The organism is Wenzhouxiangella psychrophila (genome assembly GCF_042310375.1).
GTDB lineage: Bacteria > Pseudomonadota > Gammaproteobacteria > Xanthomonadales > Wenzhouxiangellaceae > Wenzhouxiangella.
Map to the genome: position 1 here is coordinate 1 of NZ_JBHJMQ010000013.1, position 56,832 is coordinate 56,832.

Genomic DNA, 56,832 nt, shown 5'->3' on the forward strand with positions numbered 1-56,832 from the left:
ACAAGCCAACAAGCCAACAAGCCAACAAGCCAACAAGCCAACAAGCCAACAAGCCAACAAGCCAACAAGCCAACAAGCCAACAAGCCAACAAGCCAACAAGCCAACAGTGTCTTACCTTCTCCGCCACCATCCCCGCGCCCGCCGTCTGAAGCTGCGTGTGGAGCGCGACGGCGCTCTGGTGGTCACGGCGCCGAAGGGCGTGCGGCGCAGTGAAGTCGATCGTTTCGTTCGGGGACAGGATGCCTGGATCACACAGGTTCGACACCGCCTGGCGCGCCAGCGCAGTGCCCGCGACCCGGACGTGTGTGGACTACGCCCCCGGCGTATCGAACTGCCGGCTGTCGGGGAGTTGTGGGATGTGGTTTATGGTCGTCCGGAGGAAAAGCGGCGGAAAGAAGCGCGTGTCGGCTCCGAGGCGCTGCTGCGCCTGCCGGAAGATGCACCGGCGGAAGCGATCGTCAGCCGGCTTCAGGATTGGCTCAAGCGGCGGGCCCGACAGAAGCTGGCGCCATGGGTCGAAGAGCTGGCACAGGCGCACGGTATGAGCTTTAGCCGGCTGAGCTTCCGCAACCAGAAATCACGTTGGGGCAGCTGCTCGTCCAATGGCAACCTCTCGCTCAACGCCCGGCTGCTCTTCTGCTCCCCCGAAGCCTGCCGCTACGTCCTCATCCACGAACTGGTGCACCTCGAGCACCCCAATCATTCCCCCAGGTTCTGGAATCGTGTCGCCGAGATCTGTCCCGACTATCGCCAGCACATGCGGGAACTAAAGACCGTGTGGCATCGTCTTCCCGACTGGGTCACGGCCACCTGAAGAAGCCGTCGAAGCCCGCGCCCGGGCGAATGCCGTTGGTTCTGGTCGGGCGGGCCCCACGGTTTGGAACGCTTGAAGGATTTGGGCAATGCTATCCGGAAACCGGAAACCGGAAACCGGAAACCGTAAGCCAGAAAGCGGAAACGCGGCCAGCGGCCGCGTTTCTCAAGCACTGAATTAAACGCGCCGATCAGTGCGACAACAGCGGTGCAATCACCAGGCTGACGATGGCCATAACGTTGATCAGGATGTTCATCGACGGGCCCGAGGTGTCCTTGAGCGGATCGCCCACGGTGTCGCCGACGACATTGGCCTTGTGGGTTTCGGAGCCCTTGCCGCCGAAGTTGCCTTTCTCGACGTACTTCTTGGCGTTGTCCCAGGCGCCGCCGGCGTTGGCCATGGTCAGCGCCAGCAGAACACAGCCCAGCAAGGCGCCGCCGAGCATGCCGCCGAGTGCCTCGGCGCCCAGGCCGAAGCCGATCACGACCGGGCCCAGAACGGCCAGGGCGGCCGGAAGAAGCATGCGCTTGATCGCCGAGGTGGTAGCGATGTCGACGCAGCGCGGCGCATCCGGCTCGGCCTTGCCTTCGAGCAGGCCCGGAATCTCGCGGAACTGGCGGCGGATCTCGGTGATCATCTCGAAGGCGGCGTCGCCGACGGCGGTCATGGTGATGGCCGCGACCAGGAACGGGAAGATGCCGCCGATGAACATGCCGATGAGCACGTTAGGGTCGGAAATCTCCAGCGAGAAGCCGGGCAAGCGATGGGTGACCTCGGCGATATACGCGCTGATGATGGTCAACGCGGCCAGTGCCGCGGCGCCGATCGCGAAGCCCTTGCCGATGGCGGCGGTGGTGTTGCCCAACTCGTCGAGCGAGTCGGTGATCTTGCGCGTTTCCTCACCGAGGCCCGCCATCTCGGCGATGCCGCCGGCGTTGTCGGCGACGGGGCCGTAGGCGTCGATGGCCATGGTCATGCCGACGGTGGCCAGCATGGCGACCGCGGCAATACCCACGCCGTAGAGCTCGGCTGAGGCGTTGGCGACATAGATCATCACGCAGATCGACAGGATCGGAATGACGACCGAGCGCATGCCGGTCGAAAGGCCCGCGATGATCACCGTGGCCGAGCCGGTTTCGCCAGCCCGGGCGATGTCGCGTACGGGCTTGCCTGCGGTGAAATACTCGGTGGAAAGGCCGATCACGATGCCGCCGAGGGCACCGACCAGCGCGGCGAACCATACGCTCGTTTCGACACCGAGATAGCGAATCAGGAAGAAGGCCAGCACGATGAAGCCCACCGCTGCAGACATGGTGCCGATTCGCAGCGCGGTTTCGGGGCTTCTGCCCGAACTGGCGCGGACCAGCAGGATCGCGCCGATCGAGCAGACCAGGCCCAGGGAAGACAACAGCAGCGGCAGGCTCATGATGGCCGAGCCTTCACCAAGACCTTCGACGTAACCGCCGCCGGCTTGCTGCACCATGACGGTGGCCAGTGCCACGGTGGCGATCATCGCACCGCAATAGGATTCGAAGATGTCCGAGCCCATGCCGGCCACGTCGCCGACGTTGTCACCGACGTTGTCGGCGATCACGCCGGGGTTGCGGGGGTCGTCTTCCGGAATGCCGGCCTCGACTTTCCCCACCAGGTCGGCACCGACGTCCGCGGATTTGGTGAAGATGCCACCGCCGACGCGATAGAACAGCGCCACGACGCCCGCGCCCATGCCGAAGCCATGGATGCGATGAGCGGTTTCAGGGTCTGCACCGAACACGAGGTAAAGCGTGCCCAGGCCGACCAGGCCGAGCGACGCGACCAGCATGCCCATGACCGAGCCGCCGTAGAAGGCCACGCTCAGTGCCTTGGCGGCGCCGAATTCGTGGGCTGCGGTCGTGGTGCGTACGTTGGCGCGGGTGGCGGCGATCATGCCGAAAAAGCCGGCCGCGGCCGAACAGATGGCGCCGACGAGGAAGGATACGGCGGTCTGGATGCCGAGGCCGGATACCGACAGCGCGACGAAGATGACGGCGACCGACAGGCCGATCAGCATCAGTTCGCGGCGCATGAAGGCCGAGGCGCCCTGCTGGATCATCACGGCGATCTCGCTGGGCTTGCCCTCCATGGCTGGATAGCGCATCACCACGCGATAGAGAATGAAGGCCACGATCAGGCCCACGACCCCGAGAACCGGGGGGATCATCAACTGGTTCATGTTTTCTCCCGAAAATACAGGCGTTTTTGTGCGGAAAAAGCGCGAGCATGCAGTCCCGGCGAGAATGCCCGGACCCGCAAAACCGGGTAATTGTAAGGAAAAACCGCTATCCTTGCTATACTCTGCCGCTCCGCCGCGTTCCTACCAGCTCCATCGGCGCTCGCGGCCCGGGACTAAAACGACAAAATCCAGATTAGAAACAGAGGGATCGACCCGACATGGCTGATGTTGTCATCACACTGTCGCTCGCCCGCAAGTCGGGCATTCTCGCTGCCGCCATTTCGGCCATCAACCGCGCCGGGCTGCAGTTCGAGACGCACCGTTTCGTCGAGGACGAATCGGGGCATGCAATCCAGTTGAGAGCCCAGAGCGAAGAAGAATTCGGCGATCCGAGGGATTTGATCGACGAACTTTCGGCTATTCGCGGCGTTCGCTCGGTGAGCGACGTGGAGGTCGATGGCCACTCGCTGCTCAACCCCGAACCCGAGCCCGAACCGGAACCGGAACCGGAACCGGAACCCGAGCCGGAACCCGAGCCGGAACCGGAACCGGAACCGGAACCGGAACCTGAACCTGAACCTGAACCTGAACCGAAAAGCGTGCGAGAGCAGCAACAGGAACCGGAATCCGAGCCGAACACCAGCGGCGAGATGCGGCCGTCGATGGTCCGTCGCCGTCGTCGTCGGCGCTGAGGCCGGAGTCCTCGCCAACGCCGGTATAATTGCGCACGCAGTTTCCGCGAGCAGGCGCTAGCCATGAACGTCAACGACATTCCGCCGGGCGTCAATCCGCCCGACGACTTCAATACCATCATCGAGATTCCGCTCGATGGCCCGCCGGTCAAATACGAGGTCGACAAGGCCACCGGCAGCATCCACGTCAATCGGCTGCTGGCCACGGCCATGCGCTATCCGTGCAACTACGGTTTCGTGCCCAACACGCTGGCCGAGGACGGTGATCCCCTCGACGTGATGGTGCTCATTCGCGTGCCGCTGCAGCCCGGCTCGATCATCCGTTGCCGGCCGATCGGCTATCTGGAGATGTCCGACGAGGCCGGTCGCGACGTCAAGATCGCGGCATTGCCCATCCAGGAAGTCTCGCCCCTGCACGAGGACATCCAGTCGATCGAGGACCTGGCCAAGTTCAGCCGGCGCAATATCCGCCACTTCTTCAGTCACTACAAGGACCTGGAAGTCGGCAAGTGGGTCGAGGTGCTGGGCTGGCATGGGCCGGATGAGGCGCGTGCGGAGATCGTCAAGGCAATCGAAGCGTTCGGGAAGCCTGGCTGAGCTTCGGCGACGACGTCACCCCGCGTTCTGTCGTCCCGGCCAATGAGCCGGGACCTCGCACGCATCGTTGTGGCACGGCCTGGCTGAATGCATAGGCAGGCCGGGAGATCCCGGACAGCCACGTGCGTGTTGTCAGGGAAGCGTACCCTGCTCTCGAAGAATTCCGGCTAGAGCCCGGGTGAAGCGAGCACGGTCACTCTGGTCGATGTGGGAGGTGTCCGGCAGTTCAAGCTCGGCCAGTGTCGGGTAGTCCGAAAAATGAATGGTGGTCGCGCTGGTGGCCTCGGCCAGCTGATCCCAGTACAGTTCGCGCGGATAATTTTTGCGGTCGAGTTGCCAGTGCTCGTCGGCCGTGGGCATGCGCAGGAAGACCACCCGGCCGCCGCGCTCCTGAATCCTCGCAACGGCTTGCTCGATGCGCTTCAGGTCGCTCAACCAGCGCCGCGGAGAGGGTGCGGGATGTTCCCGGTAGTCGGCAGCCAGCGCCTCTGTGAAATGCTTTCGCAGCCCCGGCACATCGGCCTGTTCGTAGTCAGCGGCGATGGTCCGGTCGGACTCCATCGTCGTGTAATTCTGCGGTGGCGGCTGATTTTCGATCCAGCCTTCCAGTCGGCGAACCAGGTTGAAAGGGGCACCGACGACGACCAGATTTTCCTGCAGAAAGGTCAGCAGGTGGCGCTCGATCCGCCGCTGCGGGCCGAAGTCGCGGTGGTAGTGGCGCACCCAGGGGGCGCTCATGTCGTGGTACCAGTGGGCAAGGCCGCGCGCGTCGACGGCAACCATGAGTACACCGGCGAAATCCTCGTCCGCCGCCAGATCCTCAAGCACCGCCACCGGGTAATGGCCATTGATCGCCAGCGAAGTGGCTTCCCAATCCGGCAGGGTGTTCTCGAAGGCCCGGGTCGAGAAGGCCAGCTGGATGCGCGAGGCGCCGAGGACCGTAAAATTGTTTTCCTGAGCCACCGTCACTGCCCGTTGACGGTGGGCTGCCCACAAGTCGCGGTCGTCGTAGAGCGCCGGCGTAAAGCCGCGCTCGCGCCAGAGCCATTCCCAGCCGCCCACCGTGGCGGTGGCAACCACCCCGGCGATAACGAAGACAGCGATGGCTTGTGCTTTCCGGGTCATTGGGTCAAGGAGTCTCAAAACTGGAAATAAATGAAGGCCCGGTTCTCACCGGGGCTGAGCAGTACAGCGGCCAGCAGCAGACCGATCATCGCCCCGCGTGCCGGCCATGCCATTCGTGCATAAACGTCTTCGATCTCGATTCGGCGCATGGCGACTTGCCAGGCCAGCAGTCCGGCCATGGCGGACAGGGCCAGACAGCCCGCGGCGTCCATCACGGATTCGGAGGCAGTGAGCAGGGCGAGGTAGAAATCCCCGGCCTGACCCAGGTCCTGGGCGCGGAACAGCACCCAGGTCAGCGTGACAACGATAAAGGTGACGGCCATCCACACCGGTTTCATCAGCCGGCTGCCCAGCCAGGCCGTGCGGTCGGCCAGGGGCCGCAGAACGTGCTCGACGACCAGCCACAGGCCGTGGGCCAGGCCCCAGAGCACGAAGGTCCAGGCCGCGCCGTGCCACAGGCCGCCCAGGCCCATGGCCACGACCAGGTTGCCGAGCGTGCGGGCGTGCCCGTGGCGGCTGCCGCCGAGGGTGATGTAGAGATAGTCGCGAATCCAGGTCGATAGCGAGATATGCCAGCGCCGCCAGAAGTCCGAGAACCCGACCGCGGCGTAGGGCGCATGAAAGTTCTTGGGCAGCACGAAACCGAAGACGCGCGCCGCGCCGATGGCGCAGAGCGAATAACCGGCGAAGTCGCAGTAGATCTGGCCGCTGAATGCGGTGATGCTCGACCAGGCGGCCAATGTGCCGATGCTGTCGGCCGCGGCAAAGCCCGAGTCGACCACCGGCGCGAACAGGCTGTCGGCCAGTACGGTCTTGAGAAACAGCCCGGCGACCATCAGCGCCGTGCCGGTTTCGACGTTGGCGGCGTTCATCACGCGCGGTTGCTCGAGCTGGCCGGCGAACTGTTCGTAGCGCACGATCGGTCCGGCCACCAGTTGTGGAAAGAAACTCACGTACAGCGCGTAGTCGGCAAAGTCCTTGCCGGGCGTGATGCGTCGACGGTAAACGTCGAAGGTGTAGGACAGGGTCTGGAAGGTGTAGAAGGAGATGCCGATGGGCAGCACGACGTCGAGCAGCGGCGCCTGGAACGCGCCGAGACCGAGCCAGGTTGCAAACTGGTTGTAATTGGCGATGAAGAAGTCGGCGTACTTGAACCAGCTCAGCAGGCCGAGATTGACGATTACCGACAGCAGCAGCCAGGCCTTGCGTCGGCGCGGGTCTTCACTGGCGTGCAGTCGCCTGGCTGCCGTCCAGTCGACCACGGTCGAGACCACCAGCAGCCAGATGAACACCGGGTTCCAGGCGGCATAGAAGAGGTAGCTGGCCGCGAGCAGTTCCAACTTGCGGACCCGCCAGCCGCGCGAGAGCCCGAGCAGGCCCCACAGCGCGACGATGAACAGCGCAAAGGTCAGCGAATCGAAGGTCATTGACGAATGAGTCGACCAGCGTAGACCAGGGCACGTTCACCATCTTGTGCCACGGCACTGAGCGACAGCCAGGGCGAGGGTGAGTCGGGCAGCTCGAGCGTGCAGGAAAAGCCGCTATGGGCAAGGCCGGGCCGGCCGAGGACTTCGGCCACCTTTGGCTGCGGCTCACCGACGGACTGGCGATGCACCTGCTCGTCGAGATGGATCTCGACGCAGTCGAAGGGGACGGCGTCCAGCGAGCCGGCCCAGCCGGCCAGCCACAGCGTGCCGGCCTCGTTGTCGATGTGCAGCTCATCCAGCCAGCCGCGGGTGCCGTAGCGAAAGCCGTCCAGTACGGAGAGATCGCGTTGGTTCTTCGCGACGACGTAAACATCCTGCTCGTGGGCGAGCAGACGCGGCAGGCGCTTTATGGCGGTATCGGCGCCAAGCCTCTCGCGGATCCTGCGCTCGACGTAAGCCTGGCTGACGAAGGTCGTGCCGTAAATGGCCGGATCGAGGTCGGCGTTCTCGCTGCCGGCAATGTAGAGCAAGCCATCGTCGGATACCGACATGTCGGCTGGCAGCGTCGCCTCGTCGTGCACGCTGAAGCACAGCACCCCGTTGGCATCGAGCAGGCTCGCCAGCCGATCGAGCCAGCCACCGAACAGCTCGTCGGGCAAGTGCGAAAAAAGCGAGGCGGCCCAGACCATGTCGAAGTGCCGGCCGGGATCGAAATCTTCCGGGACGGCACTCGAGGCCAGTGCGTGGATGCCGTAACGCTGGTGCACCCATTCGACGGCATCTGCCTGGATTTCCGCGGCATGGATGTTGTCGTGGGGCAGGCGATGCACCAAAAAGCGCAGCAGCCGGCCGTAACCACAGGCGAAGTCCAGGAACTCGATGTGATCCGGTCGGGCGAAAAGCCGTTCGATCAGTTGACGTACGACCCGGTACTGCTGCAGGGCCACGGCGAAGTACTGGCTGACAGCCAGGTTGGCGTCAGCGTGCGTCCGCAGGGAATGGGCCAGCATCTGGCATTCGGGATGAACGAGCGTATCGAGCCCGCCTGCCTGTAGCTCCGGACACTGCGCGGCCAGGGTCCCGGCCAGGCGCTCGTCGCGCTGGGCCCGGCGGGCGGCCTCGATCAGTTCGGGCGAAAGCGTATTGGACATGGCCGGTGGGGTGCCTGCGGCGCGTCGGACTGACGCGGAATGCTACCAAGTTTGTTCGGATGCCGCCGGGTCTTCCGGCGCGGGCTGAAAGAGCCCTTCGACCCCGCGCCATAGAAGCCATTGACCAGCGTCGTTCTTCATGGCCTGTTCCATATGCTCCATGACCTGTTCCTGAACGGGGCGATCGGGCTCCAGTCGGGTGACGGTCAGTTCGCTCTCGCCCGTGTCCGGATCGATGGTGACGACGAAAAAGGCCACTGTGATCCCGGCCCGGCCGAAGCGCCTGGCCCCGCCTGACCGCAGCGGTATTTCAGCCTGACCGACGCGCATGCACCAGTCGCCCGGTTCCTGCGTGGGCGTGTCGAACAGCAGTACCGGTGTCGAGCGGCACTCGTGGAGCGCCTGATCGATTCGCTGGCTGGCGCCGCCGGTGGTGATCGGTCCATCGGGACACAGCCGTTTGATCAGGCGGGTGCGCAATCGATACCAGGCCAGCTTCACCGGGCGGCCGGGCAGATCGTCCCGCGCCACCGGCCGGAAGACGAATCGTGGCCGCAATCCGCAATGGCGCAGATGCCAGAGCGCAATAATCCCGGTGCCGTAATGCATCCCCGCTGCAATGAAACCGGGCGCTTCCGGCCAGTGTCCATCGACTGTGAGGCGGGGGCGCAATCCGAAGATGAGCCGCCAGGTTTGCGCCGCTTCCACGAGGGTGGTCCAGGCCCAGCGTCGGCGCAGGTCGGAAACCGCCCCGAAGCAGGCGCTTTCGCTCGGCTCGATCGCCCGGGCGCTGGCGGGAAACAGCCAGGCCAGGCCGGCTGCTCGCCAGAGCAAGCGGTTCATCCATCGACGCGGCAGGAGTGCTGCCAGCCCGGGCAGAACGAAATCGCTCAGCAGGTCTGCGAGCTGGTGATGCAGCCAGGTGAATAACCGCACGCTATCGTTCCTCGCTCGCGCGGCGTGAAAAGACCAGTCGGACCCATTCGTCCTGCTCGCTGTGGTCGAGCGGCAGGCCGAGATCGGCATAGGCTTCGATGACCGATTCGGCCTGTTCGGGCAGGATGCCGGAAAGCACCAGCGTGGCGCCGGGGCGCAGGCAGGCGGCCAGCTTCGGCGCCAGTTCGACCAGGGGCGCGGCGAGGATATTGGCCAGCACCAGGTCGAAGAGTCTTCGGTCGTCCGGTTGGCGCTCGAAGGCCTCCGGCAGCAGGCATTCGATCTCGCCGTCGAGCCCGTTCCGGCGCGCATTCTCCTCCGTGGCCAGCAAGGCCTGGGCGTCGTGGTCAACCGCGACCAGCCGGCCGGCCCCTTTGAGGCCCGCGGCGATGGCGAGCACGCCCGAGCCGCAGCCGAAATCGAGCACTTCCCTTCCGTCCAGATCCATGCCGTCGATCCACTCCAGGCACAGGGCCGTGGTCGGGTGGGTGCCGGAACCGAAGGCCAGGCCGGGATCGAGCCTGATCACCAGCGGCCAGTCGGGGTCGGGTTCGAGGTGGGATGGGCAAATCCACAGATCACGCCCGAAGCGCATCGGCTCGTAGCGGTCCATCCAGGCCCGCTCCCAGTCCTGTTCGACGAGTTCGCTGAAGCGCAGGCTGCCCGTCGCCTCGGCAAGCCCGGCGTCGGCCAGGGCGTCGCCGATGAGCGCGCGGTCCACATCGGCGTCGAACAGGCCCTCGACGATGGTCTGCGGCCACATCGGCATGCTGCCGGGGTCGGGTTCGTGCACCGGCACGTCGGCGGCGTCGAGCAGGGTCACCGCGTGGGCCCCGGCCTCCGACAGCGCGGCCTCGGCCTCGTCGACGCTCGGCTCATCGACGGTTACACGTACCTGCAGCCAGCGCACGGAGTCGGTCGGCTCGTTCATTGCCAGTCTCCAAAGACGGTCTGCAGGGCGGCGATTGCCGCCGGCCCCGCGGTTTCGGTTCGCAGCACCCGCTGGCCCAGGCGCGTGCCGGTGCTGCCCTGTCGTTCGAGCCAGCTCATTTCCTGTTCGGTCAGGCCGCCCTCCGGCCCGATGACCAGCACGAAGCCGTTTTCATCGGGCGGCTCGATTCGGCTCAGGGCGGTTTCGGCCAGCGGATCGAGATGCAGCCGCCGGCCGATCGGCCAGTTCATGGCGGTAAGCGCGGCGGGCGCTTCGATCAGGGGCACGCGGACTCGTCCGCTCTGTTCGCAGGCTGCAACGGCCACCTGTTGCCAGTGACGCTGTCGCTTGTCGGCACGCTTGCCTTCCAGCCGCACCTCCGTGCGTTCGGTATACACCGGCCGGATTCCCGTCACGCCCAGTTCGCAGGCTTTCTGGATGCACCAGTCCATACGGTCACCGCGCGCTATGGCCTGTACCAGGTTGATCGCCAAGGGCGATTCGACGTCCACTTCGATGCGGCGTTCGACCGCCACGCTGCAGCGATCGCCCGGCCCGGTGGCCGTGATCGTGCCGAGGTACTCGTAGCCGTCGCCGTTGAATACGACCAGTCGATGGCCTTTCTTCTGACGGAGTACGCGTACGAGATGGCGGGACGGTCCCGCCTCGAGATCGACGTCGCGGCCGGTCTCGATATTCTGCTCGGTATAGATCCGGATCGTACGCATTAGTCCTTCTTATTCATGAGTTCTTGCCGGCAAATCGTTTGCGCGTATGATGGGGCCCAACTGGCAGCAACAGCCCCGAAACCACCATGAACAGCATCAGCAAACGCGCTCACGGTTTTTCCCTGATCGAAATTCTCGTCGTGGTCGTCATTATCGGCATTCTGGCGGCGGTCGTGGTGCCGCGTGTCATGGACGAGCCCGACCGGGCCCGGGTGACCAAGGCCCGGCAGGACGTTCAGGCCCTGGTCACGGCGCTCAATATGTACAAGCTCGACAACTTCAATTATCCGTCGACCGAGCAGGGTCTCGAGGCCCTGGTGCGACCGCCTTCGGGCCAGCCCCCGGCGCCCAACTACAAGGAGGGCGGTTACATCGACAACCTGCCGACCGATCCCTGGGGCAACGAGTACCAGTACCTCAATCCGGGCGTACACGGTGAGATCGACGTGTGGTCGTTCGGGGCCAACGGCACGTCCGGCGGCGAGGGTATCAATGGAGAGATCGGCAACTGGCAAGATTAGCCCGCCGCCTCGCGCCGACGGGTTCACCCTGATCGAGGTGCTGGTGGTGGTGACCATCGCCGCCGTGGTGGCGTCGCTCGTGATCCTGCGGCTTGGAACCTGGCGTTCGGGCACCGAGCCGGCCGAGCAAATCGAGCGCCTGGCCGCACTCATCGACTACCAGTGCGAACAGGCCCTGTTCCAGTCCAAGCCGCGCGGCATTCGCCTGACTTCCGAAGGCTATGATTTCTGGCAGTCCACCGGCTCCGGATGGGCGCCCTTGCCGGACGACGAGGTCGCACGGCCGCGCGCCTGGCAGGGCGTTGTCGATCTCGACCTGGTCGTCGAGGATCGCGCCGTGGCCCTGGAAGCTGAGCCGGCCGCCCCGCAACTGGTTTGCCAGCCCCTGGGCGACATGACCGACTTCACGCTTGAGCTCCGCCTGGACCGTCGGGCTGCGGCCCTGACGGGGGAACCCGGCGGCGGCCTGGCGATCGAGGAATCTCCATGAAGCGATCGGTCGGTTTTACCCTGCTGGAGGTGCTGGTCGCGCTGGTCGTGGTCGCGGTGGCCGTGGCCGCGCTGGGCCGGGCCGGCAGCCTGGTGCTCGACAGCCAGGGCGAGCTGGAGCGACGAACCTGGGCACTCTGGGTGGCCGACAATGCCCTGGCCGAAGTGCAACTGGAGACCGGTGTCTCGACCGGACAGCGGCAGGGCAGCACGGACATGGGCGAGCGCACCTGGTACTGGGAAATGCTGATCGAGCCCGCACCCGGTGGTGAACTGCTGCGTGTCGATGTCGCGGTCTTCGAAGCGCCGCAGCGCGACTCGCCGGTGGTCATGCATACCGGTTTCCTGGCGCAATGAATTCCCGGCAGCCTCTGAACAACCCGGTGCGGGCGCGACGGCAAGCGAGCGGCTACACCCTGGTCGAGGTGCTGGTCGCCGTGGTGGTCTTCGGCATCCTTTCGGCCAGCGCCTATGTCGCGCTTGACGCCCTCAGCCGTGCTGCCAGCGGTCATCGCGACCGCAGCGAGGAATTCGGTGCCCTGCAGGTCGCGGTCGCCCGGATGGACGCAGACCTGCGCCAGCTGGCGGCAAGGCCGGTGGCCGCAGCCGCGGGCCGGACCGAGCCCGCCCTGGCCGGAGAGCCGAGAAGCCTGTCGGGAACCCGATCCGGCTGGGCCAATCCGGCCGACACCAAACGCTCCACCCTGCAGCGTTTCGGCTGGCAACTGGCCGGCACTGAACTGCAGCGTATCCGATGGCCGGTGACCGACCGCGCTGCAGATGGCCAGGCGCTGACCGAGACCGTGCTTCCGGGCGTCGAGTCGCTGGCCTTTTCCTACCGCGACAACGCGGGGAGCTGGCAGGAGCGCTGGCCGCCTGACGAAGCACTGGCAAAACTGCCCTCGGCCATCGAGGTGGTGATCGACACCCGTCGTTTCGGCCGGGTGCGCCGCGTGCTGGTGTTGCAATGAAATCGATGGCTGATCCGAGGGAACGACAGCGCGGCAGCGCGCTGCTGATTGCGCTGATCACCGCCGCACTCGCCGCGGTGATCGCCACGGTCATGCTCGAACGCGGCCAGCGTTCGATGGCCCGCAGCGAAGCGCTGCTGGCGAGCGAGCGTTCCTGGCAGTACGCCCGGGGCATGTCGGTGCTGGCCGAGCGCATGCTCGAGCAGGCCATGGATGAAGGCGCGAACTCGTCAGTGCTCGACGGCAGCTGGACGGCGCCCTTCAATGTGCCGGGGGGCATGGTGCAGGGCCGCCTGAGTGATCTGGGCGCACGGTTCAATCTCAATGCCCTGGCGCATCCGGATGAGGCAGCCGCTAACGGCGCACGTGAGGCATTCCGCCGTCTGCTCGAGCAGCTCGACCTCAACCCGATCATCGCCGACGAGCTCGCCGACTGGCTCGACGGGGCGGTGATGCCCCGCCCGGGCAGCGCGGCCAACGACTGGTATGCCCGCCAGGATCCGCCCTACCGTACAGCCGGCGTGCTGATGGCCAACGCGAGTGAACTGCGCTGGTTGCGCAGCGTCGACGAGGCCGCCTGGCAGAAACTTTCCCCGCTGGTCGCTGCACTGCCCGAGCCGGAGTTGCGGGTCAACGTCAATTCCGCGCGGCCCGAAGTGCTTGCCGCCGTGATCGCCGGGCTCGATCCCGAACAGGCCCGGCGGGTGGTGGCCGACGGGCCGTATTCCGACCCGGTGCGCTTTGTCGAGCACCCGCTGATCGCGCCGGTCATTCGTCCCGATGAGCGCATTCTCCTGGCCATCCGCAGCCGTTGGTTTCTGGCCCAGGCGCGGGTGGTCATCGACGGTGTCGAGCGCGACTATTTCCGCCTGATCAACGGCGCGGCGGCGGGTTATGATGGCTTCCGTCGATTCAGCCAGGGGGTGCCCTGAACATGGCGCGACCGCGCTCGGAAAACCTGGTCATTCACGCCGCCGGATCGCGATGGTCCTGGGCGCTACTCGAGCGTGGCGGCAGCGTGACGGAATCGGGCCGTTGCGATCCCGCATCACCCGACTGGCCGCTCGAAAAGCCGGCGACCGTATTACTCGATGCCTCGCGCTGCCTGGGCCTGAAGCTGGACTTGCCGCCGCTGCGTGGTCACAAGCTGCAGCAGGCCATGCGCTGGTCGGCCGAGGAGCACCTGGCCGGTAGCGCCGAGGACGAACACGTGGTGGCGGGGCCGCGAGACGATGCCGGCCAGCTGTGCTGCGTCAGTATTGCTAATGCCGTCATGACCGAGCTGGTCGACCGGCTTGAACAGGTCGAAGCCGAGCGCATGCTCCCCGATGCGCTTTGCCTGCCCTGGCAGCCGGGTCGGGTCAGCCTGGCCGAACACGACGGCCGCATCCTGGCGCGCTGGGGCGATTGGTCGTTTACCAGCTTCGACGCCGAGCTGGCCGGCGACATGATCGATTCGGTAGCGCCCGTGGAAGCCGAATGGGATTGGTACGGGGGGCAGCGTCCCGACTGGGTCGACGAGCGAGGCGCCACCGATCGCGACCAGGGCCAGTCGCTGTCCGCCATCCTGGCGAGACAGGCCCAATCCACCGACCTGAATCTGCTCAACGGGCCCTGGGCGCCGCGTTCCGCGGCGGCGACGCAGTCGCAGTGGCGCTGGACGGCCATCCTGGCCGGCTTGGCGGTGCTTCTGGTAGTGGGCTACGCCGCGCTGGAACGCTACCAGCTCGCCCAGCGTTCCGCCGAACTGGAGGCTTCCATCGAGCAGCAGTTTCGACAGGCCTTTCCGGAAGTCGGGCGGATCGTTCGCCCGAAAACCCAGGCGGAACGCGAGCTTGCCCGGCTGCGCTTCGGACAGGCGGCCGGCCTGCTCGACCTGATGCACCGCGTCGCGCCGGTCATCGACGGCCAGGAGCAGATCCAGGTCGATCGACTGGACTATCGCGACGGTGTACTGGAGCTGGGGTTGCGTGCGCCGGACGTGGCGGCGCTCGAGCAGATCGAGCAGCGCCTGCGCGCGCTCGACCTGTCCGCCGAAGTGCAGACTGCCAGCCTGGACGATCAGGGGGCCAGCGGCCGTATTCGCATCAGCCGTGGAGGTAGTGCATGAATGCCTGGCAGCAGCTCGATACCAGGCAGCGGCGCCTGATCGGTCTGGCCGGCCTGGTGCTGATCGTCGCCCTGGTCTACGTCTGGGTCTGGGAGCCCCTGGCCGAGGCGCGGGAAGCCGAGCGCGAGCGCATTGCCCAGCAACAGGCGCTGCTGAACTGGCTTGGGGCGGTCGCCCCGATGGCCGAGCGTCTGCGCGAGAACAGCCGGTCCAGCCGCGATCTGGGCGGCCGTTCCCTGCTCGGCCTGGCCGACGAAACCGCGCGCGCGGCCGGCCTGGCCGGCGCCGTGGCACGGATCGAGCCGACCGGAGACGACGAGGTGCGCGTGTGGCTCGAAGGGGCCGATTTCGTCAGCGTCATGACCTGGCTGGAAGAGTTCTCACGCTCGCGCCCGGTGCAGGTCGACCAGCTGCAGGTCGACGGCAGCGGCGATGAGGGGCAGGTCAACGTCCGTGTGACGCTCGTGAGCAATGCGTAAACTCCTCTGGTTGATTCTTTTGGCGGTGCCTGTGGTTATCGTAGCCACGCTGCCGGCGCGGGTCGTTGTGCCCAGGCTGGATGTGGGCGAGGAAGTACGCGATGTCCAGGGCACGCTGTGGCGCGGCGAGGCCGTCTGGCAACAGCCCGGTTTCGTCCCGCTTGACGTGGGCTGGCAATGGGACGGGGGTCGCGACTGGTCCTGGCAGGCCCGTGGCGAGGGCGTGGAGCTCGACGGCCATTGGCGCCTGAATACCGGCGCGACCGAACTGGTTGACGTGACCGGCAGGATTGAAATGCACCGACTCGACGCCAGGATGTGGCTGGTCAACGCCCGCCCGCGGGGGCATGTCGAGTTCGAGGTGGAACGCGCCTTGATTGCCGATGGCCAGACGCCGGAAATCGACGGCCAGCTGGTCTGGCGCGATGCCCGCCTGGAGGGTACGGTGCAGGAGTCGCTGGGCGAGATCACCGTTCGCCTCGATTCCGGACAACAAGGGCAGCAAGCCCGGGTCGAGTCCACCCAGCCGGGCGCCATCCAGGTGCGCGGCGGCATCGAACTGGGCGCGGAACGCTACGAGGTGGACCTGTGGCTGCGCGCCAGCGCCGACCGGCCGGAACTGTTGCGCCAGATCGCCTGGCTGGGGGAGCCCCAGCCCGACGGCCAGGTCCGGGTTCGGCTTAGCGGTGCGCTGGGCTGGTAACCGGCAGAGAATTCGAACGAGGAGGTTTGTCCGTGATCGATCTCGACCAGGTCATGCAGACTGCGCTGGCCGCGGCCGATGCCGCCGATGAAGTCGCAATGGGGCATTTCGGGCGTGAGCTCGAAGTCGAACTCAAGTCCGACGAAAGCCCGGTTACGGTCGCCGACCGACAAGCGGAGCAGGCTATCCGCGAAGTGATCCGCGGGCAGTTTCCCGATCATGCCCTGTTCGGCGAGGAATACGGCCGGGAAGGCGACAGCGAGTATCTCTGGCTGATCGATCCGATCGACGGCACGCGCAGTTTCATCCGCTCGCTGCCGTTCTGGTCGACGCAGATCGCCCTGATGGTCGACGGCGAACTGGTGCTGGGTGTTTCCTCGGCGCCTACCTTCGGTGAACGGGCCCGCGCCCTTCAGGGGCGGGGCGCCTTCATCAACGATCAGCGCGTCCGGGTGCGGCCGCTCGACCGGCTCGAAGACGCCGACGTGTGTTTCGGCAACCTGCGGACGCTGGCCCGGGGCGCCGGCTGGCCCTGGGTCGGGGAACTCGTCTCGCGCGCGGCGCGATCGCGCGGCTACGGCGATTTCTATTCCTACCATCGCCTGGCTGACGGCGGCCAGGACGTGGTCGTCGAAAGCGACGTCAATATCCTCGATATCGCCGCCGTGGCGGTGATCGTGCAAGAGGCCGGCGGCGTATTGACCGACCTGGACGGCCGCGCGCCGGACCTGGAGACCCGATCGGTGCTCGCCGCCTGCCCCGAACTGCATCGCCAGTTGCTATCCTCGCGCAATGAGCAAGCGTGAATCTTCCCGCCCCCTGCCGGTCATTCACGACCGGCGCGAACGTCGTCCAGCCGACCTGTTCCGCGTCGAGCAGCTCGACCTCGAGTTCTCAAACGGCGAGCGCCGTACCTACGAGCGACTGATCAGCCGCGGTGTCGGTGCCGTGATCGTCGTGGCCATGCCCGACGACGATCACGTCCTGCTGATTCGGGAATATGCCTGCGGCGTGCACCGTTACGAACTGGGGCTCCCCAAGGGGCGGCTCGAAGCCGGCGAGTCCTATACCGAGGGCGCCAATCGCGAGCTGCAGGAAGAGTGCGGGTTCGGGGCGCGTTCGCTGACCGAGCTGGGCCATCTGACCCTTGCTCCCGGCTACATGACCCACCGCACCCACGTCATTCTCGCCCGCGATCTCTACGAATCCCGCCTGCCCGGCGACGAGCCCGAGGACATCGAAGTGGTCGAGTGGCCGATGAACGACCTGGTCTCGCTCATCCGCCGTGAAGACTGTACCGAGGGCCGCAGCATCGCCGCGCTCTACATGGCGCGGGACATGTTGGCGGGGGGGTGACGGCGGCGCTGCCGGTCTCTACAGGGATGCGGCTCGTTGGAGTTGGTCGCCGTTTGAGACGAGTTGGCTGGTTGGCTGGTTGGCTTGTTTGCTGGTTTGCTGGTTTGCTGGTTCGGCAGCCGGTCAATTTGCGGGGCGGCTTTGGCGCGTTCGATGATGGGCATCCTGATCACCTCTCGGATGATGCCTCGGCCAACGCGGCGCAGCCGCACTGCAAGCCCAGGCAGTTGCCGAACCAGCTAACCAGCCAACCAGCGAACGAGCGAACCAGCCAACTCAAAAGGGTTTGACGATCACCAGCACGACGATGGCGATCAGAAACACCGCCGGCACTTCGTTGAACAACCGGTACCACTTCGAACTGTGGCTGTTTTCGCCGCGGGCGAAGGTCCGCACCAGGTGCCAGCACCAGACGTGGTAAGCGATCAGGCCGGCCACCAGGGCCAGCTTCAGGTGCATCCAGCCGCCGGTGCTCAGGTGCCAGGGCTCGCCGAACAGGGTCGCCAGGCCGAATCCCACTGCCAATGCGCCGCCGATATGGGTAATGCCGAGCAGGCGCCGTTGCATGACCTTGAGCAGCTCGAAGGTGTGCCCGGCGGGGTTCTCGGTGGCATAGACGAACAACCGGGGGAGATAGAAAAGACCGGCGAACCAGGTGACGACGAAGACGACGTGGAAGGCTTCGAGCCAGCGCATGCGGCGCTCCTGCAAAGTGATCGAAGCGGGTATTTTCGATCAAGCGGCGCGGGTGGGCAACTTGACGTCGACCCGAGCGGCAATGTATAAACAACGCGCACATCACAAAAAATTCATGAATTTTCAACTTCATGAATGCAACAAGAACAACGTGCAGATCCATCCGGTTTGGGGCATACCATATTGAAGCGGTCGTCAGACCGCTTTCTTTTTTCCCTGCCCTGCATTCCCCTCGCAACCCTGTGAAACCTGCGATTCCAGGCGCACAGCCGACCTGTCGGGGCACTGACACGACCCTGGTTCTCGCGGTAGCATTGAAGCCGTAGCGAACAGCCGCAACGTTCTTGTTGTCGAATGTAGTCGCATGCCCCGGAGCACCACACGATGAGCGATATCCAACCCATGATCTTCACGACTTCCGCCGCCTCCAAGGTGCGCGAATTGATCCTGGAGGAAGGCAATCCCGAGCTCAAGCTGCGGGTCTACATCACCGGGGGTGGGTGTTCCGGTTTCCAGTATGGCTTCACCTTCGACGAAGAGGTCGAAGACGGCGATATCACCGTCGAGCGCGACGAAGTCACGCTGGTGGTCGACCCGCTGAGTTTCCAGTATCTCGAAGGCGCCGAGGTGGACTACAGCGAGAGCCTGCAGGGGGCGCGGTTCGTCATCCGCAACCCCAACGCGGCCACGACATGCGGGTGCGGGTCGTCATTCGGCGTAGCCTGACTCTCGATCACCGTCGTCGGGCTGGCGCGGGCCGGGCCATTCGTGTTATCACAGCCTCATGACCATCCTGATCGTTCTCATCGGCCTGCTGCTGAGCCACACCTTCACGGCCGTCGGCCGCTGGCGTAGTTTCGATTGGCTGCTCTGGCCGACCGGGGACCTCAGACAGCGCTTTCCCGGACAGGCCTGGCTGCCCCTGGCCGCCGTCTTCCTCACGGCCTTGTTGGCCGCCTGGCTGGCTACCGCCATTGCCATGCTGCTGTTGGGCGGGTTCGGATGGGCCTTGCTGGCCCTGGCGACCTTTGTCTATACGCTGGGCCCGCGCGATCTCGATCGCGACGTTCATCTGATATTGGAAGAGGCGGATCACGCCGACGGTCGGGAGGCGACGCAAGCGCTGGGCCTGGGCGACGACGCCTCGCCTTCGACCGCCGGTGCGTTAGTGGTGCACGGCGCCCGCACGCGCTGGTTCGCCATCCTGTTCTGGTTCACGCTGCTGGGCATTCCGGGTGCGCTGCTCTATCGCCTTTGCCAGAAGGCCATGCAGATCGATGATCTATCGGCCGACGAACTGGACTGGCTGGCCCGGCTGCGCTGGGTACTCGAGTGGCCGGTACTGGTTCTGATGACGCTGGCGCTCGGGCTCGTTACCGATCTCGACCGCGTCGCGCAGGCCTGGAAACACTATCATCGCGATCGGGCCTGGTGGATCTTCTCGCCGCGCCTGATCGATGAGGTCATGGCCGAGGTGTTGAGCGACGCCGAGTCGCGCGAGGCGGGCCTCAAGCGCGGACACCAGCTGGCCTGGCGGATGTTGGTGCTCTGGCTGGTCGTGCTCAGCCTGATGTTGATTGCAGGGTGGATTGTTTGACGTGAGTGTTCAGTGTGAAGTGTGAAGTGATTGATTTTGGGATGTGGAGGTTGTTGAATTGAATCGGTTTCTGATTGCTTTGGTGTTGTTTGCTTGTTCAGGTTTCGCGATTGGCGAGACTTGGGTGCGTTGTGGTGGTGTGGTGGATGTCGAGGCGGGTGAACGGCTCGGCGCGCATACCGTGGTGATGGCCGACGGCAAGGTTTCCGAGCTGCGCTCCGGGCATCCCGAGTGGGCTGATGATGTCGAGCAGGTTGACCTTTCCTCGCTCACCTGCCTGCCCGGGCTGATGGACATGCATACGCACCTGACCTCGCAGTCGAGTCGCTCTTCGTACATCGAGCGGTTCACGCTCAACGAGGCCGACGTGGCCCTGCGCAGTGCGCAGTACGCGCGAAAGACCCTCGAGGCCGGTTTCACCACCGTTCGCGACCTGGGTGATTCCTTCAACGCCTCGATTGCCCTGCGTGAGGCGGTCAACGCCGAGCGCATTCCGGGGCCGCGTATCTTCACGGCGGCGAAGTCGCTGGCGACCACGGGCGGCCATGCCGATCCGACCAACGGCTGGCGTCATGACCTGGGCGGCGACCCCGGCCCGCGCGAGGGCGTGCTCAACGGCGTGGCCGAGGCGAGAGCCGCGGTGCGACAGCGCTACAAGGACGGCGCCGACCTGATCAAGGTCACCGCCACGGGTGGGGTGCTCAGCGTGGCCAGCAGCGGCGAGAATGCGCAATTCCGGATGGACGAACTCGAGGCGGTCATCGAGACCGCGGCCGACTACGGCATGCACGTGGCCGCCCATACCCACGGTGCCGAGGGCATGAAGCGCGCGGTCAAGGCCGGCATACACTCCATCGAGCACGGCACCTACATGACCGACGAGATCATGCAGCTGATGATCGAGAAGGGCACCTGGTATGTGCCCACCATTTCGGCCGGCAAGTTCGTGGCCGAGAAGGCCGAGGAAGAGGGCTACTTTCCGCCGGTGGTGGCCAGGAAAGCGAGCCGCATCGGCCCCATCATCCAGGAAACTTTCTCGCGCGCCCATGCCGCCGGTGTGCCCATCGCTTTCGGCACCGACTGCGGCGTCTGTCCTCACGGCACCAACGCACGCGAATTCGGCTACATGGTCGAAGCCGGCATGAGCCCGGCCGACGCGCTGCGCACCGCCACCGTCCATGCCGCCCAACTGCTCGGTCGCGAAGACGAGCTCGGCCGGCTGCAGTCCGGCTACGCCGCCGACCTGATCGCCGTGGACGGCAACCCGCTCGAGGATGTGGATGTTCTCAACGACGTCCGCTTCGTCATGCGCGACGGAGAAGTCTTCGTCGATAGATCAGCAGTTGATTAACGGGCGTTGGCCGGGATAATCAAAACCTTTAAAACGCAAAGACGCGAAGCAGCAAAGAGCGCAAAGAAAAGGAAATATAAAACCACGGAAGGCACGGAAAACACGGAAACTGCAACAAGAAAATCTGTTTGATATGTTCCTGGTTTTTTTTCCGTGTCTTCCGTGGTTATTGGTTTTTGATTCTGTTCTTCTTTGCGTTCTTTGCTGCTTTGCGTCTTTGCGTTTATCAGGTTTTGATTTTTTGTCCCCGTCAATCTCCGTAGCCGCTGAGTTCGAGGTAGCCTCGCCCCACCGACTTGCCCGTCTCCACATCACGCACGCCGACCGCACCTTCCCAGTAGCTGACCGCGCCTGACCAGCGCTGCTCATCGAAGCGCGCCTCGACTTCCAGCTCCAGGTCTTCGGAAGGCACTTCAACGGTCCAGGCAACCGGCCATTGTCGGCCCTCGGAATCCCGCCATTCGCGTTGGGGCGTCGCCGTGAAATCCTCGGGCCCGAGCGTTCGCGAATCGCCGTCGGGATAGACGACCTTGCCGGCGGAGAAGCGCGAGGCTTCGCCGTCTTCGGTGCGCAGGCGGTAGACCATCAGATCGCGTCCGTCGTCGAGCTGCAGCGAAAACCAGTCCCAGCCGGACAGATCACCGGCCAGTTGACTCGATCCCCACTCGCGATCGAGCCAGGCCAGGCCGTCGACCGGCATGGTTTCGCCGTCGACCTGGACGGAACCCTTGGTTTTCAGGCGGGTGATCGAGTAGTAGTGCGAGGCATTGCCCGCTTGCGGACCTTTCCGGCTGTAGCCATCCTCGCCCTGAGGAACAACCGGGCGTTGCGGTTCCAGCGCGAGATCCAGGCCGAAGCCATCGGCCTGGGCGGTCAATTGGAATCGATCGCCTTTTCGTTCGACCTGCCAGTCGCGCAGCCACCAGCGATCTTCGGTGGCGCCGGCCAGGTCGAGCGCGCCGCGCGCGAAACGCTCTTCGCGGTGGAACACCCGGCCTTCGACATCGCTGAGCGCCAGGTGGGCCATCCAGACCGCATCGGCGGTCCAGGCCGAATCGGGTCGCGGGCCGGCGTCGAGTTCGAAGCGGAACAGCGTGAACTGAAATCCCCAGGCGTCGCCGTCGGCATTGTCGAGATTGCCGGTGAAATACCACCATTCGTTGCGATAGCCTGGATGCGCGGCGTGGTCGGCGGGAAACTCGAACGGTCTCGGCCCGGTCACCTGCCGGAACGACTCCGGCGCATCGTTGAGCAGGGTGCTGGTGTTCAGTCGCCCGTCTTGTACTGAATCGGGACGCGTCTGCCAGGCCAGCCAGCTGACAAGGCTCACGACGACCATGGCAAGTATGAGGAGATCGCGTTTCATTACTCGGCCTCTAGGAACCTCTGATCAATGATCGCACGGGCGCGACGGGTCTTTGCGGGAGGCTCCGTTGCGGCTTCGGCGAGCGTGGTTTGGTGACTCCAAATGAGCGAGCCGAAACGGATCGGAGACCCCGCAAAGGCCCGTCCCGAAGGGTTTTGCCGGAGAAGCCGCATCTCGCGCATTGCGCCCCTCGGCCGTAGCTATGGCTACTGTCACTCGGGTCGCACCACACGATATGCGGCTTCTCCGACAAAACGCGCTCCGTGCCATCATTGATCAGAGGTTCCCTAGTTCGGGGCCAGGATCGCGCCGGCCGATGCGCCAGGCCGGATACAGCCCGGCCAGCAGGCCGCTGATGACGGCCAGGGGTAGCATGACCGCCAGCGGCGTCAGCGGCCAGCTCAGGGGCAGGCTCCAGCCGAAGGCGCGTGGCTGGATGACCAGCGACAGGCCCAGGTGGATGGCGACCGCCAGGGGCACGGCCACCACGGCGGCGGCCAGGGCCAGGCCGGCGGTCTGGCAGACCACCAGGGCATGCAGGCGGCCGCGGGTCAGGCCCAGCGCCCGCAGCGTGGCGTAATCGCGTCGGCGCTCCAGCCCCAGGGCGAGCAGGGCGCTGACCAGGGCGATGACGGCAATGATGGCCACCAGCGCGGCCAGGGCCCAGGAAATGCGGAAGGTGCGATCGAAAACGGCCAGCGTCGACTCCCGGACGGTTTCGCGACGTGTCAGTTGCAGGTCGGCGTCGATCGAGCGCAGGCGCTCGGCCAGAGCTTGTTCGTCGAGAGCCGCGTCTGCGTAGTAGAGGCCGAGGCTCTCGCGCAGGGAATCGCCATAGAGTTTCCGGTAGGTCGGCGCATGCATGGCGATGCTGCCGCGCTCGCTGGCGTAGTCGCGGTAGACGGCGGCGACCGGGAAATGCCGCACGCCTTCGGGTGTTTCCAGGCGTACTTCATCGCCGATTTCCAGCCGGTCTCGCCGGGCCAGCGGCTCGGAAACGACCACCGCCTCACCGGCACGGAAAGATGCGTAGGCGACCTGCGGGTCACCGGCGAGCCACTCGAAGCCCGCCCAGGCGCGCGGCGGCAGGTCGTAAGCGATGAGCTGGCGGCCGTCGCCGATCGTCACGCGCCGGGCGCTGGAAGTGGTCTCGATATTCGGCAATGCGGCAATGCGCTCCACCATGGCGGCGTCAAGACCGGCCTGGCTGGTGGTGACGTAGCTGTCGGCGCGAAGCAGGCGGTCGATCCAGTCGTCGACCGCGGCGCGGAATCCGAGCACCATCATCGCCAGGCCGACCGCCAGCGCCAGGGCCAGGCTCAGGGCCGCCAGCGCAGGTCGTATGCGCGCTTGCCCGGCCAGCAGCAGCGCCAGCGCCCGGGCCGGCAGGCGGTTCGGCGCAATGCAACGAAGCAAGGACAGGATCCGGATGCCGAGCGCCGGTGCCAGCAGGGCGAAGCCGCCCAGGGCCAGGAACAGGGCGACGAAGGCCAGCGGCAGGCTGGAACTGGCCAGCACGATGCACAAAGCCAGGGCCATCAAAGCGAAGGCGGCCGCGGTGGCCACGAGCCGGGGGGTGCCTGCGGTCGAGGGTGGGCGCAGCATCGCGCCGGGGGGAATGCGGCGCGCTTCGCGCAGCAGGCCGGTGACGGCGAACAGGGCCGCGCCCACGGCGATCAGCCAGAGCGTCGCATACAGGCCGGCGGTTGGCTGGACGCCGGCCGGTGCCAGAAGGCCGTAGAGCTCGGCGACCGGCGTGCGCACCAATCCGATCAGGCTGTCGGCCAGTAGCGTGCCCCCGACAAGACCGATCAGCGCGCCCAGGCCGGCCACGATTGCGGTTTCGGCCAAGAGCAGGGCGGTAATGCGGTTGCCGGTCACGCCCACGGCGCGCAGCAGTGCCAGGCTGCGGCGGCGCTGGACCAGCAGAAAGGACAGGACGCTGAAGATCACGAACAGGCCCACGGTCAGGCTGATCAGTCCCATGGCCGTGAGGTTGGCGCGCATGCCCTCGGTCAACCGGGCCGCGGCATCGCGGCGTTCGGCCGCGCTACCGAGCTCCAGCGAGTCGGGCAGTCGTTCCTGCAGCCAGCCGCGCGCCTCTGCAGGTGCGTCGATCCAACTCAATTCACCCTGGCGACCCACGAGATCCTGCAGGGCGGCGATGTCCATGAGCAGACGATCGTCCAGGTTGTGCCCCGCCGGCACCGGCCCGACCAGGTCGAGTTGGAGGGTGCGCTCCCCGAATCGTACGGACACGCGATCGCCCGGTGAGCGATCGAGGCGCTCCAGGGTGGAGGCATTGGCGGCCGCCGCGGCCGGCGATTCCAGCAACTGCGCGAGTAACGCCGGCGGCAGCAGCCCGCGGGTTCCGCCTGAAAAGGGATCGATGCCCAGCAATTCGAGGCGCTGTTGATCGAAACGGACGCGCTCCACAAGCACGGGTGTGAGCGCCGGTGCGCCGGGTGTTCGGGCCAGTTCGGCGAAGCGGGTTTCATCGAGCGGACCACCGGGGTTGGTCACCCGAACGCTGTCCGGCCCCGCCAGGGCCTCGGCCGCACCGTCGAGCGAGTCGATCAACACGTCGCGCATCAGGGCAACGCCGGTCATCACGGCCACGCCGGCGGCCATCCCCGCCAGTGCCAGCATGAACTGGCCGGGGTGGCGCCGGAAAAAACGTCGGGAAGACTGAAACAGCAGGCGCATCAGGATTGTTTCAGGCGACCGCCGCGCAGCTGCAGTTGCCGGTCGCAGACCGCAGCGGCCTGCGGGTTGTGCGTGACCAGGACCAGGGCGCAGCCGCTCTCGGCCGTGACCCGGTCGAACAGGGCCAGTACGCGCTCGGCGCTGGCCTCGTCCAGGCTGCCGGTGGGCTCGTCGGCCAGCAGCACTTCGGGCCGGTGGACCAGGGCGCGGGCGATGGCCACGCGCTGCTTCTCCCCGCCCGAGAGTTGGTCGGGCAGGCGGTCCATCAGTTCGGCAATGCCCAGTGTTTCCGAAAGCCCATCGACGTCCGCTTGCATGTCGTCGAGACCGTTGAGCCACAGCGGTAGCGCGATGTTCTCGCGAACGCTCAGCGAATCGATCAGGTTGAAGTCCTGGAACACCAGGCCGACGTGGCGCGCCCGGAAGCGGGTCAGCTCGGGTTCGTCAATGGCATCGAGCGCTTCATCCAGCAAGCGCACGCGGCCCTCGTCGGGCCGATCCATGCCGGCGGCCAGGTTCAGCAGGGTGGACTTTCCGGAGCCGGACGCGCCCATCACGGCAACGCGCTCACCCCGCTCAACCCGAAAATCGAGCCCTTCGAGCACGGTAACAACCCGCTCACCATCGCTGAAGCGTCGGCTGACGCCCTCCAGGGCGAGCGCCGGGGCCGGTGAGAGGCTGGATTGGTTCATTGACAGGCTTCTTTGCGACAAGCTGAACGGGCATTATGGAAGAAAAGGTGTCAACGCCGGTGGAACTTTTCGGGCTGTCGTGTCTCCAAGAAATTGTGCTCTGCAGACTGTGCTTTGTGTCACTTTTTCTGGCATTCCCGCATAAGCTGTGGTAGACTTACCACCAACCTTGGTAAAACCGCAACGGTTCAACTAAGGTCGCAGGGCGCGAAGCGAGGTACATCACTCCGACATCCGTTGCCCCTCCCTCCACCAGGGGAGGGGTTTTTTTTGGGTGACAGGTAGTTATTCCGACTGGATCGGAGGTCATCGACATGCAACTGACGATGCTGAAAGGCAAGATTCACCGCGCGACCGTCACTCGCGTCGAACGCGACTACGAGGGCTCCTGCGCGATTGACGAGAGCCTGTTGGACGCGGCGGGAATTATCGAGCACGAACAAGTACATATCTACAATATCACCAGCGGCGAGCGCTTCGTGACTTACGCCATTCGCGGCGAACGTGGCAGCGGCGTGATCTCGGTCAACGGCGCCGCCGCGCACAAGGCGGCTGAAAACGATCTGGTCATCATCGCCGCCTACGCACGCATGAGCGAGGCCGAGGCCGCCGAGCACGAACCGCGCCTGGTCTATCCCGACGCCGACAACCGGATCGCGCGCACGGCCGGTCGGATTCCCCCGCAGGCCGCCTGAGTTCTTTTTCGGAGCGTTTGGCGTTGCAAAAAAACAACATTCCCAGCGTGGCCGAACTTCGCCAGACCGACCCCGAGCGCGGACGTGATTTCACGCGCAGCGGCGGCGGCTGGACGCTGGATTTCTCCGGCGTTCCCTTAACGCGCGACAAGCTGGCCGGGCTTGAGCGTCTGCCGGCCGAGTGTGGGCTCCGGTCGGCCATCGAGCGCCTGTTTTCCGGCGACATCGTCAATCCCAGCGAGAACCAGCCGGCGCTGCACATGGCGTTGCGTGCCGCCGAACCCTTCGAGGGCCTGGGCACGGATGCGGCTCGGCAGGTCATCTCCGACCGCGAGGGGTTTCTGGACGTCGCACACCGGCTGCATTCCGGTGATACGGGCCTGACCGACCTGCTGCATATCGGCATCGGCGGCTCGGACCTTGGGCCCAGGCTGGTGACCGACGCGCTGGACGAGGGCGATTCGGCCGTGCGCGTGCACTGGCTTTCGACGCTCGACGGCCGGCGCTTCGAGCGACTTTGCCGTCAGCTCGATCCGGCCACGACCGGCCTGGTGATCGCTTCGAAATCCTTTTCCACCGAAGAAACCCTGCAGCAGGCCGAAGCCGCGCGCGACTGGCTGGGCGCCGACTGGGCCGAGCGCAGCTGGGCGGCGACGGCCAACGTCGATCGCGCCCGCGAATTCGGCCTGGCCGATGCGCACGTTCTCCCGTTTCCGTCCTGGACCGGCGGGCGCTTCTCGCTGTGGTCGTCGGTGGGCGTCAGTTGCGCGGCCGCGATCGGCGTCGAACGATTCCGCGCCCTGCTGGAAGGCGCCGAAGCCGCGGATGCCGAATTCCATCGCCGACCCGACGCGGAGTCACTGATCCCCCTGTTCGGCCTGCTGATCCACTACCTGCGGCGCGAACTCGACTGCAATACCCTGGGTGTCGTCAGCTACGAACCGCGCCTGGCCCTGCTCGCCGACTTCCTGCAGCAACTGTTCATGGAGAGTCTGGGCAAGGGCGTCGACCTCGACGACCGCCCGCTCGATCAGCCCGCCGTGCCGCTGATTTTCGGCGGCCGGGGTACCGACCTGCAGCATTCCATCTTCCAGGCCCTGCACCAGGGGCCGGACACCCATCCCCTGATCCTGGTCGGTGCCCGCCAGGCCGACCATGGCCACCCCGACTGGCATCGTCGCCAGCTCGCGCACCTGCTCGCGCAGGCATCGGCCTTCGAAAACGGCCGCAGCGACGGCGAAGCCTACCAGCTCATGCCCGGCAACCGACCCGTCGCCACCCTGCTGGTCGACCGCCTCGATGCACACTCCCTGGGCTGGCTACTCGCCGCCTTCGAACAGGTCGTCTACACCCTGTCGGTCATCTGGCACATCAACCCCTTCGACCAGTGGGGCGTGGAAGAAGGCAAGCGCCTGGCCGGGGAGATTCGGCAGCAGCTCGACTCCTGACTGGCGGTCAGTCCCCGCCTTCTCCCGCGCGATCGATGCTTGAGATCGGTATGGTGATGATCGGCAGGCCGAGCGCGTCGGTTCGGGTGCGCGATTGCAGTATGGCGCCGCGTCGTTCGGTGCCGGTCGGTCCGATGAAGTAATACATCTCGGCCACGCCGTGAAACTGCTGTAGCGTGACCAGGTTGACCTGTGTGCTTTCGTCGACACCCGGCATGAATCCGATGGGGATGTAGAACCCTTTCTGGTCCTGATCGGTGCCCAGCGCGGTGTAGAAGACCTGGAGCTTGATATCCGCGTCTTCGGCGGCGTCGACCACCTCGATGTCGTAGCGCCTGGCCAGCTCGACGCCCAGGCGCTCGTCCGCATACTGCTTTACGGCCGCGTATTGCGGAAAGTGACTTGTGATGAAGGCGCGCTTGCCGGAGTAGGGCGTGAAGTCGGCCGCCGGCAGGGCCCGGACCAGGTCGTCGATGCTGTGCGTGAGCAGTTGCTGGGCGGTGGCGCCGGACAGTGAATCCTGAACCTGGCGAGTCGAGCAGGCCGTCAGCGCGAGCAGGGCCAGGCAGAAAATGATCGGGCGGAGTCCGGTGATCGGCATGCGTTCGCTCCTGCGGAAATCGTCGGCCACATAGCCAAGGGAACAGCGTAACAGCCGGATGTTAAAGCTCCGGCTTGCGCCTGCTTGTCGTGCCGCGGACAATGCCGTTTCTCCACCGTTTCCGCGTCCACGACCGCATGCCCGCCAGCGCGCCCGCTCCCGACCTGCCCGCCGAAATCCGGCGAACGCTGCTGCTCGCCGGCCCGCTGATCGTCGGCCAGGTGACCAGCTACGCCATGACTTTCGTCGACACCGTGATGGCGGGTCGCCTCGGCGCGCTCGATCTCGGTGCGGTCGCCGTCGGTTCCTCCATCTGGGCGGCCGGCATGGTGTTTGTCGTCGGCCTGATGATGGCCGTTTCCGCCGCCGTGTCGCAGCTCGACGGGGCCGGCCGGCGTCGGCAGGCCGGTGAGTTGACGCGCCAGGCCTTGTGGCTTGCCCTGGCGGTATCGGCGGTTCTGTTTTTCCTGATGCGCCGCGGCGACGGGGTGATGTCGATCATCGGCGTGGAGCCGGGGGTTGCCGACCTGGCTCACCGGTACCTGCTGGCGATCAGTTGGGGCATGCCGGCGCTGGCCGGAATGTTCGTGCTGCGATTCTTTTCCGAAGGCACCGGCCACACTCGCCCGACGATGTACATCGGCGTGATGGGCATCCTGTTCAACGTGCCGCTGAACTTCGTGCTGATGTTCGGCAAGCTGGGGTTTCCCGCGCTGGGTGCGGAGGGTTGTGGCTGGGCCACGGCCGTCGTGCTGTGGCTGCAGCTGTTCATGATGGCCGGTTGGGTGCAGTGGCGTCCCTACTACCGGCCGTTCGGCGTATTCGAGCGCTTCAGCGGGCCGGACTGGCGAGAGCTGCGCGGCTTGCTGGTGCTCGGCCTGCCGATCGGCTTGATGGTTTTCCTGGAGGCCAGCCTGTTCATCGCCAGCGCCCTGGCCATCGGCACGCTCGGCACCCTGCCGGTGGCAGCCCACCAAGTGGCGATCAATTTCTCCGGACTGATCTTTATGGTGCCGCTGGGCCTGTCGGGCGCGATCACGGTGCGTGTGGGTAATGCCGTCGGGCGGCGCGACCGGGCCGGGGCCCGCCGGGCCGGACTGGTCGGTATCGGTATCGCGCTGTCTTTCGGCGCGCTGGCCTCGGTCACGATGGTGCTTTTCCCCGAGCTGATCGCGCGCCTCTACACGCCCGATCCCGAGGTCGTGGCGCTGGCGGCGAGCCTGCTGTTCTTCGCCGCGGTGTTCCAGTTGGCCGACTGCCTGCAGGTGTCGGCCGCCGGCGCCCTGCGCGGGCTCAAGGACACGCGCGTGCCCATGCTCTACAGCGTTCTCGCCTACTGGCTGATCGGCATGAGCGTGGGCTGGTGGTTGACGTTCCGCCAGGACTGGGGGCCGGCCGGCATGTGGTGCGGCATTATCGCCGGGCTGACGGTAGCCGCCTTCCTGCTGGGCGGACGGTTCCTGCGGATTACCGCTTCATGGCAGGAAATCGAGGAGCTTTCCTCACCCTAAATATCTACAGTGAGGAGCCGCTGAAAACGTAGCGAGCGCGTGGCTGACGGTGGCCGCCGGAACGCAGGAACCGCAGCGCAGGCGGAATATCCGGTGCGGTTTGCGCATAGTGCAAGTAGCGCCGGATTGCAGCCGTCGCGCGTGTATGTGTGCGGAAATACATGAGGATTCCGAGTACGCGCTTAACGGCACTACGCCCCGGCTTCTTTCCTTCGGAAAGCCGCCAAGGCTCCGTTGCCTGCGCTGCCGGACGCCGTCAGGCGCGCGCGCAGTAGTTTTCAGGGGCTCCGAATGACCAATGGCACATTGTGGGGATCCACACCGGCTGGGTAGAATGCAAGCCCATCATTCCAGCGCAATAAATCTTCAATGACTACGAATTCGAGACCCAACGTGCTCGTCCGCCTCTGGCTGGGCTTCTGGCGCGGCCTGACGGCTTTTCGCATGGCCGTGTTCAATATTCTCTTCCTGATCGTGCTGGCCCTGATCATCCGCGTGTTGTTCTTTTCCTCCGACGAAATCATGGTGGATTCGGACAGCACCCTGGTCATCGCCCCCGAGGGCGCGGTCGTGGAAGAGTACACGGGCACCCCGATGGAGCGGGCGATCGACGAGGCGTTGGGACAGGAGCGGCTCGAGACCCGGTTGCGCGACATCCTGGCCGCGCTGGACTACGCGGCCGACGATGATCGAATCGTGCAGGTCCTGGTTCGCACCGACAAACTCTGGGCGCTGCCGCCTGGCATGCAGACCGAGCTGGCCGACGCCTTCGCGCGTTTTCGTGATTCCGGCAAGAAGGTGATCGCCTACGGCGGGATGATGCTGCAGGGCCAGTACATGCTTGCCTCCATGGCCGACGAAATCTGGCTCGACCGCGATGGGTTGCTTCTGCTCGAGGGCTATGGCCGTTTCCGGCAGTACTACGCCGAGGGGCTCGACAAGCTCGAGGTCGACGTGAACCTCTTCCGCGTCGGCGAGTTCAAGTCGGCGATGGAGCCTTTCATTCGCAACGACATGTCCGAGGCGGATCGCCGCGCCAGCGAGGCCTGGCTCGGCGATCTCTGGCAGAGCTGGCTGGATCAGGTCGCGCTTCATCGCGGCCTGCCGGTCGAGGTGCTGGTCGAACTGACCGAGAATTACGCCGATGCCGTCGAGGCCGCTGAAGGCAATCTCGCCGAGATGGCGCTCGAGCGCGGCCTGGTCGATCGCCTGGTCACCCGCCCGGAATTGCGCGGCGAACTGGCCAATAGCGGCGCCAGCGATCCGGAACGCGGCTTCCGGCAGATCGATTTCCGAACCTACGCCAGGGCCTCGCGCCAGTGGCATCCCCGTGCCGATCGCGTCGCAGTCATCGTCGCCCAGGGCGCCATTACCGAGGGCAACCAGCCGCCGGGCTCGATCGGTTCCGAGTCGACTTCGCGCCTGATTCGCCGGGCGGCCCAGGAAGATCGCATCAAGGCCGTTGTCTTGCGCGTCGACTCCGGCGGCGGCAGCGCATTTGCCTCGGAAGCCATTCGCAGCGAACTGATGGCCCTCAAGGAAGCCGGCAAGCCGGTGGTCGTGAGCATGAGCAATGTCGCCGCTTCCGGCGGCTACTGGATTGCGATGGGCGCCGACGAGGTCTGGGCCTATCCGACCACGCTGACCGGCTCGATCGGTATTTTCGGCTTTTTCCCAACGTTCCAGGACACCCTGGCCAAGATCGGTGTTCACACCGACGGCGTGGGCACCACGCCTCTGTCCGGCGCCCTGCGTTCCGACCGCGCGCTGCCTGAATCCGCCCGTACCCTGCTGCAGAGCTTCATTGAGCACGGCTACCGCGAATTCATTTCACTGGTGGCCGAGCATCGTCACATGGCGCTCGATCAGGTCGAAGAGGTCGCGCAGGGCCGGGTCTGGACCGGTACCCAGGCCCAGCGTCGCGGCCTGGTCGACCAGCTCGGCACGCTCGACGAGGCCATCGCGTCGGCCGCGCGCAGTGCGGGCATTGCCGAGGACTACGAGCTGGAATACGTCGAGCGCGAGCTCTCTCCCGTCGAGCAGTTTTTCGTGGACATGGCCGGTGCCTCCATCCGCATGGCTGGTGTCGATGCCACGCGCGGTATCGGGTCCTGGCTCCCGGGAGACCTGGGCCGACGCATGCTCGACGATCTGAGGCTGGTATTCACGCAGGCCGAAGCGGGTCGACCCGGCGTGATGGCGCACTGCCTGTGCGAGGCGCCGCGATAGAGGACCAACGCGCCTCGCGCAGACCGGTTCAGATGCTCCCGCGCGTTTTCAATCCTTCGGCGCTTTGAGTATGATGGCGCAGTCGTGCCGGCCGGGAGTCCGGATGGTCGGCACGACGCTTCCAACAAACGGGGATGAATCCAAGCCATGCTGGCAGCCGTAACCGATTTCCTGTGGACGTACGTTCTGGTTGCAGTACTGATCACCATCGGGGTGATCCTGACTGTCGCCTCCCGCTTCGTCCAGATTCGTTATTTCGTCGAGATGTTCCGGGTGCTGGGCCAGGCATTCAAGCATCACCCCGGTCACGTCTCTTCATTCCAGGCGCTGACGCTCAGCGTTGCCGGCCGCGTCGGTGCCGGCAACGTCGCCGGCGTGGCCGTGGCGATTACGCTCGGCGGTCCCGGTGCGGTGTTCTGGATGTGGGTTGTCGGCCTGATCGGCATGGCCACGAGCTTCTTCGAGTGTTCTCTCGCCCAGGCGTTCAAGGTCGCCGAGTTCAAGACCTCGACCTACCGCGGCGGCCCCGCCTACTACATGGAGCGGGGTCTCGGCAGCCGCAAGCTTGGGATGATCTTCACCCTGCTGCTGCTGTTCACCTTCGGCCTGGCCTTCGTGGCATTGCAGTCTTTCACCGCCTCCTCGTCGCTCGAAGAAGCGTTCGACATTCCGATGCACATCACCGGCATCGTCATGACCATCGTCGTCGGCCTGACGATTTTCGGCGGCGTGCAGCGCATTTCGCGGGTGACCGAGATCATCGTGCCGGTCATGGCCGTCGCCTATGTGCTCGTGGCGCTTGGCGTCGTTGGCGTCAATTACGCCGAAGTGCCCGGTGTGCTTGCGCTGATCGTCAAGAGCGCCTTCGGCCTGGAAGAGGCGGTTGGCGGCGGGATCGGCGCGGCCATCATGATGGGCGTTCGCCGCGGCCTGTTTTCCAATGAAGCCGGCCTGGGCAGTGCGCCCAACGTCGCCGCGGTGGCCTTCGTGCCGCACCCGGTCAACCAGGGCATCGTGCAGTCGTTCAGCGTGTTCATCGACACGGCCATCATTTGTACCGCAACGGCGTTGATCATCCTGATTTCCGGCATTCACGAGACCAGCGCCGTCGACGACGGTGTCGTGCTGACTCAGCTCGCCCTGCAGGACCACGTCGGTCCCTGGGGTCAGACCTTCGTCAGCGTGATCCTCACGCTGTTCGCCTTCAGTTCGATTCTCTACAACTTCTACCTGGGCGAGAACTCCTCGAGCTGGATGACGCCGGACAATCCGATTTTCTTTATCGTCTTCCGGTTGCTGATGCTGGTGCTGATCCTGTGGGGGTCGATGCAGGATCTGACCACGGTATTCAGTTTCGCCGACCTGACCATGGCCCTGCTGGCCGTGTTCAACCTGATCGCGCTGGCCTTGCTGATGAAGGTCGGTTTCCGCCTGATGAACGATTACGACGAACAGTGGCGGGCCGGCAAGATCCCGATATTCGATCCCGACAAGTTCCCGGACCTGAATATCGATCGTGAGGCCTGGAAGGATGCTGCAGACGCTGTTGATCGTTGATTGCAGGTCTGCTGGATAGAGGGTTCCGCAGTATTGACGAAATCAAGATTCATGGGCCGTGGATGATGGGTGTCTGCGGCCCGCATGGGCCTCGCGACAGAGGTAAAACACAGAGGGATAATAATAATGAACAAGAAGAATTGCCTTACCAGCCCGGAGGCAAGCGTGATGCATGTTTGCCTGCGCAATACCTTGCCCCTGCTGGCTTTTATGATTCTCACCACGATGGTTCAGCCCGCAACGGCACAGCAGGCCGCCCCCTCCTTTGCGAAGTGCATCATTCGCGCCACGCTGGGGGGCGACGTGGATTGCGGCATGCGGGAAATCGGCCGGGAAGTCGCGGTGGAAAGCTACCTGTCGGATGGCGAAGAGTTCGAGCTGCCGCTCAACGCGCTGGTCGCCCACGGCGAGCAGTTGTTCGGCGCCAACTGGACGGTTCAGGACGGCGCGGGCCGCCGCACGCTCAAGGGAACGGGTGCGCCGCTGTCCGATCCGGATTCGCCCCTGGATTTCCCGTTCAACTTCAACAGGATTTCCGCACCCGATGCCAATTCCTGTGCCGGTTGCCACAACATGCCGCGTTCAGGCGGTGGCGGTGATTTCGTGACCAATGTGCATGTACTGGGGCAGCGTTTCGATTTCGCCACCTTCGACACACAAGACGAGTACGATCAGGAATTCCCGACCCGTGGTGCCTTCGACGAGACCGGGATGGCGGCGACGCTCCAGACGATTGCCAACTCGCGCGCCACGCTGGGCATGTTCGGTTCCGGCTATATCGAGATGCTGGCCCGCCAGATGACCGCGGAGCTGCAGGCACTGCGCGACGCGCTGGCGCCCGGCGAAACCGTGACGCTCGAGGCCAAGGGCGTGTTTTTCGGCACCCTGGCCCGCAACGGTGACGGCAGCTGGGATACATCGGACGTCGAGGGCCTGACGGTACCGAGTCTCTCCAGCGCCGGTGCCGATCAGCCGCCCAGCCTGATCATCCGCCCCTTCCACCAGGCATCGGCCGTGATCTCCCTGCGGCAGTTCTCCAACAACGCCATCAATCACCATCACGGTATCCAGTCCGTCGAGCGTTTTGGACAGGGTGATGTCGACGGCGACGGGTACGACCGCAATCTCAGCACCGCCGACATCACGGCACTGACGGTCTATCAGGCCCAGCTCGGGGTGCCTGGACGCGTCATTCCCAACAACCCCTGGATCGAACAGGCCGTCTCGCACGGGGAGGAGCTGTTCATGGAGGTCGGTTGCGGCAGCTGTCACACGCCGTCGCTGCCCTTGTCCGACGAAGGCTGGGTGTACACCGAACCCAACCCCTACAACCCGGAAGGCAACCTGCAGCCCGGCGACGCCCCCGACTTTTCCGTCAATCTCAACGATTCACGCCTGGAATCGCCCCGGCTGTCGGTCGACCCCGCGACGGGCACCGTCCCGGTCCCGGCCTTCACCGACATGAAACTCCACGACATCACCACCGGGCCGGACGATCCCAATTGCGAATCGCTGAACATGCATGCCCAACCGGGCACGGCCGCCTTCCACAGCGGTAACTGCCGGTTCCTGACCAAGCGGCTGTGGGGCGTGGCCAACGAGCCGCCGTATTTCCACCACGGCAAGTTCACCACCATGCGCGAGGCGATCGAGGCGCATCGGGGCGAGGCACTGGCCAGCTACGAGGCCTGGTCGGATCTGGACGCTTACGGTCGGGATTCGATCATCGAGTTTCTCAAGACGCTGCAGGTGCTGCCGGCAGGCAGTACTTCCCGTATCGTTGACGGCAATCATCGGCCGCGAACCTGGACGTCGCAGCTCGACGGTATTTGATCGAAGTGTGCGTGCTACCGACCCGGCGGCCGATCAGGCCGCCGAGCGGTGGCGCTTGAGATAGACCAGCAGCTGTGAAATCGCCGCCGGCGTCATGCCGGGAATGCGGCTGGCCTGGTCGATGGTGTGCGGACGGGTCTTTTCGAGTTTCTCGAGCAGTTCGGACGACAGGCCCTTGACCGTCTCGAAGTCGAAATCTTCCGGGATGGTCTGCCGTGCGGCACGGCGCTGACGCTTGATTTCGGCGTGCTGGCGGTCGAGGTAGCCGGCATACTGGATCTGGATGGCCACCTGTTCGGCCACGTCTTCACCTTCAACGCCGGGGCCGATGCCATCGACCTGCATCAGCGGTCGGTACTCGACTTCCGGACGCCGCAGCAATTCCTCGGCGGTCACGTCCTTTTTGATATCGATGTCAAGCGCTTCGGCTGCCTGCCTGGCCAGGGTCGACTGAGCCGGGATCCGCAGCTCGGCCAGTCGCGTGCGCTCGGCCTCGATGGCGTCGCGGCGGCTGCAGTGATGATCCCAGCGTGCGTCGTCGACCAGGCCGAGTTCGCGGCCGGCTTCGGTCAGCCGCAGGTCGGCATTGTCTTCGCGCAGGTGCAAGCGGAATTCCGCCCGGCTGGTGAACATGCGATAGGGCTCGGGTGCGCCTTGCGTGATCAGGTCGTCGACCAGCACGCCGATATAGGCCTGGTCGCGACCCGGCGTCCAGGGCGACTGGCCGCGTGCCTGGCGGGCGGCGTTGAGCCCGGCGATCAGGCCCTGGGCGGCCGCTTCCTCGTAGCCGGTCGTACCGTTGATCTGGCCGGCATAGAAAAGCCCGGCCAGGTGCCGCGTTTCCAGACTGGCCTTGAGTTCGCGCGGGTCGAAGAAGTCGTACTCGATGGCGTAGCCCGGGCGCGTGATATGCGCGTTTTCCAGGCCGGGAACGGAACGGACCAGTTCGACCTGTACGTCGAAGGGCAGGCTGGTGGAAATGCCGTTGGGGTACCACTCGTTCAGCCCCAGCCCTTCGGGCTCGAGGAATACCTGGTGCGAGTCCCTGTCGGCGAACCGCACGACCTTGTCCTCGATCGACGGGCAGTAACGCGGGCCGTTGCCCTCGATGTGGCCGGCGTACATGGGTGAGCGGTCGAGGTTGGCGCGGATCAGTTCGTGCGTGGCCTTGTTGGTCCGCGTGATGAAGCACGAGACTTGTTCCGGGTGCTGGCTGCGGTCGCCCAGGAAGGAAAAGACCGGCCGGTGCTCGTCGCCCCGTTGTTCCTCGAGCTGGCTGAAATCGATGCTGCGCCCGTCCAGGCGCGGCGGCGTGCCGGTCTTGAGCCGGCCGACGGTGAAGGGCAGCTCACGCAGGCGTTCGGCCAGGGCGTTGGCCGGTGCGTCGCCGGCGCGTCCACCGGCCAGATTGGTGTCGCCGATGTGAATTCGCCCGCCCAGGAAGGTGCCGGTGGTCAGCACCACGGTCGGTGCGCTGAAGACCAGGCCCATGGCCGTGCGCACGCCGGTGACGCGCTCGCCTTCGACCACCAGGTCGTCGACCGGCTGCTGGAACAGGGTGAGATTTTCCTGCGCTTCGACGGCCTTGCGGATCGCGTTGCGGTAGAGCGTGCGGTCTGCCTGGCAGCGCGTGGCCCGAACGGCCGCGCCCTTGCGCGAGTTGAGCCTTCGCCACTGGATGCCGGCGGCGTCGGCCGCCTGGCCCATGATGCCGCCGAGCGCGTCGATTTCGCGCACCAGGTGTCCCTTGCCGATGCCGCCGATGGCCGGGTTGCAGCTCATCTGGCCGATCGTCTCGATCGAGTGGGTTACCAAAAGCGTGCGCGCACCCGTCCGTGCCGCGGCCAGGGCGGCCTCGGTGCCGGCGTGACCGCCGCCGATGACGATCACATCAAAGATATCGGGATAGCGCATGGACGATTCGCAAGTGCGTGAAAATCCGCTCATTTTACCCGTTCGGGCCCGGTGGGCGAAAGACCGGTCTGGATCAGCGTCGTTCGCGCCGGTCGGACTGGTCGCGGCGTTCCCTCGATGTGCTTCGCGATGGGCGGGAGGACTCGCGGGGTGGCCGCCTTTGCGAGCGGTTGCGCGGCGGCGAGGGATCGGCACTGCGCTGGCGGCTCGGAGCACTGGGCTCGACAGCGGGTGGCCTTGACCGACTGCTGCGATTGCGCGGCTGAAGGTCGCCGGAGGACTGGCGCCGCGGACGCTCGGATTGTTCCGGCAGGCGGGCCCGGCGATCGCCTTCGCGCAGTCGCTGCAGCAGGGATGCCCGCTCGTTTACGTCGCGGCGGCCGGTATAGGCCCCGCGTGCCGGGAGTGACGGCATGGACCGCCCGTCGCGAATGGCTGCCGCTCCGCGACCGGTGGCCGGCAGCTGGGGAGCCGCGCCCGGCAATAACCGGTTATCGGGTCGCTGGTTGCGAACGGTCGGCGCGCGCCGTGACTCGATGTCGCGCAAACGCGCATTGATGTCACGCATCCGGTCGTGGGTGGCTCCCTGCTGAACGTAGCGGCCGCGTGACGTGTAGCCGAAGCTGACGCGGGTGCCGGCGCGCCAGGGCTGGTACCTGCTGTAGCGGTCCGGGTACCGGTACCAGGGCACGTGGAACCGACTGCCGTATGAAGCGAAGCGCGGACCGGGTCCGTAGCCGTAGTACCAGCCCGGATACGGGTAATACCAGGGGTCGTAGCGGTGCACCAGTACCGAATAGGGGTGGTAGTAGTGGCTGTAATAGAAATAGTCCAGCGACCAGAACGGATAGACCAGCGGATCGATGTAAGTGACCCGGGCGCTACGGTACTGGGGTTTTTCGTAGTACACGCCCCGGTCCGGGCCGGCCGGATAGTACGTCGCGCAGCCGCCCAGTACGATTGCCAGCACGGCGGCTGCGATCCATCCGGTGGCGTGGTGACGGATTTTCATAGCCTGGATTGTAAGTCGTCGGCATGAACCGATGCTGAATCGGCGGCGATCATCGACTCGACCTCGGCCAGGGCCGCCCGGCGCTGGGCGCGCCCGTCGACCGGACTCGGCGGTGCCTGGCGTGCTTCCGGGCCGATCATCTGGATCAGTTCGATCGCATGGCCCCCGCCCTCGAGCACGACGATCTCGAGGTCACGCCCGCTGCCGTCATGCCAGCGGATGCGGCGCGTTTCCTGCGTGAAGGGCAGGTGGCGCTCGATCAGGAAGTGGACGACGGCATCGGGATCATCGGCGAACACGTGCAGGCTGATGCGCGAGTGCTCGTCGGCGGTACCCTCGAGTACCGGCCCGACCAGGCGCGGTCGGAAAGGTGCCAGAAAGCGCATGGCCGAGGCGGCGGCTTCGCGCAACTCGAGCAGCGTGCGAGAGTGCTCGGCGCCACCGTAGAGGTTCTGCCACTCACGCAGGGCCCGTTCGACCTCGCTGTTCGAAGGCAGGCTCGTGCGCGAGGATGCGCCCACCCGTCGTGCCGCCTTCTCCTTGGCGCTCAGGTAGCTCTTCTGGCCCTCGGTCGCCATGATGCGCGCGGCCTCGGCGGCAATTTCCTGCCGGATGCGGCTGTTTCGAAGCGTTTGTTTGTCGCCCATCAGTAAATTTCGTAGGGATCGGCCTGCTCGCCGCTGTCGTCGCTGTTCTCCAGCGGCGGCAGGTTGTCGGCGTGGAACCATTCCTGGATGGCGTCCGGCGTGCCGGGCCGCGCTCGCAGGCCGGTCTCCGGGTCGATCAGCGCGCGCGTCACGCCCACCGGTGCGGAGCGACGGGTCTCGGGGCGGCCGTCGAGCGCCGTTTCCATGAAGTCCACCCACAGCGGCAGGGCGGTTCGCCCGCCTTGTTCCTGCTGGCCGAGTGATTCGTTGTCGTCCATGCCCACCCAGACCACGCTGACGATGCCGCCGCCGTAGCCGGCGAACCAGGTATCGCGCTGGTCATTGGTGGTCCCGGTCTTGCCGGACAGATCGTCGCGCTCCAGGGCCAGCGCCCTGCGGCCAGTGCCGCGACGAATGACGTCGCTCATCATCGAGTCGATCAGCCAGGCTGTTTGGGGTCGGAGCACTTGCTCGGCGCGCCTCGGCCGCGGCGGGCCCATGAGGCGTTGTTCAGTGTCGGCCTGGCCCGACTCATCTCGGGCTGAATCGGATTCGGTGTCGGCCAGCTCGGGACGACGCAGCATCGGTTCCCGTGCTGTTTCGTCGGATGCGGTCGACTCCGCCGGCGGGTTGGGCGGCGGTATTTCGGGGCAGTCCCGGCAGGGCAGGGCCCATTCGGTCTCGTACAGCGTGTCGCCGTCGGTGTCGCTGATGCTGTAGAGATAATGCGGCTCGACACGATAGCCGCCGTTGGCGAAAGTGGCATACCCGGCGGTCAGGCTCAACGGCGTGATCGACGCCGAACCCAGCGCCATCGACGGCCCGTTGGGGAGTTCGTCGCGCTCGAAGCCGAAGCGGGTGACATAGTCGCGGCCATACTCGATGCCCATATCCATCAGCAGGCGCACGCTCACCAGGTTGCGGGAATTGACCATGGCCTCGCGCAGGCGCGTCGGGCCGAAGAAGCGGTGGCTGAAGTTGGTGGGTTTCCACTCCCGCTCCATCGAGGGATCGTCGATGACGACCGGCGCATCGTTGACTCGCGAGGCCGGCGTGTAGCCGTGATCGAGCGCGGCCGAATAGATGAATGGCTTGAACGAAGAGCCCGGCTGGCGTCGGCTCTGCGTGGCCCGGTTGAACTGGCTGTGCGCGAAATCCAGGCCGCCGACCAAGGCCAGGAGTTCCCCGGTCTCGGCTCTCATGCTGACCAGCGCCGCTTCGGCCTGCGGAATCTGCGCCAGCCGCCATTCTTCGTCGACCTTCTTCAGGCGTACGATGTCGCCGACCGAGAGGACGTCGCCGACGGCCTGCGGTGCTGCACCGACCGCATTGCTGCTGACGAATGGTCGTGCCCAGGACAACGATTCCAGGCTCAGCTCGATCGAGGTCCCGTCGGCGAGCTGGAGCGAAGCCGTGGTTTCGTCGGTGGATGTGACCACCGCGGGCAACAGGCCGGCGATTGGCCGGATGGCTTCCAGTCTTTCAGACAGCGCTTCGGCGTCCTCGAGCGTTTCTTCGGATACGCGGTCTTCCGGGCCGCGCCAACCATGGCGCCGGTCGTAATCCATCAGGCCGTCGCGCACGACACGATTGGCCTTCTCCTGTAATTCCGAGCGAATGGTCGTGTGAGCGACCAGGCCGTTGTTGTAGGCGGCTTCGGAACCGACCAGGTCAACCACGTCCTGGCGGACCATCTCGGCCACCCAGGGCGAGTCGATCTCGACGACCGGGCCGTGATACCGGGCCGTATTCGGCTGGGTGATCGCCTCGCCGTGTTCCGATTCACTGATATGGCCCAGCTCCAGCATGCGGTCCAGGATCCAGTTGCGCCGCCCCATAGCCCGCTCGGGGCCGGAAATCGGGTTGTCGCGCGAGGGCGCCTTGGGCAGCCCCGCGATGGTCGCCATTTCGGCCAGCGTCAGGTCATCGAGCCGCTTGCCGTAGTAGACCTGGGCGGCGGCCGCCACGCCGTAGGCACGATGGCCGAGGAACTCCTTGTTGAGGTAGAGCTCGAGGATTTCATCCTTTGAGAGCTCGCTTTCCACCTTGAAGGCCAGCAGCATTTCGCGCAGCTTGCGCGTGACCGAGTAGTCGGTTGACAGGAAGAATCGTCGCGCGACCTGCTGGGTAATCGTCGAGCCGCCCGGCACGCGACCCTGGCCCATGCTCAGCGAGTAGAGCCAAACTGCACGCAGCGTTCCCCGCCAGTCGACGCCGGGATGCTGATAGAAGCGATCGTCTTCGGCGGACAGAAATGCCAGCTTGAGATTTTCCGGCATGTCGTCGAGAGCGACCGGCCGCCGTCGCTGTTCGCCGATTTCCGCCATCAGCCTGTCATCGGCGGAATAGATACGCAGCGGCACCTGCAGTTGTATGTCCTTGAGCGATTCCACCGAGGGCAATGAGGGAACGATCGTGAGCCAGATAACGAGCACGCCGATTGCCGCAAGAGCGAACAGCAGGAAAAACAGGCGGATAGAAAATACTATTAAAGGCTTTATTCGAACCATTAGTTATGGTAAATGTAGGCACAGACAAGTCGGAAAGACGCACGTCTTGGACGAGGTTCCGGGGCAAAAGTGCCCACGAACTTCAGGTCCGGACGACCTTGGAGCAGAGGGTAGCACACGCTTATACTTGTCCAGACCGGCGTTGCGGGGGGCATTGTCGGGCAGGTCAAGAAAGAAAACTAGTACATGGCCATGCCGACCAGAGGGCTAAAGATAAAAACATGAGTAACTTTCTCAGAAAGCTGTTGGGTGCTGCGCCGCCCCCGTTGCTGGGGATCGATATCGGCACCAGCAGTATCAAGGTGCTGCAGCTCGGCAGCAGCGGTTCGGGTTATCGCGTCGAGGCATTTGCGTTCGAGCAGGTGCCCGAAGGTGCGATCACAGAGGGCAATATTTCGGATACCGATCGGGTGGCCGAAGCCGTCAAGCGAGCCGTCAAGCGTTCGGGCAGCAAAGCCAAGGAATGCGCGATGGCCGTCAGTGGTTCGGCGGTCATCACCAAGATCATCAACCTGCCGGCCGATCTGTCCGAGGATGACATCGAGGCCCAGATCGAAGTCGAAGCCGGGCAGTACATTCCCTACCCGCGGGAAGAAGTCAGCCTGGACTTCGAGATTCTGGGCCCGGCGCCTCGAAATGCCGACCTGGTGGAGATTCTCCTGGCTGCTTCCAAGACCGATCACGTCGATCTGTGCCGCGAGGTTTCGGATCTGGCCGGGTTGGGCCTTCGCGTGGTGGATGTCGAATCCTATGCCATCGCCAACGCCTTCGACCTGGTGCGCAAGCACGCCGGCATCGGCGAGGGCGAGACCATCGGCGTGCTCAACATGGGGGCATCGGCCTCGACGCTGATCGCCTTGCGCGGTGATCGCGCGATCTACAGCCGGGAACACGCTTTCGGCGGCCAGCAACTGGTTGACGACTGCATGCGCCGTTACGGCATGGATGCCGACCAGGCCGCATTCCTGCAGCGCGGCGAGACGCCGCCGGCCGGCTTCGAGGACGAGATTCTCGAGCCGTTTCGGCAAAGCGTGATCCAGCAAATCGGCCGAGCGCTCCAGTTCTATTCCTCGTCGAGCGATTATTCCGGCCTCAATACGCTGTTCCTGACCGGCGGGGCGGCCTCGACGCCGGGGCTGGCCGAAGCGGTCGGCGATGAAGTCGGCATTTCCTGCGAGGTCGCTGACCCGATCGAAGGGATGCGCCTGGCGCCGTCCATCAATGCCGGCCGTCTGGAACGGGTTCGGCCTTCACTGACCACAGCCTGCGGGCTGGCCTTGCGGGGGTTTGACTGATGGCCAGAATCAACCTGCTGCCCTGGCGCGAAAACCTGCGTCAGGAACGACAGCGAAACTTCATGATCGCGCTTCTGGCGACAGCCGCCGGTGCGGTACTGCTCGTGTTCCTGGGTTCACACCTGGTCGAGCGCCAGATCGGTGCCCAGGAATCACGCAATCAGTATCTCGAGGGTGAGATTCGCAAGCTCGATCGCGAAATCGCCAGTATCGAGGAGCTGGAAGCCAAGCGTGACAACCTGCTGGCGCGCAAGAACGTCATCGAGCGGCTGCAGGAGAATCGTTCCATGATGGTGCACCTGTTCAACGCCCTGGCCCTGACCATCCCGGAAGGGGTTCGGCTGAACTCGGTACAACAGAGCGAGGAGCAGCTGACCCTTCGGGGGACGACCCAGTCCGAGACGCGCGTATCCGATTACATGCGCAATATCGAGCGGGCCGAGTGGCTGCACGATCCGGTCCTGAACATCATCGAGGCGCTCGAGGGCGAAGACGGCAGCGGCACCGAGCCCTTCCGCTTTGAATTGCGCGCCCGCATGGCTTCGCCCAAGGCGGTCGAAGACGAATCGCAGGACGAGGAGGCCTGAGCCATGGATCTTTCCGAAATCAGAGATCTCGATTTCAATAACGTCGGTTCGGCCTCAACGGGCGTCAAGGTGATCCTGCTGGGATTGCTGGCCCTGGTCATACTGGTTGGCGGTTACTTCTACATCATCAAGGACAAGCGCGAGACGCTTGACCAGCGCGAGCAGGTCGAGCGCGAGCTCAAGCAGGAGTTCGAAACCAAGCAGCAGAAAGCGGCCAACCTGCCGGCTTATGAAGAGCAGCTTGCCGAAATGGAAGAAATGCTGGAGGTCATGCTGCGCCAGCTGCCGTCGAGGACCGAAATGCCGGAGCTGCTGGTCGATATCTCCCAGACTGCTCTGGGCGCGGGTATCGACAACGAACTTTTCGAGCCCCAGGCCGAGGTCAAACGTGATTTCTACGCCGAGCAGCCGATCAACGTGCGGATGGTGGGTACCTACCACCAGTTCGGCAATTTCGTCAGTTCGGTCGCCTCGCTTTCGCGGGTGGTCATCCTGACGATGCGTGATATTTCACTCGAGCCGGTCGAGGGGTCGCAGGGGCGCCTGCGCCTGGAAGGTGTAGTAACCACCTACCGCTATCTCGATGAGTCCGAGGGTGGCGCCATATCGACGGGAGGAACCCAATGAGCGTGATGATGCGGAGCCTGTCGATCCTGGCGCTCGCCCTGGTGGTGGTCGGTTGCGAGAAGGGCACCGGCGACTTGCGCGAGTGGACTTCCGACGTTCGCCAGCGTGAGCCCGAGCCGATCGACCCGATACCGCCGGTCCGGACGCCGGAAGTCGTGTCCTATGAAGCGATGGATGCACGCGACCCGTTCCAGCTTGTCGGTCGCAGCAGCGAGGAAGATGAGGAAGTCGCCGGCGATGGGCAGGGTCTGCGCCCCGACCCCGATCGGCGCAAGGAATACCTCGAGGAGTTCCCCCTCGATACGCTGGACATGGTCGGAACGCTCGAGATCGACGGAAATCAGTACGCATTGATCCAGGACAACGAGAGCGTCGTCCACCGCGTGCGTGACGGGAATTACATGGGGCAGAACCACGGCCTGGTGCTGGATGTCCAGCCCAGTCATGTGGAAGTGCGTGAACTTGTGCAGGATGGCCGTGGCGGCTGGGTAGAGCGCCGGGTACGCGTGGCCATGGCTGAAGACTAATGTATATCGGCAAGGAATTGAAAATCATGATCAAGTCTTCATGGGCGATGAACGGGAGATGGACAATGAACAGCGGTAGCAAAGCGATAGCGCTTCTGATCGGGCTGTTCTGGATGGCTTCCATGGCCCAGGCCACGGAATTGACCGATATCCAGGTCGAAAGCGGGTCCGGGGAGGTACGTTTTCTTCTCACCCTTGATGGGGAACCAGGCGATCCGTCCGTGTTCACCACCGAGCAGCCGCCTCGAATCGTGCTGGAAATGCCCGATACCGATTCCCGGGTCGATGCCTCCAGCGTTTCGGTGAGCGGCGGCGGGCCGGCGCAGAGCTACAGGGCACTGAGTGCCGGCGGCCGCACGCGCCTGGTCGTGGACATGGCTCGCAGCGCGCCCTATGAAGTTCAGGTTTCAGGCAACCAGGTGGCCCTGGTGGTCGAAACCGGCGGAACCGCCAGCACGTCGGCCGCAGCCGTCGCCGAGTCCAGCGCGACCGGCAGCAGCGATGGCAACCGCTACCGGGTCGCGGGCATCGATTTCCGTCGCGGGCCCGACGGCGAGAGCCGGGTTCTCGTGAATCTCGATCGTGACGGTGTCAACCTGTCGGTGGACGAACGAAGCGGCGGACTGCGGGTGGATCTGCTGAATACCCACCTGCCGTCGGATCAGCATCAGCGACTGGACGTATCCGATTTCGCCACGCCGGTTCAGATGATCACGCCGGAGCAGCGAGGCGACAGCGTTCGTCTCAACCTCGAAGTGGCCGGCGCCCATGAGCACCTCGCCTACCAGTCGGACGGGCAGGTGGTCGTCGAGGTGAGTCGGCCCGAGCAGGACGAACCCGAGGATCGCGAGCTGACCTTCTTCGAGGATCGCGATTACGACGGCGACCGCATCACCCTGAATTTCCAGGATATCCCGGTGCGATCGGTGCTCGCCCTGATTGCCGATGTGTCCAACCAGAACGTTGTCGTTTCTGATTCGGTCGGCGGCAATCTGACCCTGCGCCTGACCAACGTGCCCTGGGACCAGGCCCTCGATATCGTGCTCGAAACCAAGAATCTCGACATGCGCCAGTCGGGCAACGTCATCTGGATTGCGCCGACACAGGAAATCGCAGCTCGTGAGCAGGCCATTCTGCAAGCGCGCGCCGACCGGCAAACCCTCGAGCCGCTGCAAACAGCTATTATTTCGCTTAGCTACGCCGACGCCGATGAAATGGCCACGTTGATCAAGGCCGCCTCGGAAGGCGATGACGCACAGGAGACCGGTGGTGACAGTGGTTCCGGACTGCTGTCACAGCGCGGGTCGGTCACCATCGATCAGCGCACCAATACGCTGCTGGTTAACGATACGCCCGAGCGCATCAGTGCGGTGCGCGAGCTGGTGGCCGATCTCGACCGGCCGGTGCGCCAGGTCCTGATCGAATCGCGTATCGTCATCGCCCGGAGCGACTTCAACCATGAGCTGGGCGTTCGCTTCGGCGTGACGGGCGCGCGTCAGGATTCGCGCGGCAACCTCTATACGCTGGCCTCCACCAGCGAAGGCAGCGATCAGATGGTCCGTGAGGGCCTTGCCAATCGCCGTTCGGGTTCCGGTTCGAGTACGCCGGTCACCCCGCCGGCTCTCGGCGACCGCCTGAACGTCAATCTTCCGGTCTCCAACCCGGCGGGCAGCCTGGGCTTCAGCGTACTGGCCGCGGATATGCTGCTGGACCTTGAGCTCAGCGCGCTCGAGAGCGAGGGCCGCGGGGAGATCATTTCGACGCCGCGTGTGATCACGGCCAACCAGGCCGAGGCTTACGTCTTGCAGGGTGTCGAAATTCCCTTCGAATCGACACAGGGCGGCTCCCTGGCCGGCGCGATCAACGTCGAGTTCAAGGAAGCAGTGCTGGAGCTGCGCGCAACGCCGCTGATCACTCCGGACAACCGGGTTCAGCTTCAGTTGCAGGTCAAGCAGGATACGGTCGGGGAGCTCTTCCCCAATGGCCGGGGCTCATTCATTCCGTCGATCGACACGCGTGAGTTGTCCACCCGCATCCTGGTCGACAACGGTCAGACCGTCGTGCTGGGCGGCATCTTCCAGGAAGAACGCACTTTCCAGGAGCAGAAAGTGCCCGTCCTGGGTGATGTGCCTGTCCTGGGAGGCCTGTTCCGGCAGCGCGGAACCGAAGACCTCAAGCGCGAGCTGTTGATTTTCGTCACCCCGTCCATCCTGGATGAACGGGTCGCGGCCGACTGATTCGGGCGAGGGAGCGAACCAGCCATGAATATCACATCAAAAAACTCGGGATTTCGATTCATGAAGATAATTAGATACGGCATCATCCTGGCAGCCACCGCCCTCGTCGCAGCCTGTGGGGGTAGTTCCTCGGGCAGTTTCGACAATGGCGGTTCGGCGAGTCTGAGCATCTCGGTCGAATCCAATGAAGTGCCGACCAACAGTTCTATCCAGGTCACTGCACGCTTTCGTGCGGCCGACGGCTCTGCCGTAGCCGATGGCACCCAGGTCACGTTGAGCTCCAGCAACACGAACCGGGGCGTGGTCGCCGCCGACGAGTCCGGTGCTTCTTCCGGCGCATCGGCTACGACGACCACCAGCGGCGGCCAGGCCAGTTTCATCTTCACCGCGCGTTCGAAAACCGGAACCGTCACGCTGACCGCATCCGGTGACAATCCCAGCGGTTCGGGAACGATTTCGTCGACGCGGGACGTTGACGTTGTAGAGGATCCGGACTCCGAGGGGCGACTGGAAATCGACGGTGACGGCAGCATGCCGGCCAATACCGAGGGCGTGGAAATCTTCATGGGTTCGCCCTTTATAAACGAACTCACCGTGCGCTATCGCAACCCCGATGGCAGTGCCGGAAACGTCGTGGAAAGCGAGGTTGCCGTGGCCGTCTCGCCGGTTTCGCTGGGTGCCTTCTCGACACTAGACGATCCCGAGACCGAGGACGTCAACGAATTCCTCGAGCTTTTCGGCAGCGGACCGGTCACCATGACGGCAGGTGTCGCCACCGTCTTTGTGCACAGCGACAACCAGCCCGGCACGTTGACGGTCAGCGTATCGGCACAGGATGCCGATTCCGGTGACACCTTCTCCGAAGACTTCCAGATCGAGATCGTCGAAGGGGCGGCGGACTTCCTGCCGGCCAACCTCGACTTTTCCGTGCCAACCGACCCGCTCTACATCGAAGGTTCCGGCGGGTCCACGAGCAAGAGCATGTCGCTGGTGGTCAGCGATTCCGGAGACAACCCGGTACCCAATCCCGAAGGCAGCGGCGCTGAATTCAACAACGTGATTCTGTCGCTGGACGCCCCCGACGGTAGTGACGCCCGCCTGACGGGCACCGGCGCCGACGGCTCGGTGAGCGGCAGCGAGATCAGCGTTCAGTCAGTCAACGGCGTGGTGAATTTCTCACTGAGTTCCGGCAGTGAGATCGGTCCGCATCGAATCACGGCGACCGTCGACCGCGCCGATAACAATGTCGACAATGACCTGCTTGACCCGCTTAGTGAGACGACCACGGTCCGCGTTGGCGACGGTCAATTGTTCGCTGTGCATCTCGTCCAGCCGACACTGAATGCGATCCGGGTCAACGGGGTAACGGACGGGGTCGAATCCTCGGTCGATCCGAATGTCGATCCCGAAACCGGCGCGTCCGTGCCGCCGGATCCGGACGGCACCTATTCCGTCACAGTCACTGCAATCGGAACAGACCGTGCGGGGAATCCGCCGTTACCCGGCCAGTCAGTCAGTCTGGGCAAGATCGACAGCCCTGTTTCCAACAGCCTGCCGTGGCTCTTTACGTTCTCTGGATCTGAAGGCGACCCGGAAGAAGGCGGCGTCCTCTTTACCGTTGATGACGTCGGGGAAGGTTTCCTCGACGATAGCGCGGGTCCCGACGAAGCTGTCGAACCGGGCGACACCCTGGCATTGATGGGCGATATGGTCGCCGGTAACCGAGAACACGAAGCTGTGCGTTTTGTCAGCGATGTTGTCGACGACCGCACCCTGAATGTTACGCAAGCTTTCAATCCAAACAACGCCACTGGCGGGATTGTTGATGACGGCGCGGTTATTCCGTGGGTGATCGGGCGTTCGGAACTGGGTTCCATCGATGCCGAACTCAGTCTCAATGAACGAGGCGTTGGATCCGTTAAATTCACCTATCCGATCAATACGCTCGGCCAGCCCGTTGTGCTATGGGCGCAGGGTGAACGAGTGGAGTCCGATCAGATCAAGACGGTTGCTGACGTTGCACCTAGTGTATTCCCCGGTGTTGCTCCGGCCGTGTTGACCGCCCAGCCGGGTACCATCGTTGGAAATCAGGCTACCGCAGTGACCCTTTGCCTGACTGACGCCCTGCGCGCGCCAATCAACAGCGCCACAATCCAGGGCGCCGTCACGGAAGGAACTGCAGCGGTAAGCCTGGACGGAAGCCCGATGCCGGCCAGTAGCGCCAATCAGACTGGAACGAATGGTTCGGGTTGCGTAAATGTCGAGCTTGATATCGACGGAATGGTTCCCGAAGGTGATGCATCGGTTATTACGTTCAGCCACGGGGAAGCCCAGGCTGAAGTGCAGGTGCTTTCACCGGGCGCAGCCAGGTTGCTGGTTGACCCGACTCGGGCTCTCGACCTGGCTCCGGGATCATCACTGCGGGAAGTCACTCTAACGTTGCTCAATGCCGACGGTGAACCCATTCAGGGCATCGACATCCTCGGAGAGTGTGACGGAGGTGATGGTACGGTTGAATTTACCGAAGCCCCAGGTGTAACCGATGACAGTGGTCAAACAACAGCAACGGTTCTGTTCGATATGGCAGCCTGTGGCGAAGATGAATTCGATGAGTCGTTCCCGAGAATCGGCCAATGCGAATTTACGACCAGTTCTGGTTCGCCCATCGGGCTGTTTACGGTAGAAGGCAGAAACCTGAGATCGCTCCGCACGTTTGTGTCGCCGTCTAATCCAGATGGTGTCTGTCCGCCGCTGGAGGATGACGGTGATAATCAGTTGGTCGTTGACGTCAATGGGGGTGTGCCTTCACGCGTGCTTAGTGACCCTGAAGGAATTGATTGTGGCCTTTATGACGAAGAAGGAGACACCGTAGAGGCGTTGGATTGCATTTCCAACTTTGCCGGGTCTTCTGTGTTGCTCCAGGCGCCAACTGGCACGAGCCCAACCTGGTCCGGTGACTGTGCGCCGGTTTCGGGGACGAGCAGGTTTGCAAACGTTGACTTCGATGCAGCTGGTAGCCCAGCAGTTTGCATAGTGGATTTCTAGCGATCACTATTAAAAGTCTAAAGTGTGAAGGGCCCGCTATTGTCGGGCCCTTTGCATTTGTGACCCGGTACAATTAGTGAGTATGCTCTACGATTTCCACGCTGACTCAGGGCCACTGCTTATCAATGTGCCGCATGCGGGCACTGAGATGCCGCCCGCATTCGCGTCAAGACTGACAGGGAAGGCCAGGGGGCTGCCGGATACTGATTGGCACGTGCATCGTCTGGTCGAAGGCGCGTTCGCCCGGGGTGCTTCGGTGCTTTCTGCCCGATTTTCCCGCTACGTCATCGATCTCAACCGGGGTCGCGACGACAAACCCCTCTACGCCGGGGCCACGACCGGGCTCGTGCCGACCGAGACATTCGACGGCGACCCGGTCTACCGCGATCGCAACCCGGATGATGACGAGATCACCGAACGTATCGAGCGCTACTGGCAGCCTTACCACGACAAGCTATGGGACACGCTCGATGGCCTCAGGCAACGACACGGTTATGCCGTGCTGTTCGACGTGCACTCCATTCGCAGCATCGTGCCCCGGCTGTTCGAGGGTCGCCTTCCGGATCTCAACCTCGGAACCTACGAGGGCCGCAGCTGCCCTGCCGGACTCCAGGAGCGCGTCGCCGAAACCCTGGCTGCCGCGGTTGGCTTCTCGACCGTGGTCAACGGCCGCTTCAGGGGCGGCTTCATCACTCGTCACTATGGTCGGCCGACAGAAGGTATACACGCACTGCAGCTCGAGATCGCCCAGGCTTGCTACATGGACGAGTCGCGGCCGCGGGACTTCGATCCTGAAACGGCTCGGCCTCTCGTTACCGTGATTGATCAAGTGATCGACATGCTTTCACAGTGGCGCCCGGTATGACCAGTCGGCTGCATTGTCCACAGGTCCTGTTGGCCGACGGCTGGCGTGCCGACGTCACGCTCGTGCTGGACGGTGATGGGTGCATCGAAGATATTCGGCCCGGTCGTCAAACAGGTGCCGAGCGAATGCCCGGTCCCGTTGTCCCGGGTATGGTCAATGTTCACTCGCACATCCATCAGCGGCTCATCGCTGGCCTGACCGGGTTACGGACCGGCGCGGATGATAGTTTCTGGAGCTGGCGCGAGCGCATGTATGAAGCCGTCGGCATGCTCTCGGGCGAGGATTTCGAACTGCTCGCCGCCAGGGCTTTCATGGAGTTGCTCGAAGGCGGCTACACGTCGACGGGAGAATTCCATTATCCGCACGGCCTGGGCAAACAGTCGCCGATGGAAACGGCCGGGCAGGTGCTTGGCGCAGCCCGGGATGCGGGAACCGCGCTGACCCTGCTGCCGGTCTGGTACCGCTACGGTGGTTTTGGCCGGCAAGCGCTGGGCGACAGGCAGAAGCCCTTCGGCATGTCACTCGAGGACATGACCGGGCTCGTGCGTTCCCTTCAGCAAACCGCCGGGCACCCCCGGCTCCAGGTGGGCGTGGCGCCGCATTCGCTTCGCGCCGTGGATGCCCGCGACCTGCCTGAATTGATGGCCGGCATCGGCGAAGGCCCGGTCCATCTCCATATCTCCGAGCAACCCGTGGAAGTGCAGGCCTGCCTCGAGCACCACGCTTGCCGCCCGGTCGAGTGGCTGCTGCGGCACGTCGAGCCCGACGAGCGCTGGTGCCTGATCCATGCCACCCACGCCGATGAGCGGGAAGCGCAAGCCCTGGCCGAGCGCTCGGTTGCGGTGGGTATCTGCCCGACGACCGAAGCGGACCTGGGTGACGGGCTGTTTCCGGTGCGGGAGTATCTCGACGGCGGCGGGCGCGTGGCGGTCGGCTCCGACAGCAACCTGGTGACCTCGGCGGCCGAAGAAGTTCGCCTGCTCGAGTGGGGCCAGCGGCTTCGGCTCAACCAGCGCAATGTACTGGCCGCCCCCGGCGAGCATGTCGCCACGAGTCTATGGCAGCACCTGGCCCGAACCGGCGCACAGGCCCTGCAACAACCGGCCGGCGAGTTGCGGCGAGGCCGCCGTGCCGACCTCGTCGTGCTCGACCCGCTACACCCCATGCTGGCCGGATTGCCCGCCCCCGAGCAGCTCGACAGCTTCGTGTTCTCCCATGCCGCCAACATGATCGACCAGGTCCGCGTCGGCGGGGAACAGGTCGTGCGCCGCGGTCGCCATCCCTTGCGGGCGGACCTGGACGAACGGGTCGCCGAGCTGCGCGGCCAACTTGTCGGGAGTTCGCGGGAATGACCGAAAAATCACTCTCCCACTCACCGGCGGCCGAGCGCAACCGGATACCGACCGGGCAGGTGCTTTGTCGCTGGCTGGCGCCGGATGCGCGCGTACTCGAAATCGGTTCCGGTACGGGCCAGCACGCCGCCTGGTTTCATTCGCTCCTGCCCGAACTGGCCTGGCAGACCACGGACCTGCCGGAGAACCTCGATGCAATCGAAGCGCGGCTGAAGGAAGAATCGCCGGCGCTGCCCGCACCGATTTCGCTCGATGTGATGGCCGCCGACGACTGGCCGGAAGGCCCCTGGGACGCTGTTTATACCGCCAACACCCTGCACATCATGCCGTGGGATCATACGCCGGCACTGATACGCGCCGCCGCCGAGTGCGTGATCCCCGGCGGCTTGCTCGTGGTGTACGGGCCGTTCCGCGACGGCGAGGAATTCGACGCGGAAAGCAATCGGCGATTTGACGAGCAATTGCGTCAGCGCAACCCGGACATGGGCCTTCGCGACGTCTTGAAAGTCCGTCGAATGGCCGAAGATACGGGCTGGAGCGCCGAGGCCGAGATCGCCATGCCGGCCAACAATCGACTTTTGATCTTCAGGAAAAGTGAATAAGCATGACCGTGAACTACGATGAACTGGCCCAGCAGGCCGAAGGGCTGCTGTCGGGCCAGAAGCACCGCATCGCCAACGCCGCCAATCTCAGCGCCCTGATCTTCGAGGCACTGCCGGACGTCAACTGGGCCGGGTTCTATTTCCTCGAAGGCGACGAACTGATCGTCGGGCCCTTCCAGGGCAGACCCGCCTGCGTGCGCATCGAGATGGGCAAGGGCGTATGCGGTACCGCGGCCGCCACCCGGGCCACGCAGCGCATCGAGGACGTGCATGCCTTCGAGGGGCATATTGCCTGCGATCCGGAATCACGCTCGGAAGTGGTGGTGCCGCTGATCGTCGACGGCCAGATGATCGGCGTGCTGGATATCGACAGCCCGCAGCAGGGACGCTTCGACGAAGCCGATCAGCGCGGACTCGAGAGACTGGCCGAGATTTACGTCAGGTCGCTGGGCTGAACCAGCTTGCGGATCTGACCACAACCGGGCGCCGGCGGCATCTCGGCATCGATGATCACCAGCGTGCCGGGCTGGATCCCCAGCCTGGGGCGCTGGTTGGTGAGCCACTGAACGAGCCACTCGAAGCCGGGATTGTGGCCGACCAGCAGGAGGGATTCCGCCTTCTGGTTTTTATGAAGCACGCCGATGAGGTCTTCTTCTAGGGCTTCCCAGAGCTCGGGCTCGACCACCTGTTCGGGGGCTTCGAGCCCGTCGAGCATCAAACGGGCGGTCTCGCGCGTCCGCGTTGCCGACGAAATCCGAACGGCCGAGGGCACGGTCAGCCCGGATGAGTGAATCCATTCACCCAGCTTGCGGGCGGTTTCGCGCCCCGATTCGGTCAACGGGCGGTCCTGGTCCTTCTCGTCGGACGCCGCCGCCCTCGCGCGGGCGTGACGCAGCAACCATAACTCCATACGAGCAAGATTCCCCAGTGCGCTTCAAGGTCGGCCAGCATACCAGTGTGTGATCCACTTTGCGTTGCCATTTGTTCTCAGCGCAAACCGGCCAGGAGCGCGTTCACATCCAGGTTGCCGCCGCTGATCATCACGCCCACGCGCTGACCCGAAAAACGCTCCGGGTCGGCAAGCACACCGGCCAGCGCCACCGCCCCGGACGGTTCAGCCGTTTGCTTGAGCTGGCTCCAGATCTGTTCCGTGGCTGCGAGAATCTGCCGCTCGGACACGGTCAGTACCGCCTCCACATGGCGACGAATCAGGCCGAGGTTGCGATGGCCGATCAGTGCGCGCAGCCCGTCGGCGATGGTCTCGGGCGCGTGGTCCTCGACCCGGCGGCCCAGCGCCAGGGAGCGCGCCGTATCGTCGGCGCCCGAGGGTTCGACGCCGATGACCTGCGGGGGGCGGGCTGCCGTCAGCGCCGCAAGGGCCGTGCCGGACACCAGTCCACCACCGCCGATGGGCGTGACGATGGCGTCGAGATCGTTGACCTGTTCCATCAACTCCAGCGCCGCGCTGCCCTGGCCGGCGATGATGCGGTCGTCATCGTAGGGCGGTACCGGCTCGAAGCCGGCTTCGACCAGGCGCGCCAGGGCGGCCTCGCGGCCGGCCTGGTTGGGTTCGCAGAAGTGGATGTTGCCGCCCTGACGGCGGATGTTGTCGACCTTGGCGGCGACCGCGCCTTCCGGCACCACGATCTCGGCGCGCAACCCGCGCAGGGAGGCTGCGCGGGCGAGGGCCGCGCCGTGATTGCCGGAGGAGTGCGTGGCCACACCCGGGCAGTCATCCGGCAGCAGCGAGACGGCATGGCTGGCGCCGCGGAGCTTGAACGAGCCGGTGGTCTGAAGGTGCTCGCACTTGAAAAACAGCCTGGCACCCGTCAACTCATCCAGAATATGGGATGTCATGACCGGCGTTGTCCGGATGATTGACCGGATCTGCTCCCGGGCCCGAACAACGTCGTCGGGCATCAGCGTGGAATCGACTGGCATCTCTCTATAATACGCGCTCGTCCTTACAGGAGTTCTTCATGTCCGCACGTGGTGATCAGCCCCGCACCCCCGTTCTGCGCCAGGAATACCGGCCGCCGGCCTGGTGGGTCGACCGGGTCGAACTGGATTTCGATCTCGATATGGCCGCCACGCGCGTCGTCAGCCGGATGACCGTGCGCCGCAATCCGGACGTGGAGGCCGAACCCCTGTCGCTCTCCGGCACCGGCCTGGATACACAGCGCGTCGAAATCGACGGCGAAGGCGCGCAGTTCGAGGAACATGCCGGTGACGAGACGCTGATCGTCGAGGGCGTGCCCGATCAGGCGGTGGTCACCACCGAAGTGATCATCCACCCCGACCGCAACACCGCGCTCGAGGGCCTGTACAAGTCCGGTTCCATGCTGCTGACCCAGTGCGAGGCCGAGGGCTTCCGCAAGATCACCTGGTTCCCGGACCGCCCCGACGTGATGGCGCCCTACCGCGTCCGCCTGGCCGGTGATCGAGACCGATTCCCCGTGCTGCTGTCCAACGGCAACTGCGTCGAGACCGGAGAGCTCGAGGACGGCCGTCATTTCGCGGTCTGGGACGACCCGTTCCCAAAGCCCAGCTACCTGTTCGCCGTCGTCGCCGGCGAGCTGGCCGAACTGGCCGATACCTTCACCACGCGCTCCGGGCGCGAGGTGGCGCTGAAGTTCTATTCCGAGCCGGACAACATCGATCGCCTCGATCACGCCATGGACAGCCTCAAGCGCTCCATGGCCTGGGACGAAGCTCGTTTCGGGCTCGAGTACGACCTCGACGTCTTCCACGTCGTCGCCACCCATGACTTCAACATGGGCGCGATGGAGAACAAGAGTCTCAATATCTTCAACGCCCGCTACGTGCTGGCCGACCGCGAGACGGCGACCGATGCCGACTACGAGGGGATCGAATCGGTCATCGCCCACGAGTACTTCCATAACTGGACCGGCAACCGTGTCACCTGTCGCGACTGGTTCCAGCTCACCCTCAAGGAAGGCCTGACTGTCTACCGCGACCAGGAATTCACCTCCGACCAGCGTTCGCGTGGCGTCAAGCGCATCCAGGACGTCGCCGCCCTGATGGCGCGCCAGTTTCCCGAGGACGCCGGCCCCATGGCGCACCCGGTGCGGCCCGAGCGCTATGTCGAGATCACCAACTTCTACACCGCCACCGTCTACGAGAAAGGCGCGCAGGTCGTGCGCATGTACGAGACGCTGCTCGGCCGCGATGGATTCAGGCAGGGCATGGATCTGTACTTTGAGCGTCACGACGGCCAGGCCGTCACCTGTGACGACTTCCGTCTCGCCATGGCCGACGCCAACGACACCGACCTGGAGCAGTTCGAACGCTGGTATCGCCAGGTCGGTACGCCCACGGTTGCGGCGAGTACGCGCTTTGATGAAGAGAGCGATGAGCTGGTGCTCACGCTTCGCCAGAGCCTGCCCCATCACCCGGACAACCGCGACATCGGCCCGCTGATGATTCCGGTCAGGGTCGGCTTTCTCGATGCCGACAACCGACCCTTGCCGGCCACCCTGGCCGGCGAGAGCGAGCCGGGCCCGGAAACGCGCCTGCTGGTGCTCAACGAGGAAGAAACCGAATTTCACTTCTCCGGCCTGCCGGCCGACGCCCTGCCGTCGTTGCTCAGGGACTTCTCCGCGCCGGTCAGGCTCGACTACGACTGGTCAAGCAGTGACCTGGCTCGCCTGGCCGGATTCGACAGCGATCCCTTCAGCCGCTGGCGTGCCATGCGCCGTCTGAGCGAGCGCGTGCTGGACGACCTGATCGAAGGGCGCGAGCAACACGACGCCGACCTGCTGATCGACGCCTGGGCGGCCGTGCTCGACGGTTCGGACCGTGATCCGGCACTGGCCGCCGAGCTGCTCACCCTGCCCTCGGAAGGTGAGCTTGCCCAGGATCGCGCCCCGGTCGATGTCGAAGGCATCCATGCCGCCCGCGTCGAACTGCTGGGCCTGCTCGGCCGGCGCCTGGAAGACAAGCTGCTCAAGCGCTTCGAAGCCCTGGCCCCGAGCGGAGAATGGTCATCGGACGGCCCCGACGCTGCCCGCCGGCGCCTGCGCAATGTCGCGCTGGCACTGCTGGCCGTCGGCGGATCGGAATCGGC

General features: G+C 64.8%; 52 protein-coding genes (1 of these 52 only partly in view). 33 read left to right on the plus strand and 19 right to left on the minus strand.

The window, feature by feature from the left end:
- Positions 1–107 precede the first annotated feature (107 nt).
- Positions 108–815, plus strand: coding sequence for a M48 family metallopeptidase (locus ACDC66_RS14025; protein ID WP_376697360.1), 708 nt, complete (start codon positions 108–110; stop codon positions 813–815).
- Positions 816–1,005: 190 nt separating this feature from the next.
- Here ACDC66_RS14025 and ACDC66_RS14030 read toward each other — a convergent pair whose 3' ends face one another.
- Positions 1,006–3,027: a sodium-translocating pyrophosphatase gene (locus tag ACDC66_RS14030; protein WP_376697361.1), complete on the minus strand. Its 2,022-nt coding sequence runs from the start codon at positions 3,025–3,027 to the stop codon at positions 1,006–1,008.
- A 218-nt stretch (positions 3,028–3,245) separates the two neighbouring features.
- Between ACDC66_RS14030 and ACDC66_RS14035 the strand changes: the two genes are divergently transcribed.
- Positions 3,246–3,719 carry a hypothetical protein gene (locus ACDC66_RS14035; RefSeq protein WP_376697362.1) on the plus strand — a complete coding sequence of 158 codons (474 nt, stop codon included), beginning with the start codon at positions 3,246–3,248 and terminating at the stop codon, positions 3,717–3,719.
- A gap of 63 nt (positions 3,720–3,782) precedes the next feature.
- Positions 3,783–4,316, plus strand: a complete 534-nt coding sequence (ppa, locus tag ACDC66_RS14040; RefSeq protein ID WP_376697363.1) for an inorganic diphosphatase — start codon at positions 3,783–3,785, stop codon at positions 4,314–4,316.
- A gap of 132 nt (positions 4,317–4,448) precedes the next feature.
- Here ppa and ACDC66_RS14045 read toward each other — a convergent pair whose 3' ends face one another.
- From ACDC66_RS14045 to ACDC66_RS14070, 6 genes are read right to left on the minus strand one after another with little or no spacing between them, the layout of a single operon-like run.
- A complete protein-coding gene (locus ACDC66_RS14045) occupies positions 4,449–5,441 on the minus strand; it encodes a hypothetical protein (RefSeq protein ID WP_376697364.1) in 993 nt (330 codons plus the stop codon).
- A 14-nt stretch (positions 5,442–5,455) separates the two neighbouring features.
- On the minus strand, positions 5,456–6,868 hold the full coding sequence (locus ACDC66_RS14050; RefSeq protein ID WP_376697365.1) for an MBOAT family O-acyltransferase: 1,413 nt from the start codon (positions 6,866–6,868) through the stop codon (positions 5,456–5,458).
- The gene (locus ACDC66_RS14055) at positions 6,865–8,019 is read right to left on the minus strand and encodes a class I SAM-dependent methyltransferase (protein WP_376697366.1); all 1,155 of its coding nucleotides are present in this window, start codon (positions 8,017–8,019) and stop codon (positions 6,865–6,867) included. The genes ACDC66_RS14050 and ACDC66_RS14055 overlap by 4 nt, the downstream gene beginning before the upstream one ends.
- 42 nt (positions 8,020–8,061) lie before the next feature.
- Entirely contained in the window at positions 8,062–8,955 is an 894-nt protein-coding gene (locus ACDC66_RS14060) for a hypothetical protein (RefSeq protein ID WP_376697367.1), read from the minus strand.
- 1 nt (position 8,956) lies between these two features.
- Complete coding sequence (gene prmA, locus ACDC66_RS14065; protein WP_376697368.1) at positions 8,957–9,886, minus strand: 50S ribosomal protein L11 methyltransferase; 930 nt, start codon at positions 9,884–9,886, stop codon at positions 8,957–8,959.
- Positions 9,883–10,614, minus strand: a complete 732-nt coding sequence (locus ACDC66_RS14070; RefSeq protein ID WP_376697369.1) for a 16S rRNA (uracil(1498)-N(3))-methyltransferase — start codon at positions 10,612–10,614, stop codon at positions 9,883–9,885. The genes prmA and ACDC66_RS14070 overlap by 4 nt, the downstream gene beginning before the upstream one ends.
- Positions 10,615–10,700: 86 nt before the next feature.
- Between ACDC66_RS14070 and gspG the strand changes: the two genes are divergently transcribed.
- Genes gspG through nudE form a run of 10 tightly spaced genes read left to right on the plus strand, consistent with a single transcriptional unit; the run spans position 10,701 to position 17,243 of the window.
- Positions 10,701–11,135: a type II secretion system major pseudopilin GspG gene (gene gspG, locus ACDC66_RS14075; protein WP_376697370.1), complete on the plus strand. Its 435-nt coding sequence runs from the start codon at positions 10,701–10,703 to the stop codon at positions 11,133–11,135.
- The gene (locus tag ACDC66_RS14080; protein WP_376697371.1) at positions 11,107–11,625 is read left to right on the plus strand and encodes a prepilin-type N-terminal cleavage/methylation domain-containing protein; all 519 of its coding nucleotides are present in this window, start codon (positions 11,107–11,109) and stop codon (positions 11,623–11,625) included. Before gspG ends, ACDC66_RS14080 begins: the two co-directional genes overlap by 29 nt.
- Positions 11,622–11,981, plus strand: coding sequence for a type II secretion system minor pseudopilin GspI (gene gspI, locus ACDC66_RS14085; RefSeq protein WP_376697372.1), 360 nt, complete (start codon positions 11,622–11,624; stop codon positions 11,979–11,981). The genes ACDC66_RS14080 and gspI overlap by 4 nt, the downstream gene beginning before the upstream one ends.
- Positions 11,978–12,595: a type II secretion system minor pseudopilin GspJ gene (gspJ, locus tag ACDC66_RS14090; RefSeq protein WP_376697373.1), complete on the plus strand. Its 618-nt coding sequence runs from the start codon at positions 11,978–11,980 to the stop codon at positions 12,593–12,595. The genes gspI and gspJ overlap by 4 nt, the downstream gene beginning before the upstream one ends.
- Positions 12,592–13,527 carry a type II secretion system minor pseudopilin GspK gene (gene gspK, locus ACDC66_RS14095; protein WP_376697374.1) on the plus strand — a complete coding sequence of 312 codons (936 nt, stop codon included), beginning with the start codon at positions 12,592–12,594 and terminating at the stop codon, positions 13,525–13,527. Before gspJ ends, gspK begins: the two co-directional genes overlap by 4 nt.
- Before the next feature lie 2 nt (positions 13,528–13,529).
- Positions 13,530–14,705 (plus strand): type II secretion system protein GspL, encoded by a 1,176-nt coding sequence (gene gspL, locus ACDC66_RS14100; RefSeq protein ID WP_376697375.1) that lies wholly within the window; start codon positions 13,530–13,532, stop codon positions 14,703–14,705.
- A complete protein-coding gene (gene gspM, locus ACDC66_RS14105) occupies positions 14,702–15,184 on the plus strand; it encodes a type II secretion system protein GspM (protein ID WP_376697376.1) in 483 nt (160 codons plus the stop codon). The genes gspL and gspM overlap by 4 nt, the downstream gene beginning before the upstream one ends.
- Positions 15,177–15,887 carry a type II secretion system protein N gene (gene gspN / locus ACDC66_RS14110; RefSeq protein WP_376697377.1) on the plus strand — a complete coding sequence of 237 codons (711 nt, stop codon included), beginning with the start codon at positions 15,177–15,179 and terminating at the stop codon, positions 15,885–15,887. The genes gspM and gspN overlap by 8 nt, the downstream gene beginning before the upstream one ends.
- Before the next feature lie 35 nt (positions 15,888–15,922).
- On the plus strand, positions 15,923–16,693 hold the full coding sequence (locus ACDC66_RS14115; RefSeq protein WP_376697420.1) for an inositol monophosphatase family protein: 771 nt from the start codon (positions 15,923–15,925) through the stop codon (positions 16,691–16,693).
- Positions 16,680–17,243, plus strand: coding sequence for an ADP compounds hydrolase NudE (nudE, locus tag ACDC66_RS14120; protein ID WP_376697378.1), 564 nt, complete (start codon positions 16,680–16,682; stop codon positions 17,241–17,243). The genes ACDC66_RS14115 and nudE overlap by 14 nt, the downstream gene beginning before the upstream one ends.
- A gap of 276 nt (positions 17,244–17,519) precedes the next feature.
- Here nudE and ACDC66_RS14125 read toward each other — a convergent pair whose 3' ends face one another.
- Entirely contained in the window at positions 17,520–17,939 is a 420-nt protein-coding gene (locus tag ACDC66_RS14125) for a CopD family protein (protein WP_376697379.1), read from the minus strand.
- Positions 17,940–18,323: 384 nt separating this feature from the next.
- On the opposite strand from ACDC66_RS14125, the gene erpA reads away from it, so the two are divergent.
- From erpA to ACDC66_RS14140, 3 genes are all read left to right on the plus strand, one after another.
- Positions 18,324–18,665, plus strand: coding sequence for an iron-sulfur cluster insertion protein ErpA (erpA, locus tag ACDC66_RS14130; protein WP_376697380.1), 342 nt, complete (start codon positions 18,324–18,326; stop codon positions 18,663–18,665).
- Between the two features lie 58 nt (positions 18,666–18,723).
- The gene (locus ACDC66_RS14135) at positions 18,724–19,536 is read left to right on the plus strand and encodes a hypothetical protein (protein WP_376697381.1); all 813 of its coding nucleotides are present in this window, start codon (positions 18,724–18,726) and stop codon (positions 19,534–19,536) included.
- Between the two features lie 124 nt (positions 19,537–19,660).
- Positions 19,661–20,887 (plus strand): metal-dependent hydrolase family protein, encoded by a 1,227-nt coding sequence (locus tag ACDC66_RS14140; protein WP_376697382.1) that lies wholly within the window; start codon positions 19,661–19,663, stop codon positions 20,885–20,887.
- Here the strand turns inward: ACDC66_RS14140 and ACDC66_RS14145 are convergent.
- The 4 genes from ACDC66_RS14145 to ACDC66_RS14160 form a co-directional block, all read right to left on the minus strand.
- A complete protein-coding gene (locus tag ACDC66_RS14145; RefSeq protein WP_376697383.1) occupies positions 20,884–21,141 on the minus strand; it encodes a hypothetical protein in 258 nt (85 codons plus the stop codon). The genes ACDC66_RS14140 and ACDC66_RS14145 overlap by 4 nt on opposite strands.
- Positions 21,138–22,253 (minus strand): lipocalin-like domain-containing protein, encoded by a 1,116-nt coding sequence (locus ACDC66_RS14150; protein WP_376697384.1) that lies wholly within the window; start codon positions 22,251–22,253, stop codon positions 21,138–21,140. Before ACDC66_RS14150 ends, ACDC66_RS14145 begins: the two co-directional genes overlap by 4 nt.
- Before the next feature lie 276 nt (positions 22,254–22,529).
- Positions 22,530–24,959, minus strand: a complete 2,430-nt coding sequence (locus tag ACDC66_RS14155; RefSeq protein WP_376697385.1) for an ABC transporter permease — start codon at positions 24,957–24,959, stop codon at positions 22,530–22,532.
- The gene (locus tag ACDC66_RS14160; RefSeq protein WP_376697386.1) at positions 24,959–25,651 is read right to left on the minus strand and encodes an ABC transporter ATP-binding protein; all 693 of its coding nucleotides are present in this window, start codon (positions 25,649–25,651) and stop codon (positions 24,959–24,961) included. The genes ACDC66_RS14155 and ACDC66_RS14160 overlap by 1 nt, the downstream gene beginning before the upstream one ends.
- A 314-nt stretch (positions 25,652–25,965) precedes the next feature.
- On the opposite strand from ACDC66_RS14160, the gene panD reads away from it, so the two are divergent.
- Both panD and ACDC66_RS14170 read left to right on the plus strand, forming a co-directional pair.
- Complete coding sequence (panD, locus tag ACDC66_RS14165) at positions 25,966–26,346, plus strand: aspartate 1-decarboxylase (RefSeq protein ID WP_376697387.1); 381 nt, start codon at positions 25,966–25,968, stop codon at positions 26,344–26,346.
- A gap of 23 nt (positions 26,347–26,369) precedes the next feature.
- Positions 26,370–27,794 carry a hypothetical protein gene (locus ACDC66_RS14170; protein WP_376697388.1) on the plus strand — a complete coding sequence of 475 codons (1,425 nt, stop codon included), beginning with the start codon at positions 26,370–26,372 and terminating at the stop codon, positions 27,792–27,794.
- 7 nt (positions 27,795–27,801) lie between these two features.
- Here ACDC66_RS14170 and ACDC66_RS14175 read toward each other — a convergent pair whose 3' ends face one another.
- Positions 27,802–28,395, minus strand: coding sequence for a hypothetical protein (locus ACDC66_RS14175; protein ID WP_376697389.1), 594 nt, complete (start codon positions 28,393–28,395; stop codon positions 27,802–27,804).
- Between the two features lie 101 nt (positions 28,396–28,496).
- Between ACDC66_RS14175 and ACDC66_RS14180 the strand changes: the two genes are divergently transcribed.
- The 4 genes from ACDC66_RS14180 to ACDC66_RS14195 all read left to right on the plus strand — a co-directional run bounded on the left by ACDC66_RS14180 (position 28,497) and on the right by ACDC66_RS14195 (position 35,525).
- Positions 28,497–29,906, plus strand: a complete 1,410-nt coding sequence (locus ACDC66_RS14180; protein ID WP_376697390.1) for an MATE family efflux transporter — start codon at positions 28,497–28,499, stop codon at positions 29,904–29,906.
- A gap of 369 nt (positions 29,907–30,275) precedes the next feature.
- Positions 30,276–32,135 (plus strand): signal peptide peptidase SppA, encoded by a 1,860-nt coding sequence (gene sppA / locus ACDC66_RS14185; RefSeq protein WP_376697391.1) that lies wholly within the window; start codon positions 30,276–30,278, stop codon positions 32,133–32,135.
- Positions 32,136–32,282: 147 nt separating this feature from the next.
- Positions 32,283–33,692: an alanine/glycine:cation symporter family protein gene (locus ACDC66_RS14190; RefSeq protein WP_376697392.1), complete on the plus strand. Its 1,410-nt coding sequence runs from the start codon at positions 32,283–32,285 to the stop codon at positions 33,690–33,692.
- A gap of 126 nt (positions 33,693–33,818) precedes the next feature.
- Positions 33,819–35,525 carry a di-heme oxidoredictase family protein gene (locus ACDC66_RS14195; RefSeq protein WP_376697393.1) on the plus strand — a complete coding sequence of 569 codons (1,707 nt, stop codon included), beginning with the start codon at positions 33,819–33,821 and terminating at the stop codon, positions 35,523–35,525.
- 33 nt (positions 35,526–35,558) lie between these two features.
- Here the strand turns inward: ACDC66_RS14195 and mnmG are convergent, their stop codons facing one another.
- From mnmG to ACDC66_RS14215, 4 genes are all read right to left on the minus strand, one after another.
- Positions 35,559–37,439: a tRNA uridine-5-carboxymethylaminomethyl(34) synthesis enzyme MnmG gene (gene mnmG, locus ACDC66_RS14200; protein WP_376697421.1), complete on the minus strand. Its 1,881-nt coding sequence runs from the start codon at positions 37,437–37,439 to the stop codon at positions 35,559–35,561.
- Between the two features lie 73 nt (positions 37,440–37,512).
- On the minus strand, positions 37,513–38,451 hold the full coding sequence (locus tag ACDC66_RS14205; protein WP_376697394.1) for a hypothetical protein: 939 nt from the start codon (positions 38,449–38,451) through the stop codon (positions 37,513–37,515).
- Complete coding sequence (locus ACDC66_RS14210) at positions 38,448–39,098, minus strand: hypothetical protein (protein ID WP_376697395.1); 651 nt, start codon at positions 39,096–39,098, stop codon at positions 38,448–38,450. The genes ACDC66_RS14205 and ACDC66_RS14210 overlap by 4 nt, the downstream gene beginning before the upstream one ends.
- A complete protein-coding gene (locus ACDC66_RS14215; protein ID WP_376697396.1) occupies positions 39,098–41,608 on the minus strand; it encodes a penicillin-binding protein 1A in 2,511 nt (836 codons plus the stop codon). The genes ACDC66_RS14210 and ACDC66_RS14215 overlap by 1 nt, the downstream gene beginning before the upstream one ends.
- 221 nt (positions 41,609–41,829) lie before the next feature.
- On the opposite strand from ACDC66_RS14215, the gene pilM reads away from it, so the two are divergent.
- The 10 genes from pilM (at position 41,830) to ACDC66_RS14265 (ending at position 53,200) form a co-directional block, all read left to right on the plus strand.
- Complete coding sequence (gene pilM, locus ACDC66_RS14220; protein WP_376697397.1) at positions 41,830–42,903, plus strand: type IV pilus assembly protein PilM; 1,074 nt, start codon at positions 41,830–41,832, stop codon at positions 42,901–42,903.
- Positions 42,903–43,490, plus strand: coding sequence for a PilN domain-containing protein (locus ACDC66_RS14225; protein ID WP_376697398.1), 588 nt, complete (start codon positions 42,903–42,905; stop codon positions 43,488–43,490). The genes pilM and ACDC66_RS14225 overlap by 1 nt, the downstream gene beginning before the upstream one ends.
- A 3-nt stretch (positions 43,491–43,493) precedes the next feature.
- Positions 43,494–44,117, plus strand: a complete 624-nt coding sequence (locus ACDC66_RS14230; protein ID WP_376697399.1) for a type IV pilus inner membrane component PilO — start codon at positions 43,494–43,496, stop codon at positions 44,115–44,117.
- Positions 44,114–44,644 (plus strand): pilus assembly protein PilP, encoded by a 531-nt coding sequence (locus tag ACDC66_RS14235; RefSeq protein WP_376697400.1) that lies wholly within the window; start codon positions 44,114–44,116, stop codon positions 44,642–44,644. The genes ACDC66_RS14230 and ACDC66_RS14235 overlap by 4 nt, the downstream gene beginning before the upstream one ends.
- Before the next feature lie 65 nt (positions 44,645–44,709).
- Positions 44,710–46,881, plus strand: coding sequence for a type IV pilus secretin PilQ (gene pilQ / locus ACDC66_RS14240; protein WP_376697401.1), 2,172 nt, complete (start codon positions 44,710–44,712; stop codon positions 46,879–46,881).
- A gap of 24 nt (positions 46,882–46,905) precedes the next feature.
- Positions 46,906–49,926 (plus strand): hypothetical protein, encoded by a 3,021-nt coding sequence (locus ACDC66_RS14245; RefSeq protein WP_376697402.1) that lies wholly within the window; start codon positions 46,906–46,908, stop codon positions 49,924–49,926.
- 82 nt (positions 49,927–50,008) lie between these two features.
- Positions 50,009–50,791 carry an N-formylglutamate deformylase gene (hutG, locus tag ACDC66_RS14250; RefSeq protein ID WP_376697422.1) on the plus strand — a complete coding sequence of 261 codons (783 nt, stop codon included), beginning with the start codon at positions 50,009–50,011 and terminating at the stop codon, positions 50,789–50,791.
- Positions 50,788–52,143: a formimidoylglutamate deiminase gene (gene hutF, locus ACDC66_RS14255; RefSeq protein WP_376697403.1), complete on the plus strand. Its 1,356-nt coding sequence runs from the start codon at positions 50,788–50,790 to the stop codon at positions 52,141–52,143. Before hutG ends, hutF begins: the two co-directional genes overlap by 4 nt.
- A complete protein-coding gene (locus tag ACDC66_RS14260; protein ID WP_376697404.1) occupies positions 52,140–52,745 on the plus strand; it encodes a DUF938 domain-containing protein in 606 nt (201 codons plus the stop codon). The genes hutF and ACDC66_RS14260 overlap by 4 nt, the downstream gene beginning before the upstream one ends.
- A 2-nt stretch (positions 52,746–52,747) precedes the next feature.
- Positions 52,748–53,200 (plus strand): GAF domain-containing protein, encoded by a 453-nt coding sequence (locus tag ACDC66_RS14265; RefSeq protein WP_376697405.1) that lies wholly within the window; start codon positions 52,748–52,750, stop codon positions 53,198–53,200.
- On the opposite strand, the gene ACDC66_RS14270 is transcribed toward ACDC66_RS14265, so the two are convergent.
- Positions 53,179–53,655: a SixA phosphatase family protein gene (locus ACDC66_RS14270; protein WP_376697406.1), complete on the minus strand. Its 477-nt coding sequence runs from the start codon at positions 53,653–53,655 to the stop codon at positions 53,179–53,181. The genes ACDC66_RS14265 and ACDC66_RS14270 overlap by 22 nt on opposite strands.
- Before the next feature lie 77 nt (positions 53,656–53,732).
- On the minus strand, positions 53,733–54,665 hold the full coding sequence (locus tag ACDC66_RS14275; RefSeq protein ID WP_376697407.1) for a threonine ammonia-lyase: 933 nt from the start codon (positions 54,663–54,665) through the stop codon (positions 53,733–53,735).
- A gap of 59 nt (positions 54,666–54,724) precedes the next feature.
- Between ACDC66_RS14275 and pepN the strand changes: the two genes are divergently transcribed.
- Positions 54,725–56,832 carry the 5' portion of an aminopeptidase N gene (gene pepN, locus ACDC66_RS14280; protein WP_376697408.1) on the plus strand. The gene runs 541 nt beyond the window's last position, so the window shows 2,108 of its 2,649 coding nt (coding positions 1–2,108); the start codon lies at positions 54,725–54,727; its stop codon lies beyond the right edge, outside the window.

Bases quoted from the DNA above. Each gene is read 5' to 3' on its own strand.
- ACDC66_RS14030 (WP_376697361.1), bottom strand. From the start codon at position 3,027: ATGAACCAGTTGATGATCCCCCCGGTTCTCGGGGTCGTGGGCCTGATC.
- ACDC66_RS14035 (WP_376697362.1), top strand. From the start codon at position 3,246: ATGGCTGATGTTGTCATCACACTGTCGCTCGCCCGCAAGTCGGGCATT.
- ppa (WP_376697363.1), top strand. From the start codon at position 3,783: ATGAACGTCAACGACATTCCGCCGGGCGTCAATCCGCCCGACGACTTC.
- ACDC66_RS14045 (WP_376697364.1), bottom strand. From the start codon at position 5,441: ATGACCCGGAAAGCACAAGCCATCGCTGTCTTCGTTATCGCCGGGGTG.
- ACDC66_RS14050 (WP_376697365.1), bottom strand. From the start codon at position 6,868: ATGACCTTCGATTCGCTGACCTTTGCGCTGTTCATCGTCGCGCTGTGG.
- ACDC66_RS14055 (WP_376697366.1), bottom strand. From the start codon at position 8,019: ATGTCCAATACGCTTTCGCCCGAACTGATCGAGGCCGCCCGCCGGGCC.
- prmA (WP_376697368.1), bottom strand. From the start codon at position 9,886: ATGAACGAGCCGACCGACTCCGTGCGCTGGCTGCAGGTACGTGTAACC.
- ACDC66_RS14070 (WP_376697369.1), bottom strand. From the start codon at position 10,614: ATGCGTACGATCCGGATCTATACCGAGCAGAATATCGAGACCGGCCGC.
- gspG (WP_376697370.1), top strand. From the start codon at position 10,701: ATGAACAGCATCAGCAAACGCGCTCACGGTTTTTCCCTGATCGAAATT.
- ACDC66_RS14080 (WP_376697371.1), top strand. From the start codon at position 11,107: ATGGAGAGATCGGCAACTGGCAAGATTAGCCCGCCGCCTCGCGCCGAC.
- gspI (WP_376697372.1), top strand. From the start codon at position 11,622: ATGAAGCGATCGGTCGGTTTTACCCTGCTGGAGGTGCTGGTCGCGCTG.
- gspJ (WP_376697373.1), top strand. From the start codon at position 11,978: ATGAATTCCCGGCAGCCTCTGAACAACCCGGTGCGGGCGCGACGGCAA.
- gspK (WP_376697374.1), top strand. From the start codon at position 12,592: ATGAAATCGATGGCTGATCCGAGGGAACGACAGCGCGGCAGCGCGCTG.
- gspL (WP_376697375.1), top strand. From the start codon at position 13,530: ATGGCGCGACCGCGCTCGGAAAACCTGGTCATTCACGCCGCCGGATCG.
- gspM (WP_376697376.1), top strand. From the start codon at position 14,702: ATGAATGCCTGGCAGCAGCTCGATACCAGGCAGCGGCGCCTGATCGGT.
- gspN (WP_376697377.1), top strand. From the start codon at position 15,177: ATGCGTAAACTCCTCTGGTTGATTCTTTTGGCGGTGCCTGTGGTTATC.
- nudE (WP_376697378.1), top strand. From the start codon at position 16,680: ATGAGCAAGCGTGAATCTTCCCGCCCCCTGCCGGTCATTCACGACCGG.
- ACDC66_RS14125 (WP_376697379.1), bottom strand. From the start codon at position 17,939: ATGCGCTGGCTCGAAGCCTTCCACGTCGTCTTCGTCGTCACCTGGTTC.
- erpA (WP_376697380.1), top strand. From the start codon at position 18,324: ATGAGCGATATCCAACCCATGATCTTCACGACTTCCGCCGCCTCCAAG.
- ACDC66_RS14135 (WP_376697381.1), top strand. From the start codon at position 18,724: ATGACCATCCTGATCGTTCTCATCGGCCTGCTGCTGAGCCACACCTTC.
- ACDC66_RS14150 (WP_376697384.1), bottom strand. From the start codon at position 22,253: ATGAAACGCGATCTCCTCATACTTGCCATGGTCGTCGTGAGCCTTGTC.
- ACDC66_RS14155 (WP_376697385.1), bottom strand. From the start codon at position 24,959: ATGCGCCTGCTGTTTCAGTCTTCCCGACGTTTTTTCCGGCGCCACCCC.
- ACDC66_RS14160 (WP_376697386.1), bottom strand. From the start codon at position 25,651: ATGAACCAATCCAGCCTCTCACCGGCCCCGGCGCTCGCCCTGGAGGGC.
- panD (WP_376697387.1), top strand. From the start codon at position 25,966: ATGCAACTGACGATGCTGAAAGGCAAGATTCACCGCGCGACCGTCACT.
- ACDC66_RS14175 (WP_376697389.1), bottom strand. From the start codon at position 28,395: ATGCCGATCACCGGACTCCGCCCGATCATTTTCTGCCTGGCCCTGCTC.
- ACDC66_RS14180 (WP_376697390.1), top strand. From the start codon at position 28,497: ATGCCGTTTCTCCACCGTTTCCGCGTCCACGACCGCATGCCCGCCAGC.
- sppA (WP_376697391.1), top strand. From the start codon at position 30,276: ATGACTACGAATTCGAGACCCAACGTGCTCGTCCGCCTCTGGCTGGGC.
- ACDC66_RS14190 (WP_376697392.1), top strand. From the start codon at position 32,283: ATGCTGGCAGCCGTAACCGATTTCCTGTGGACGTACGTTCTGGTTGCA.
- ACDC66_RS14195 (WP_376697393.1), top strand. From the start codon at position 33,819: ATGAACAAGAAGAATTGCCTTACCAGCCCGGAGGCAAGCGTGATGCAT.
- mnmG (WP_376697421.1), bottom strand. From the start codon at position 37,439: ATGCGCTATCCCGATATCTTTGATGTGATCGTCATCGGCGGCGGTCAC.
- ACDC66_RS14205 (WP_376697394.1), bottom strand. From the start codon at position 38,451: ATGAAAATCCGTCACCACGCCACCGGATGGATCGCAGCCGCCGTGCTG.
- ACDC66_RS14210 (WP_376697395.1), bottom strand. From the start codon at position 39,098: ATGGGCGACAAACAAACGCTTCGAAACAGCCGCATCCGGCAGGAAATT.
- ACDC66_RS14215 (WP_376697396.1), bottom strand. From the start codon at position 41,608: ATGGTTCGAATAAAGCCTTTAATAGTATTTTCTATCCGCCTGTTTTTC.
- pilM (WP_376697397.1), top strand. From the start codon at position 41,830: ATGAGTAACTTTCTCAGAAAGCTGTTGGGTGCTGCGCCGCCCCCGTTG.
- ACDC66_RS14225 (WP_376697398.1), top strand. From the start codon at position 42,903: ATGGCCAGAATCAACCTGCTGCCCTGGCGCGAAAACCTGCGTCAGGAA.
- ACDC66_RS14230 (WP_376697399.1), top strand. From the start codon at position 43,494: ATGGATCTTTCCGAAATCAGAGATCTCGATTTCAATAACGTCGGTTCG.
- ACDC66_RS14235 (WP_376697400.1), top strand. From the start codon at position 44,114: ATGAGCGTGATGATGCGGAGCCTGTCGATCCTGGCGCTCGCCCTGGTG.
- pilQ (WP_376697401.1), top strand. From the start codon at position 44,710: ATGAACAGCGGTAGCAAAGCGATAGCGCTTCTGATCGGGCTGTTCTGG.
- ACDC66_RS14245 (WP_376697402.1), top strand. From the start codon at position 46,906: ATGAATATCACATCAAAAAACTCGGGATTTCGATTCATGAAGATAATT.
- hutG (WP_376697422.1), top strand. From the start codon at position 50,009: ATGCTCTACGATTTCCACGCTGACTCAGGGCCACTGCTTATCAATGTG.
- hutF (WP_376697403.1), top strand. From the start codon at position 50,788: ATGACCAGTCGGCTGCATTGTCCACAGGTCCTGTTGGCCGACGGCTGG.
- ACDC66_RS14260 (WP_376697404.1), top strand. From the start codon at position 52,140: ATGACCGAAAAATCACTCTCCCACTCACCGGCGGCCGAGCGCAACCGG.
- ACDC66_RS14265 (WP_376697405.1), top strand. From the start codon at position 52,748: ATGACCGTGAACTACGATGAACTGGCCCAGCAGGCCGAAGGGCTGCTG.
- ACDC66_RS14270 (WP_376697406.1), bottom strand. From the start codon at position 53,655: ATGGAGTTATGGTTGCTGCGTCACGCCCGCGCGAGGGCGGCGGCGTCC.
- ACDC66_RS14275 (WP_376697407.1), bottom strand. From the start codon at position 54,665: ATGCCCGACGACGTTGTTCGGGCCCGGGAGCAGATCCGGTCAATCATC.